The 57,671-nt window shown below is 57.5% G+C and carries 48 protein-coding genes (1 of these 48 running past the window's edge); 28 read left to right on the top strand and 20 right to left on the bottom strand.

Annotation, left to right across the window (positions count from 1 at the left end; all coding sequences use genetic code 11):
• The 14 genes from AB1S50_RS02920 to AB1S50_RS02855 all read left to right on the top strand — a co-directional run.
• Window positions 1-607: the 3' end of an AMP-binding protein gene (locus AB1S50_RS02920; protein ID WP_367148895.1), read on the top strand. The gene continues 1,109 nt to the left of window position 1, outside the view; only the last 607 of its 1,716 coding nucleotides appear in the window; its start codon lies beyond the left edge, outside the window; its stop codon occupies window positions 605-607.
• Window positions 567-1,340, top strand: a complete 774-nt coding sequence (locus AB1S50_RS02915) for a glycosyltransferase family 2 protein (protein WP_367148894.1) — start codon at window positions 567-569, stop codon at window positions 1,338-1,340. The genes AB1S50_RS02920 and AB1S50_RS02915 overlap by 41 nt, the downstream gene beginning before the upstream one ends.
• Window positions 1,337-2,257: an LpxL/LpxP family acyltransferase gene (locus AB1S50_RS02910; RefSeq protein ID WP_367148893.1), complete on the top strand. Its 921-nt coding sequence runs from the start codon at window positions 1,337-1,339 to the stop codon at window positions 2,255-2,257. Before AB1S50_RS02915 ends, AB1S50_RS02910 begins: the two co-directional genes overlap by 4 nt.
• Window positions 2,257-3,819: an HAL/PAL/TAL family ammonia-lyase gene (locus tag AB1S50_RS02905; RefSeq protein ID WP_367148892.1), complete on the top strand. Its 1,563-nt coding sequence runs from the start codon at window positions 2,257-2,259 to the stop codon at window positions 3,817-3,819. The genes AB1S50_RS02910 and AB1S50_RS02905 overlap by 1 nt, the downstream gene beginning before the upstream one ends.
• Window positions 3,812-4,255 (top strand): acyl-CoA thioesterase, encoded by a 444-nt coding sequence (locus AB1S50_RS02900; RefSeq protein WP_367148891.1) that lies wholly within the window; start codon window positions 3,812-3,814, stop codon window positions 4,253-4,255. The genes AB1S50_RS02905 and AB1S50_RS02900 overlap by 8 nt, the downstream gene beginning before the upstream one ends.
• On the top strand, window positions 4,255-4,854 hold the full coding sequence (locus tag AB1S50_RS02895; protein ID WP_367148890.1) for a LolA family protein: 600 nt from the start codon (window positions 4,255-4,257) through the stop codon (window positions 4,852-4,854). Before AB1S50_RS02900 ends, AB1S50_RS02895 begins: the two co-directional genes overlap by 1 nt.
• Before the next feature lie 68 nt (window positions 4,855-4,922).
• A complete protein-coding gene (locus tag AB1S50_RS02890; protein WP_367148889.1) occupies window positions 4,923-7,133 on the top strand; it encodes an MMPL family transporter in 2,211 nt (736 codons plus the stop codon).
• The gene (locus AB1S50_RS02885) at window positions 7,130-8,365 is read left to right on the top strand and encodes an NAD(P)/FAD-dependent oxidoreductase (RefSeq protein ID WP_367148888.1); all 1,236 of its coding nucleotides are present in this window, start codon (window positions 7,130-7,132) and stop codon (window positions 8,363-8,365) included. The genes AB1S50_RS02890 and AB1S50_RS02885 overlap by 4 nt, the downstream gene beginning before the upstream one ends.
• The gene (locus AB1S50_RS02880) at window positions 8,347-8,898 is read left to right on the top strand and encodes a DUF3261 domain-containing protein (RefSeq protein WP_367148887.1); all 552 of its coding nucleotides are present in this window, start codon (window positions 8,347-8,349) and stop codon (window positions 8,896-8,898) included. The genes AB1S50_RS02885 and AB1S50_RS02880 overlap by 19 nt, the downstream gene beginning before the upstream one ends.
• Before the next feature lie 6 nt (window positions 8,899-8,904).
• Window positions 8,905-10,068 carry a beta-ketoacyl-[acyl-carrier-protein] synthase family protein gene (locus AB1S50_RS02875; RefSeq protein ID WP_367148886.1) on the top strand — a complete coding sequence of 388 codons (1,164 nt, stop codon included), beginning with the start codon at window positions 8,905-8,907 and terminating at the stop codon, window positions 10,066-10,068.
• Window positions 10,035-10,529: an ApeP family dehydratase gene (locus tag AB1S50_RS02870; protein WP_367149025.1), complete on the top strand. Its 495-nt coding sequence runs from the start codon at window positions 10,035-10,037 to the stop codon at window positions 10,527-10,529. The genes AB1S50_RS02875 and AB1S50_RS02870 overlap by 34 nt, the downstream gene beginning before the upstream one ends.
• Window positions 10,530-11,258 carry a 3-oxoacyl-ACP reductase FabG gene (gene fabG / locus AB1S50_RS02865; RefSeq protein WP_367148885.1) on the top strand — a complete coding sequence of 243 codons (729 nt, stop codon included), beginning with the start codon at window positions 10,530-10,532 and terminating at the stop codon, window positions 11,256-11,258.
• Entirely contained in the window at window positions 11,258-12,484 is a 1,227-nt protein-coding gene (locus AB1S50_RS02860; protein WP_367148884.1) for a beta-ketoacyl-ACP synthase, read from the top strand. The genes fabG and AB1S50_RS02860 overlap by 1 nt, the downstream gene beginning before the upstream one ends.
• A 162-nt stretch (window positions 12,485-12,646) precedes the next feature.
• A complete protein-coding gene (locus tag AB1S50_RS02855; protein ID WP_367148883.1) occupies window positions 12,647-13,180 on the top strand; it encodes an acyloxyacyl hydrolase in 534 nt (177 codons plus the stop codon).
• 717 nt (window positions 13,181-13,897) lie between these two features.
• On the opposite strand, the gene AB1S50_RS02850 is transcribed toward AB1S50_RS02855, so the two are convergent.
• Both AB1S50_RS02850 and AB1S50_RS02845 read right to left on the bottom strand, forming a co-directional pair.
• Complete coding sequence (locus AB1S50_RS02850) at window positions 13,898-14,503, bottom strand: hypothetical protein (RefSeq protein WP_367148882.1); 606 nt, start codon at window positions 14,501-14,503, stop codon at window positions 13,898-13,900.
• Between the two features lie 148 nt (window positions 14,504-14,651).
• Window positions 14,652-15,533: a LysR family transcriptional regulator gene (locus AB1S50_RS02845; protein ID WP_367148881.1), complete on the bottom strand. Its 882-nt coding sequence runs from the start codon at window positions 15,531-15,533 to the stop codon at window positions 14,652-14,654.
• A 122-nt stretch (window positions 15,534-15,655) separates the two neighbouring features.
• On the opposite strand from AB1S50_RS02845, the gene AB1S50_RS02840 reads away from it, so the two are divergent.
• Window positions 15,656-16,432, top strand: coding sequence for a ferredoxin--NADP reductase (locus tag AB1S50_RS02840; RefSeq protein WP_367148880.1), 777 nt, complete (start codon window positions 15,656-15,658; stop codon window positions 16,430-16,432).
• Window positions 16,433-16,469: 37 nt separating this feature from the next.
• Complete coding sequence (locus tag AB1S50_RS02835) at window positions 16,470-17,024, top strand: lipocalin family protein (protein WP_367148879.1); 555 nt, start codon at window positions 16,470-16,472, stop codon at window positions 17,022-17,024.
• Window positions 17,025-17,156: 132 nt separating this feature from the next.
• On the opposite strand, the gene AB1S50_RS02830 is transcribed toward AB1S50_RS02835, so the two are convergent.
• The 17 genes from AB1S50_RS02830 to gshB all read right to left on the bottom strand — a co-directional run bounded on the left by AB1S50_RS02830 (window position 17,157) and on the right by gshB (window position 37,653).
• Entirely contained in the window at window positions 17,157-18,851 is a 1,695-nt protein-coding gene (locus AB1S50_RS02830) for a hypothetical protein (RefSeq protein ID WP_367148878.1), read from the bottom strand.
• Complete coding sequence (locus tag AB1S50_RS02825) at window positions 18,848-21,025, bottom strand: hypothetical protein (protein WP_367148877.1); 2,178 nt, start codon at window positions 21,023-21,025, stop codon at window positions 18,848-18,850. Before AB1S50_RS02825 ends, AB1S50_RS02830 begins: the two co-directional genes overlap by 4 nt.
• Window positions 21,012-22,181: a BatA domain-containing protein gene (locus tag AB1S50_RS02820; RefSeq protein ID WP_367148875.1), complete on the bottom strand. Its 1,170-nt coding sequence runs from the start codon at window positions 22,179-22,181 to the stop codon at window positions 21,012-21,014. Before AB1S50_RS02820 ends, AB1S50_RS02825 begins: the two co-directional genes overlap by 14 nt.
• A gap of 1 nt (window position 22,182) precedes the next feature.
• On the bottom strand, window positions 22,183-23,073 hold the full coding sequence (locus AB1S50_RS02815) for a DUF58 domain-containing protein (RefSeq protein WP_367148874.1): 891 nt from the start codon (window positions 23,071-23,073) through the stop codon (window positions 22,183-22,185).
• 4 nt (window positions 23,074-23,077) lie between these two features.
• On the bottom strand, window positions 23,078-24,076 hold the full coding sequence (locus AB1S50_RS02810; RefSeq protein WP_367148873.1) for an AAA family ATPase: 999 nt from the start codon (window positions 24,074-24,076) through the stop codon (window positions 23,078-23,080).
• A 7-nt stretch (window positions 24,077-24,083) separates the two neighbouring features.
• Window positions 24,084-24,797 (bottom strand): DUF4159 domain-containing protein, encoded by a 714-nt coding sequence (locus AB1S50_RS02805; protein WP_367148872.1) that lies wholly within the window; start codon window positions 24,795-24,797, stop codon window positions 24,084-24,086.
• An 88-nt stretch (window positions 24,798-24,885) separates the two neighbouring features.
• The gene (locus AB1S50_RS02800) at window positions 24,886-26,517 is read right to left on the bottom strand and encodes a TldD/PmbA family protein (RefSeq protein ID WP_367148871.1); all 1,632 of its coding nucleotides are present in this window, start codon (window positions 26,515-26,517) and stop codon (window positions 24,886-24,888) included.
• Window positions 26,518-26,542: 25 nt separating this feature from the next.
• Entirely contained in the window at window positions 26,543-27,874 is a 1,332-nt protein-coding gene (locus tag AB1S50_RS02795; RefSeq protein WP_367148870.1) for a TldD/PmbA family protein, read from the bottom strand.
• Between the two features lie 41 nt (window positions 27,875-27,915).
• Window positions 27,916-29,547: a TldD/PmbA family protein gene (locus AB1S50_RS02790; protein ID WP_367148869.1), complete on the bottom strand. Its 1,632-nt coding sequence runs from the start codon at window positions 29,545-29,547 to the stop codon at window positions 27,916-27,918.
• A gap of 376 nt (window positions 29,548-29,923) precedes the next feature.
• Window positions 29,924-31,156 (bottom strand): heme biosynthesis HemY N-terminal domain-containing protein, encoded by a 1,233-nt coding sequence (locus AB1S50_RS02785; RefSeq protein ID WP_367148867.1) that lies wholly within the window; start codon window positions 31,154-31,156, stop codon window positions 29,924-29,926.
• Entirely contained in the window at window positions 31,153-32,469 is a 1,317-nt protein-coding gene (locus tag AB1S50_RS02780; RefSeq protein WP_367148866.1) for a uroporphyrinogen-III C-methyltransferase, read from the bottom strand. Before AB1S50_RS02780 ends, AB1S50_RS02785 begins: the two co-directional genes overlap by 4 nt.
• A 431-nt stretch (window positions 32,470-32,900) precedes the next feature.
• Window positions 32,901-33,659 (bottom strand): uroporphyrinogen-III synthase, encoded by a 759-nt coding sequence (locus AB1S50_RS02775; protein WP_367148865.1) that lies wholly within the window; start codon window positions 33,657-33,659, stop codon window positions 32,901-32,903.
• Between the two features lie 24 nt (window positions 33,660-33,683).
• The gene (hemC, locus tag AB1S50_RS02770; RefSeq protein WP_367148864.1) at window positions 33,684-34,601 is read right to left on the bottom strand and encodes a hydroxymethylbilane synthase; all 918 of its coding nucleotides are present in this window, start codon (window positions 34,599-34,601) and stop codon (window positions 33,684-33,686) included.
• Window positions 34,602-34,675: 74 nt separating this feature from the next.
• Window positions 34,676-35,098: a Holliday junction resolvase RuvX gene (gene ruvX / locus AB1S50_RS02765; RefSeq protein WP_367148863.1), complete on the bottom strand. Its 423-nt coding sequence runs from the start codon at window positions 35,096-35,098 to the stop codon at window positions 34,676-34,678.
• Entirely contained in the window at window positions 35,098-35,682 is a 585-nt protein-coding gene (locus tag AB1S50_RS02760) for a YqgE/AlgH family protein (protein WP_367148862.1), read from the bottom strand. The genes ruvX and AB1S50_RS02760 overlap by 1 nt, the downstream gene beginning before the upstream one ends.
• Window positions 35,683-35,741: 59 nt before the next feature.
• Entirely contained in the window at window positions 35,742-36,650 is a 909-nt protein-coding gene (locus AB1S50_RS02755; RefSeq protein ID WP_367148861.1) for an energy transducer TonB, read from the bottom strand.
• Between the two features lie 46 nt (window positions 36,651-36,696).
• A complete protein-coding gene (gene gshB / locus AB1S50_RS02750; protein ID WP_367148860.1) occupies window positions 36,697-37,653 on the bottom strand; it encodes a glutathione synthase in 957 nt (318 codons plus the stop codon).
• A 425-nt stretch (window positions 37,654-38,078) separates the two neighbouring features.
• Between gshB and pilG the strand changes: the two genes are divergently transcribed.
• From pilG to AB1S50_RS02720, 6 genes are all read left to right on the top strand, one after another.
• Complete coding sequence (gene pilG, locus AB1S50_RS02745; RefSeq protein WP_067084389.1) at window positions 38,079-38,474, top strand: twitching motility response regulator PilG; 396 nt, start codon at window positions 38,079-38,081, stop codon at window positions 38,472-38,474.
• A 475-nt stretch (window positions 38,475-38,949) separates the two neighbouring features.
• Entirely contained in the window at window positions 38,950-39,312 is a 363-nt protein-coding gene (gene pilH / locus AB1S50_RS02740; RefSeq protein ID WP_367148859.1) for a twitching motility response regulator PilH, read from the top strand.
• A gap of 17 nt (window positions 39,313-39,329) precedes the next feature.
• Window positions 39,330-39,872: a chemotaxis protein CheW gene (locus AB1S50_RS02735; RefSeq protein WP_367148858.1), complete on the top strand. Its 543-nt coding sequence runs from the start codon at window positions 39,330-39,332 to the stop codon at window positions 39,870-39,872.
• Window positions 39,873-40,022: 150 nt separating this feature from the next.
• Window positions 40,023-42,161 carry a methyl-accepting chemotaxis protein gene (locus tag AB1S50_RS02730; RefSeq protein WP_367148857.1) on the top strand — a complete coding sequence of 713 codons (2,139 nt, stop codon included), beginning with the start codon at window positions 40,023-40,025 and terminating at the stop codon, window positions 42,159-42,161.
• Window positions 42,162-42,281: 120 nt separating this feature from the next.
• Window positions 42,282-48,263 carry a hybrid sensor histidine kinase/response regulator gene (locus AB1S50_RS02725; protein ID WP_367148856.1) on the top strand — a complete coding sequence of 1,994 codons (5,982 nt, stop codon included), beginning with the start codon at window positions 42,282-42,284 and terminating at the stop codon, window positions 48,261-48,263.
• Between the two features lie 29 nt (window positions 48,264-48,292).
• On the top strand, window positions 48,293-48,775 hold the full coding sequence (locus AB1S50_RS02720; protein WP_367148855.1) for a chemotaxis protein CheW: 483 nt from the start codon (window positions 48,293-48,295) through the stop codon (window positions 48,773-48,775).
• 197 nt (window positions 48,776-48,972) lie between these two features.
• Here the strand turns inward: AB1S50_RS02720 and AB1S50_RS02715 are convergent, their stop codons facing one another.
• Window positions 48,973-51,624: a penicillin-binding protein 1A gene (locus AB1S50_RS02715; protein ID WP_367148854.1), complete on the bottom strand. Its 2,652-nt coding sequence runs from the start codon at window positions 51,622-51,624 to the stop codon at window positions 48,973-48,975.
• Window positions 51,625-51,777: 153 nt separating this feature from the next.
• Here AB1S50_RS02715 and AB1S50_RS02710 point away from each other — a divergent pair, with 153 nt between their 5' ends.
• The 6 genes from AB1S50_RS02710 to aroK are packed head-to-tail and all read left to right on the top strand — an operon-like array spanning window position 51,778 to window position 57,355.
• Window positions 51,778-52,854, top strand: coding sequence for a pilus assembly protein PilM (locus AB1S50_RS02710; RefSeq protein ID WP_367148853.1), 1,077 nt, complete (start codon window positions 51,778-51,780; stop codon window positions 52,852-52,854).
• A 2-nt stretch (window positions 52,855-52,856) separates the two neighbouring features.
• A complete protein-coding gene (locus AB1S50_RS02705; RefSeq protein ID WP_367148852.1) occupies window positions 52,857-53,450 on the top strand; it encodes a PilN domain-containing protein in 594 nt (197 codons plus the stop codon).
• A gap of 11 nt (window positions 53,451-53,461) precedes the next feature.
• Window positions 53,462-54,085, top strand: coding sequence for a type IV pilus inner membrane component PilO (pilO, locus tag AB1S50_RS02700; protein ID WP_367148851.1), 624 nt, complete (start codon window positions 53,462-53,464; stop codon window positions 54,083-54,085).
• Complete coding sequence (locus AB1S50_RS02695) at window positions 54,082-54,612, top strand: pilus assembly protein PilP (RefSeq protein ID WP_367148850.1); 531 nt, start codon at window positions 54,082-54,084, stop codon at window positions 54,610-54,612. Before pilO ends, AB1S50_RS02695 begins: the two co-directional genes overlap by 4 nt.
• Complete coding sequence (pilQ, locus tag AB1S50_RS02690) at window positions 54,612-56,828, top strand: type IV pilus secretin PilQ (protein ID WP_367148849.1); 2,217 nt, start codon at window positions 54,612-54,614, stop codon at window positions 56,826-56,828. The genes AB1S50_RS02695 and pilQ overlap by 1 nt, the downstream gene beginning before the upstream one ends.
• Window positions 56,828-57,355 (top strand): shikimate kinase AroK, encoded by a 528-nt coding sequence (gene aroK / locus AB1S50_RS02685; protein ID WP_367149021.1) that lies wholly within the window; start codon window positions 56,828-56,830, stop codon window positions 57,353-57,355. Before pilQ ends, aroK begins: the two co-directional genes overlap by 1 nt.
• Window positions 57,356-57,671: the final 316 nt, after the last annotated feature.

The following is a 57,671-nucleotide window of genomic DNA, read 5'->3' as shown; positions in this document are numbered from 1 at the left end:
AGCTCGTACACTCACAATAAAGCGCAGGCGGGAATATCTGGCCGCGGTGATAGTGCTTAGTACGACAGGCGCCGGCGAGTTACAACGGATAGGCAAGGCAGCCGTGGTTCGCAAACTAAAGGCTGAGCTTGCTCCGGATATAGATAGTGTGGCATTGCCACGTTTTTGGCGCTTCGTCAGCGCAATACCGGTTGATCAGCAAGGGAAGAGTACAAAAGAACAGTTGATACATCTGTTCGATACTACGCCGACTGTAATGTTGCCACAAATTGAAAGTCGAGAATTATCTGAGAGTAACGCAAAGCTAACTTTGCGAATTCCCGCTAACTTAGCGTGCTTTCCAGGTCATTTTGAGGGAACCCCGGTAGTGCCTGGGGTCGTACAAATTGATTGGGCGATACATTATGGTCGCGAAATGTTTGGTGTCTTAGGCTGTTTTTCAGCTATGGAAGTGATTAAGTTCAAGAGATTGTTAATGCCGCGTGAAAGGGTGACCCTGGAGATGAACTATAACCCGGTAAAAAATAAACTGAAATTCTGTTTTCGTGCCGTTGATAGAGAGGCCTATGAATACAGTAGTGGACGACTGTGCTTTAAGAATGGTTAAACCATGTTTTGTAATCCCGGTATATAACCATGAAGGTGCAATTGGCGCTACCGTTGCGTCATTGCGAGAATTCGGATTGCCGTGTGTCCTGGTAAATGATGGCAGTAACGATGCTTGCAGCTTAGTACTGCAATACTTAGCGCGTGAGCATTCCGACTGGGTTCATCTGGTAGTGCGGGATGATAATGGTGGAAAGGGAGCGGCGGTTAAGACCGGATTGCGGGCCGCCCACGAACTCGGCTTCAGCCACGGTATTCAGGTGGATGCAGATGGCCAACACAATCCAGCCGATATACCACAATTTCTTCGCCATTGTGAGATGCGTCCCGATGCATTGATTTGTGGTTATCCCGTCTATGATCGATCTGTACCGATGGTTCGTCTGTTGGGACGCTATTTGACTCACATCTGGGTGTGGATCAATTCCCTATCGACGGAAATTAAGGACTCAATGTGTGGATTACGTTGTTACCCGCTCAACTGCGCAGTTGCAATGATTAACGAAGAGTTCCACGGAAATCGGATGGACTTTGACCCAGAAATTCTGGTGCGTTGGTACTGGCGTGGAAAACCATTAATACAGGTGCCAGTAAACGTTAGTTACCCCGCTGATGGAGTTTCCCATTTCCGTGGTCTAAGAGACAATCTGTTGATTTCCGCTATGCACACGCGCCTTTTTTTCGGTATGTTAGTAAGGCTGCCGCGGCGACTGACATCGGGCCCTAAACTGTGACTAGCCTACATTGGTCACGCTATCGAGAGCAGGGCTTTTCTCTCGGTATTCGCTTTCTATTCTGGCTGCATCATCGTTTGGGGCCCATAGCTTTCAAGGCGGCAGTTTATCCCGTTGCATTCAGCTACTATCTTAAAAATAGGGCTGGACGTTTGGCGATTCAGGAGTATTTACAGCTGTACACCGCACGTTATCCCGACGCTGGAATCCAGGCAAATTGGCGCACAGGTTTCAATGTTTTTTTAAACTTTGCCAATAGTGCGCGAGATAAACTCGAAGCCTGGTTTAGTGGGTTTCCTGCTGATCGTGTCAATTTTCCAAAACGGGATTTTCTGCATCAGGTGGTGGCAGGGGGTAAGGGTGGCGTATTGATTGGTTCGCATCTGGGGAATCTCGAAGTATGCCGTGCTCTGGGCAGTTTGACTGATGTGCGTGTAAATGTTCTGGTGCATACCAAACATGCGAAAAAGTTCAATCGAATGATGCAGAGGCTTAATCCGAAAAGTCAGCTATGCCTGATTCAGGTAACGGAAGTCACCCCCACTTTGGCGATGAAGCTTTCACTTGCAGTTGAGCGTGGTGAACTGGTAGTGATTGTTGGTGATCGTACCCCAGTTAATTCTCATGGCCGAACCTGCACGGTAGACTTTCTCGGGCGTCCGGCCAATTTTCCACTTGGGCCCTATATTTTGGCAGCGCTACTAAAGTGTCCGGTTTATACCTTATTTTGTCTGCGTAGTCCCACTGGCTATGACATCTACATGGATAAACTGTGCGATCAAGTGGAAATGAAGCGCGGTAATAGAGAAGGACACCTTTATATATTGGCGGCGGAGTTTGCTCGCCGGCTCGAACATTATTGCCGGCTGGCACCATTGCAATGGTATAACTTTTATCCATTCTGGAATCAAAAATAATGAATACGGCTGTATTACAGCGTACTCCAGTCGTTTTTGACGGTAGTGCTCTGACGATCACGCAGATAAATGATATTGCTCGGGGGCGTGCAGATGTCCGTTTGTCCGATGACGAAAATTTTGTTAAGCGTATTAATCGTGGTGCAGAATTTCTCGACCAGTTGTGGCAGCAGGAGGGCGTTATCTATGGTGTAACCACCGGTTATGGGGACTCTTGCTCGGTGGATATACCAGGTGATTTGATAGAAGAATTACCACGTAACTTGTACACCTTCCATGGCTGTGGCCTAGGTGAGTTATTCACAATCGAGCAAAGTCGCGCAATCGTGGGGGCTCGCTTAGCGAGCCTCGCAAGGGGCAGTTCAGGCGTGCGCTACGAATTGCTACAACAGCTATCACTTCTGCTACAGCAGGATATTATCCCGGTCATTCCCCAGGAAGGTTCTGTAGGCGCAAGTGGCGATCTAACACCACTATCCTATGTGGCGGCTGTCCTATCAGGTGAACGCCAAGTCTGGTATCGGGCTGAACGGTGTGATGCGGCGGCGATATTTGGTGAGCTAAAGATTACGCCACTCAGGCTTCGCCCTAAAGAAGGGCTTGCGATCATGAATGGTACCGCCGCAATGACCGGGCTTGCGTGCCTCGCCTATTGTCGCGCGGAATACCTATGTCAGTTGAGTGCCCGTATAACTGCAATGATGAGTATCGCTCTACAGGGCAACGTTTACCACTTTGATCCGGCACTATTCGCCGTCAAACCACATCCAGGACAAAATCTTATTGCCAGCTGGATTCATAGTGACTTGAGTGTAGACAGAGCAGCACCGCGGCAAAGTGACCGGCTACAAGATAGATACTCCCTTCGCTGTGCACCACATATCATTGGTGTACTGCAGGACTCACTCCCATGGATTTGTCAATTCATCGAAACCGAGCTAAATAGCGCCAATGATAATCCAATAATAGATGCAACCAGTGAACAGGTACTACACGGTGGCCATTTCTATGGTGGACACATCGCATTCGCCATGGACAGCTTGAAAAATGCCGTTGCCAACCTGGCGGACTTGCTCGATAGACAAATCGCGCAACTTACGGATGTAAAATTCAACAACGGCCTACCTGCGAATTTATCTGGGGTTAGGGGTGTGCGTCGACCACTGAATCACGGCTTTAAGGCGGTGCAAATAGGTGCAAGTGCCTGGACTGCGGAAGCGCTCAAACAAACCATGCCGGCGAGTGTATTTTCCCGTTCTACTGAGTGCCATAATCAGGACAAGGTCAGTATGGGCACTATAGCGGCGCGAGACTGTATTCGGGTTTTACAGCTAACTGAGCAAGTTGCTGCGGCCGCATTGATGATGGCTTGGCAAGGAATACAATTGCGAAGGAGAGATGGAGATTTGTTGGAAGAAGGGCTGTCTCCGTCAATGCTTGCCAGTATTAGACAGGTCGCCGATAGCTTCGCGCTGGTTGACGAGGATCGCGAGCTGGAAGGCGATCTACGTAACTTTGTTCGACTGATTCAGTGTCGTCATTGGCGACTTTACGATGAATAGAGAAATGTCGATATCAAAAAGTAGCCAGAAAAACTGGATAGCTGAAGTGGAATTACAAATTCCATTTCATGACGTAGATATGATGGAAGTGGCTTGGCATGGGCACTACAGCAAATATTTTGAAATTGCGCGCTGTGCATTACTGGATAAACTGGATTATAACTACCCGCAAATGCGGGATTCAGGGTTTGCCTGGCCTGTCATTGACTTGCGAATAAGATACATCAAACCTTTGTCTTTTCAACAGAGAATAATTGTACGTGCCGAAGTTGCCGAATATGAAAACAGATTTAAGATAAATTATCTGGTGCGAGATCGAGATAGTGGTCAGAATCTCACTAAGGGTTATACGGTACAAGTGGCTGTAGACATGTTGAGGGGAGAGATGCTCTTCGCATCACCACCGATACTGTTGAATAAATTGGGAGTTGCTTGATGCACAAGTTATGCCTCTTTTTGAGCGTTTGTGCACTATGTTCTATGCCAAATATATCGGTCGCTTTTGAAGTAAATGATAAAGCTGCACTGCAAGAAATAGAAAATCGCTTACAAATAAAATCGCAAATGATAGGGAAATTTGAACAAAAAAAGAGCCTGCCGCAGCTGCCGCATCTGCTACTTTCCAATGGCATTCTGGCCATATCGGACAAGTATGGGATTAGTTGGCGGGTGCAGGAACCAATACCGTCTCACTTGATTCTGGACGGACGGCAGGCTAGTGATGATCCCCTAACAAAACAAATCGCATATCCCCTATTACATATTTTGCGTGGTGATTTTTCTGAACTGGACAAGTTGTTTGAAATATCAACGGAGAATAACAAAAAATACTGGCAGCTTAGGTTGCTTCCCAAGTCGGAAATGTTTAATAAAATTATTACGCAAATAGAAATCACCGGAAATCGGAAGATTGAGAAGATCCGTTTGATCGAGGCAAACAGTGCCGTTACCGAAATGCTACTGTACGATCTGCATAGTGTAGATGTGACTGATCCACTCTTGGTGGCGGAATTTCCTGATGCGCAAGCACAATAGTAAAAATTATGAAATGTCGCATTTTAATTTGGCTTGTGATCGTCTGTATAACTATAACGATAGCTGCGATGCGCTACCAACCTGGTTGGTTGCAAACTGGTATTCTTACGCTGACACAGGAGGCCGATGCACTCCTTAAAGTTGCTGCAGCGCAGAATCAGGCTAACCGTCAACTGCAGAATAATGTTTTTTGGGTATTGATAGGTACCGGGAAGAGAGAAGAGGCGCTTGCAGAGGCAACAAATAAGCTGGTAGCTCGGCTTAGAGATAATGCAGCTATAACCGGCCTAAAATATCGCTGGCTTGACGATGCAGGTTATGAGGAGGAGTGGTCGCTTCTATTTCCATTGCGTCAGCAACTATTGACATTTCGCGACCGCGACCTGATAGAGAAGCAGCCGGAGCAGGTGGTAAAGAATCGATTGGCGTTGCTGTATAGTCCTCAAAGTGCCGGGCTGAATCTAGAGCAGGATCCGTTTGGAACCTTTCGCCACTATTTTATCGGTAAGCAGGAGCTGCGTGCGCGGATTTATAATGGTATTCCAGTACAAGTTCAAGGGGATCGTGCCTTCAGTATTGTGCAGTCTACGGTTGCTGCTGTTGAACTTGGTGGTAACATCCAAACGCCACTTTTGGTGTTGCGAGAGCAGCTACAGTCATGGGCGGAGAAGAGGGATTTAAGGTTGCTTGCGGTTGGGGCACCCTTGCATACTGAGTATGCTGCCGCAAGTGCACAACAAGAAATTCGTTTGATTGGAATGCTTTCTATCGTTTCAATCTGTGTCCTTTCTTTACTGGTTTTTCGGTCTGTACGCCCATTGTTATTGACTTTATTCGCTATTGGTTGTGGTATCACAAGTGGGCTTGCTGCAGTTATCGCTCTCCTAGGGCAAATGCACATTTTGGCTTTTGTTTTTGGAACTACAGTATCGGGCCTCGCAGTAGACTATGCGTACCATTATATCTGTAATCGTATGCGACCTGGAGTTGCCAGCGATGCCGATGTGTTACCTGGGTTGCTGCTCGGATTAGTTTCCAGCTGCCTGTCTTTTTTTGTATTGGCCTTATCGCCCTTTCCTTTGCTTCGGCAAATTGGGGTATTTGTTGGAGCTGGATTGATTGGTGCGTGGCTCACGGTAATTCTACTATTCCCTGCATTCTTGAAACTGCATACTAAAGAATTGACGATTGCCGAAAAAATGCCTCAGTTGAGAGTGCCATATTACCCACTATTGCTTGCCCTGATATTGACGATTGGTGTTGCAGCCTTTCCAAGTATAGAGTTCGGCGATGACTTACAGTTATTCTATCAACCCCCTGAGTTTTTAGTGGCAGATGAAACTGAATTGGATGATCTATTCCCTGATCGTCCTGAGTCCTTTTATTTCCTTGTTCAGGGCAAAGGCTGGCGACAGCTGCTGGAGCGTGAATGGAAATTGGTTAGGGAGTTGGAGGGGCTGAAGGCGGAGGGGATACTGGAGAATTTTAGGGCTTTAAGCGTGAGATTTCCTCCCCTGCGAGTGCAGCAGGGAGATTGGGTGCTGAATCAAAATTTCTACAAAAGTGCCACAGTGCGGGGCTTTTATACCCAGCTAGGTTACAGTGCGACGGATGCCGAGAGGTTGACTGCTGCGTTGCAGGAACCGTTCCAAACTATAACTTTATCGGACTGGATTAGTGTCGCTGGTGAGCAATATAAAGAGTTATGGTTGGGATGTGAGGAAGATAATTGTGCTTCGATCGTCAAGCTTTATGGTCTAAAGCGGTATCAGGCACTGCCGGAATCAATTACTGGCGTGGTACTAATTGACCCGGCACGAAAGGTTGCTGCAGTCATGTCTCAGCAGCGCGACCTGATAATACGATTGATACCCCTCGTTATAATATTGGTATTTCTCTTGACGGCGCTTAGCATTGGTATGCGACGTGCGCTCAGAATCGTCAGTTTGCCTGTGGCCGTAGTTGTGACGACGCTAGCGCTGATAGTCCTTAGTGGTGTGGCGATTAACCTGTTTCATGTGGCGGCACTATTATTGGTATTTGGCATTGGCATAGACTACGCAGTGTTCAGTCAAATGACTAAGAGCCTTGAGCGCAATTACACAATGCTAGCCATAGGGATGGCCGGAGTCACAACTTTGCTGGGATTTGGATTGCTAAGTTTGTCGGCCACACCGGCTATTACTGAATTTGGACGGACCCTTGCGGTGGGCATAATACTAACTTTGGTACTGGTCCTGTTATTTTTTTCGAAAGCAGTTGAGAGTGACAATCAATGAGCGAAATGATAGCAGATGTGACGGTGATTGGCGCTGGACCTGCTGGTGCTGTGGTCAGTGCATTGTTACTACAGCGGGGCTGGAGTGTAAATGTAATTGAAAGTCAAAAATTTCCCCGCTTTTCCATCGGTGAAAGTCTATTGCCTCAGTGCATGGAGTTTCTTGCTCACGCCAAAATGCTAAAGCCTGTACAAGCTGCAGGTTTTCAATTTAAAAATGGTGCTGCTTTCGAGTGGGCAGGTAAGCGGACAGCGTTCGATTTTGGGGATAAGTTTTCCTCTGGTCCCGGTACCACCTTTCAGGTAGAGCGCGCTAGTTTTGACAAAATACTGGCAGAAGAAGCCTTAAATCAGGGCGCCAATATCTATTTTGAGCATGCAGTGTGCGATGTGGAAATTGGTGCGGAAGGTGCGCGTCTTTTAGCGAAAACAAAATGCGGCAACAAAGTCTTGTTCACTAGTCGATTTGTATTGGACGCAAGCGGATTCGGTCGCGTTTTGCCGCGTTTAATGAATCTGGACCGACCGTCAAGCTTTCCAGTGCGTGAATCGGTATTTACTCATGTGCAGGATAATATTGATAGTAAAAATTTTGATCGAAATAAGATCCTCATCACGGTGCACCCCTATGAAAGAGACATCTGGTACTGGTTAATTCCTTTTTCCAATGGCCGAGCCTCTCTCGGTGTAGTTGGCGACTGTAAAAAGATTGCCGCTTTAGGTGACATGCCTGAGCAAATGCTACGCAATGCGGTGGATATGGCACCAGAATTGTCACATATGCTTGGGGATGCGTTATTCGATACTGCGGTACAGCGTATTTCTGGGTACGCCAGCGATGTTTCCACACTGTCGGGGCCGGGATTTGCATTGCTCGGAAATGCAGGCGAATTTCTCGATCCGGTATTTTCCTCTGGCGTGACTATAGCGATGAAGTCCGCTGAGCTGGCCGCAGATTGCCTTGATCGCCAGTTGTCAGGAGTGGAAGTGGATTGGCAACAGGAATTTTCCATTCCCTTGAAGCACGGCGTGGATGTTTTCAAGACATTTGTTAATGCTTGGTACGATGGGCGTTTTCAAGATGTGATTTTTTATCAGACTGAACGACAAGATGTTAAACGTATGATCTGCTCCATTTTGGCTGGCTATGCGTGGGATACAAGAAATCCCTTTGTAAGCTCCGCGGAGCGTAGATTGAACACATTGGTGGAAATATGCTCGGCAGGGCGATAGTTTGGTTTATAACACTAGCGGTTGCTGCCTGCAGCTCACAGCAGCAGCTCGTCGTACAGAAACAACCGCGTCCATTAATACCTTTAATGTTGGGAGCCAGTCGCCAATTAAACCAGCAGGTTACTGTACAGTATCGGGATGAACTTTGGGATCTAATTGGTGTTTCGCTAATAGGGTCAGAGGAATTTCGTGTGTCACTGTTGACAGTACAGGGTTTCAGCTTGATGGACATCGAATATGATGGGCATAAGGTTCAGGCCCAACAATATATTGATGCGGGCTCACAAATACCTCCACAGGCCTTATTGGCGGACATGCAGTTGATTTACTGGCCTCTGGAGGCTTTGCAACAAAGTTTGCCCGAACCTTGGCGGATTCAGGAGAAAAGTTCCGGGGGCTCACGTCTGCGGGAGTTGTTGCTTGATGATAACTTGTATACTGAAGTCCGATATAGCACAGATGATATTTGGCAGGCAGAAGTATACCTTGAGCAGAAGTTAATCGGCTACACGCTGAAGATTAAAAATTTTTAGGTGGTGATGAATAGGGCTTTTCTTACCCATATAGGTATTACCTGTGTCCTGGGCAATGAAATAAACGAGATCGCAGAGAGATTATTTTCAGGCGATAGGTCAGGAATGCTCGTAGGGAACTCCTGGCTAGATAACTACTGCGGCCGTATCGGTGAGATTCCCAAGCTTCCGCCAAGATTGCCAAGCGGTTTAGGCATGTTTGATAGCCGCAATAACCGATTAGCGCTGGCGGTTTTGCAGCAAATACAGGATCCTGTGGCACGGCTTCGCCGAAAGCTGGGTGCTGAACGAATCGCGGTGGTGATGGGCACTTCTACATCGGGTATAGCCAATGGGGAGCAAAGCTTGCGGTGCGGAGTGGGCAGAAATTACAATTACCGCTCTCAGCAACAATTAGCTAGCTTGACTGAGTTTACAGCCCGCTATCTCGGCTTGTCGGGTCCACAAATTACAGTCTCCACAGCCTGTTCATCCAGTGCTAATGCTTTGCGCAGTGCGCGTCAGCTGTTAGGGCTGGGGCTTTGCGATGCGGTTGTCGTGGGAGGGGTGGATACACTATGTGGCATGACAGTCAAGGGCTTCCATTCGCTCGGGGCCCTGAGCGGGGGAGTGGCACTACCGTTTAGTACCAACCGCGATGGGATAAACTTAGGCGAGGCGGGTGCGGTATTCATAATGACCCGCGAGCCTTCCGAAGTGCAGTTATGCGGTGTAGGTGGGAGTTCCGATGCTCATCATATGTCGGCACCGGACCCCAAAGGGCGAGGAGCTGAGGCTAGTATGCGTCGGGCGCTTGCGGATGCTGGGCTGAGGGCTGCGGCGATAGAGTATCTAAATTTACATGGAACGGGGACGGTGCAGAATGACGCGATGGAGGCGGCTGCCGTTGAGCGTGTGTTAGGCACGGATGTGCTGTGTTCGTCCACAAAACCGTTGACCGGCCACACGCTGGGCGCCGCCGGTGCGCTCGAAATAGCTTTTTGCTGGTTGGCACTACAGCGAAAGAAACTTCCGCCGCATCGATACGATGATGATTACGATAGGACCATCCCACCATTACGACTGTGTAGTGAAGGCGCCGCGCCCAGATATCTAAGTTATGTAATGAGTAACTCGTTTGCGTTTGGGGGAAGTAATTGCTCAGTAATTTTGGGGCGAAAGGGGGAATAGTGCAGAGTAAATCGTTGGATTTTTTTTCGGTTGAAGATCTAGTTCCACACAGTGGCGATATGTCGATGCTCAGTGAAGTACAAATGGTTGATGAAGAAGTACTGAGGGCGAGGCTGTGTGTACGGGATGACGGTATTTTCTCGCGTAATGGATATGTGCCGGCTTACGTAGGTATTGAGTACATGGCGCAGGCAGTTGCAGCCTATTCTGGTTGTAGAGCGAAGGAGCGTGGCGAGGAGATTCGCCTTGGCTTTTTGCTTGGAACACGAAAATTTAATACCAATGTCGATCATTATCAATGTGGTGATGAGTTAATAATTGAGGTTGAGCGCTTGTTCCAGGCGGAAAATGGCATGGCAACCTTTGAGTGCCGCGCCAAAGGTCATGGTGTTAGCCAGAGCGCACGCTTGATTGTTTACCAGCCTAATAATATCGAATTATATCTAAAGGAATATATCTAAATGTCAAAATGGGTTTTGGTAACCGGGTCCAGTCGCGGCATCGGGCGTGCTACAGCATTGCAGCTGGCACGAGATGGTTACAACTTGGTATTGCACTGTCGGAATCGTCGCGGGCAGGTAGAAGAGGTGGCGACTGAGATTGCGGCATTGGGTTGCGAAAGCCGCATTTTGCAGTTTGATATTGTCGATCGTGTTACGGCTCGAAGGATATTGTTAGACGATGTAGAAGCACATGGTTGTTACTATGGCGTTGTCTGTAATGCCGGGTTGACCGCAGATAATGCATTTCCGGCGATGCCGGCTGAGGACTGGGACAGAGTGGTGCATACCAATCTGGATGGCTTCTATAACGTTTTAAATCCATTGATTATGCCAATGGTGCGGAACAAAACTCCAGGGCGTATTGTAGTGATGTCCTCAGTCTCGGGCCTGGCTGGAAATCGTGGCCAAGTAAACTACTCGGCTTCCAAGGCAGGCCTTATTGGTGCGAGTAAAGCATTGGCGCTTGAGCTGGCGAAACGTAGAATTACGGTTAATTGTGTGGCGCCGGGACTGATAGCTACAGAGATGGTGGATGGTGATTTGCCGCTAGATGAAATCATGAAGATGATCCCCGTGCGCCGCCTCGGAAAACCCGAAGAAGTGGCGGCAACGGTTTCATTTTTGATGGATGAGCGCGCTGCTTACATCACGCGACAAGTTATTTCGGTAAATGGCGGGCTCTACTGATGAAACGGGTTGTTGTAACTGGTATGGCCGGTATTTCACCCATTGGTCAGGGGTGGAAAGCGGTGAAGGCGTCACTGCAGGCAGGTGCTTCCGGAGTCACTTATATGGAGGCCTGGGAAAAGTATCAAGGGTTAGAAACACGGCTTGCCGCACCTGTTGAGGATTTTGAAAAGCCGGCGCATTATGACCGCAAGCGTGTACGCAGTATGGGCCGTGTTTCGTTGATGGCGGTACGAGCAACCGAGCTTGCGTTGGAGGATGCGGGCCTTTTGCATGACCCGATTCTTACAAGTGGTGTTGTTGGAGTCGCTTACGGCTCGTCTGCCGGGACGCCTGCCGCGATGGGTGAATTTGGCAATATGTTGCTCAACCATCGCACAGATGGCCTGAACGCGACCAGCTACATCAAGATGATGGCACATACTGCAGCGGTTAACATTGGTATTTTTTTCGGTCTGTGTGGACGTATTTACACAACAAGCTCGGCTTGTACTTCTGGAAGCCAAGGTATAGGTTATGCTTACGAAGCGATTCGTAGTGGCAGCCAGAAATTGATGGTGGCGGGTGGTGCGGAAGAACTGTGTGCAACCGAGGCGGCAGTCTTTGATACCCTTTATGCAACCTCTACCAGGAATCAATCACCTGAAAAAACACCGCGCCCTTTTGACCGAAATCGGGATGGGCTGGTGATCGGAGAAGGTGCTGGTACACTGATTCTGGAGGAGTATGAAAGCGCAGTGGACCGCGGAGCGAAAATCTACGCGGAAATTGTTGGTTTTGGCACCAACTCGGATGGGGTCCACGTGACACAGCCACAGTCTGCGACTATGCAGTTGGCCCTCCAGCAGGCATTAATGCAGGCAGGGATAGATTGCACAGAAATTGGCTATGTGAGTGCCCACGGTACTGCAACAGATCGGGGAGATGTGGCGGAAAGCCATGCTACATTTGGTGCTTTTGGCCGCCCGGTGCCAATCAGCTCCATCAAGAGTTACACTGGGCATACCCTGGGTGCCTGTGGTGCGCTGGAAGCCTGGGCGGTTATACAGATGATGCGTGAGGGTTGGTTTCATCCAACAATTAACCTGGATGAGCTGGACCCAGATTGTGCAGAGCTGGATTATATAAATGGCGATGGCCGGAGAATTGACACGGAGTATGTTATGAGTAACAACTTCGCATTTGGTGGGATTAATACATCTTTAGTCTTTAAGCGTTGGCCTTAGCTGTTGGATAAAGTTATTTCCTTCGAGACCGTGAAAAAATTGTAATGTAATAAAAATATGAGGCTTTTTCACTTAATTGTCTTGTGATCGCAAGTTACGCCCTGACCTTAAAGTGTGTGTGATTCTATAGGATAGTCAGTAGATCTAGAAAAAGATAAGTTTATGAAAAATTTGCTGGTTATTCTAACTCTCTTGCTAACGATAGAGTCAGTATTTGCTGATGAATTATTGCTCAGTGTTGGTGGCGGTGCTCAGCCAAATTCCGGTCAGAGCAATAAAACCTATGGTATTGACTATTCATTTGGCAAGTTTGAAAAAAGTTACCGACAACATATACATTTTGGCGTGAGTTATACTAAGGTAGAGGCCAATACAATAAACCACAATTCAATTTACGCAGTGTCTATCTATCCGCAACTCAATCTTTATCCGCGTCAATATAGTTGGGGCCAACCATATTTCTTCGTGCGAGCTCTTGGGCCAAGTTATATTAGTGGTAATCAATTGGGGGACCGTCATCAGGATAATCACTTTTCTTTCCAGGCCCAAGTCGGTTATGGCGTACGTCTTAATTGGCGTTCTAAAGAGGATATGATTTTAATGGTTTCCTGGAAGCACTTTTCCAATGCTAATCTTTTTACTGATAATGATGGGATAGATATGCCACTTGTGGTTAATTTTGGTCTCAACTTCTAATTTTTTGGATTGAATACTCTTTTAACAAGCTCGTTTAATTTGTGGTGTTATAGTTAATTGGCCCTCGACATATTTTAGCGTAGAGATATTTTAATATTGATGAATTTTTTTTGCATCTCTACATTTTCTGAATAAATCAATGCCCAAATCAGAATTTCGGAAAAAGAACAGGTAAAAATTTGCTTGAGTTGTTCTTCTGTTCAGACAAAAAATAGTGATCCCGAATTGATTTCGGGATCACAGAAATTTTTATTGACGCGCTAATTGCATCCTTATGGCGCGGTCCAGGTTATTGACCCAGCGGTTGTAATTTCGGTGTATGGTGCCGCGCTTGGGATTATATTCCAAGAGAGTACTGTCCTTATAGTTGATGCTATAATTATCCGCACCATATTCGATTGTGGTTACTGCCTGGTGCCTTCGGACGGTAATTGATGCCTCAATCAATCCCTGCTCTAAGTCTCGGCAACTCCATCTTCTGTCTATGCACCCTGCAAGAATACTTTGCCGTACGGTATCCGCTGTTTGGGGAGTCCCGTTCAAGCGAGCAGGTATATTTCGCGCATCCAGATTTTTTAGTGGGTGAATGGTGCAGCCAATCAGCAGGCTAACGAGAAGCAATGGAAGGATCAGTGTTCGAAGAAAAAGCATAAGTTATTCCCTGGATTCTAGATATCTATCAGCAAACCGAAGTGCATTAACGATTGAAGAGGGCAATCAGCGGCCATCTTCTGGTTGTAGGGTCTGGCGGGCCTTTTCAGCCTCATCTTTAGTTAGCCATTTGCTTAAGTAAGCGGTACGTTTTTTATTCACGCTGTTGGCGTTGCCTTGCGCCCACAACCGGGACTGCTCTGAGTTTTCCATTAACTTAGTTTCGTTAAGCCAGTTTTCAAATTCTTTGGATTGGAGATTGAATTGATTTTCTTGTCCATTCCGAATTGGCTGAAAACTAAAGCGTGCCTTCCAGGCTCCCATACGTGGTGTCACCATAGCGTAGTAGGTCTTGCCAGCCTCCAGGTTAGCGTTCATGAAGTCAGCAGCTTCTGAAACGACCATAAACAGGTGCTCGCCAGGTTCTACTTCATGAATTACCTTGGTGCCGTTGGCGAGGATCCCAATGAAGTCGTTGTCATCACCCTTCACTTCGAAAAGGGAGGCATTGATGGCCGAGCCCAGAAACGATGATCGCATAAAGACAATCTGAGCTTTATCTGTGGTGGGGGCGGTTACCACTTGATTGGTGCTGACAGTCATGGGGTTGCCGGCACAAGCTGCCAGCCAGATTGCACTGATCGCCAGTGTAAATTTTGCCAAGCGCAACATTAGCTTCTCCTAAGTCATTTTTATTGGGGTGTTTAGTCTGGCAAAATAGGGCGCAATGTCAATCTTATTGCCGGGTATGAACGGTGATCACACAAGTCCGGGAGGAGAGCTTAATAGTCAATGGGGAGATGGGAATTTATACCATAGTTTAATCACTTTCCCGGCACAGTTCCATCCAGCGTTCGATACCGGCGCTGCGATATTTCTGCCGGTGCAGAGCAAAGTGAAATTCCCTGCGAAAGTTGCGCTGTGGTACCGGTAACTCCACCAGTGAGCCGCGTCTCAATGCATCCACCAGCGACACCCGCGACAGGCAACTGATTCCCAATCCGGCTTCCACCGCGCGTTTGATTGCCTCGGTGTGCTGTAATTCCAGGCGGATATGCAATCGCGGCAGCAGGCCGGCCATGGCGCGCTCAAATGTCTGTCGGGTGCCGGAACCGGTCTCGCGCAATATCCAGATGGCCGCGCAGAGTTCCCGGTCGCCCACTTGCCCGCGTCCTGCGAGGGGGTGTTTCGGTGCGCAGAACACCACCAGCTCGTCGCTGCGCCAGGGGAGCATTTCCAGGTCCGGGTGGTTGACCTCCCCTTCGATCAATCCCAGGTCCAGTTCGAAATTGAGTACCCGTTCGGCAATAGCCGCGGTGTTGGCGACTTCCAGCTCCACCCGTGTGCCGGGTTGTTCCTCCATATAGCGGGCCATGATGCCGGCGGCCAGGTAGTTACCGATGGTCAGGGTGGCGCCGATCTTGAGCCGGCCGAGATCGCGGTGTGTTGCGAGGGTCTGCTCCAGCGCCCGGGCCCGCTCCAGCAGTTCTTCCGCCCGGGGCCACAGTTGGCGCCCCAGCTCGTTGAGCCGCAGGCGCTTGCCGGCGCGCTCGAACAGCCGCAGATCGAACTGTCGTTCAAACTCCTGCAAGGCAGTGGATGCCGCGGATTGGGACATGTTCAGGCTGGCGGCCGCACGACTCACATTTTCATGGTGAGCGCAGGCTATGAACACTTCCAGTTGGCGCAGGGAGTAGCGCAAAGCTTGATTCCTATTATCAAATAAATCGATAACAACTATTGAAATATCCCATTTTGCCTATAGATAAGCCAGGGCTAAAATTCCACTATTAAGAGTATTAAGGAATAACTGGTTTTAAGGTTATGTCTAATTTGAATATAGAGAAAGTGTTGGAAGTACACCACTGGAATGACACTTTATTTAGCTTCAAGACCAGTCGCGACCCGGGATTCCGGTTCGAAAACGGTCATTTCACCATGATAGGCCTGCAGCGGGACAATGGCCGCCCGCTGCTACGCGCCTACTCCATCGCCAGTGCCAATTATGAGGACGAGTTGGAGTTTTTCAGCATCAAGGTGCCGAATGGCCCCCTCACCTCACAGTTGCAGCAGATCAAGCCGGGGGACGAGATTCTGGTCAGCCGCAAGCCCACCGGTACCCTGGTGGCGGACCACCTGCTACCGGGCAAGCGCCTCTGGTTGCTGTCCACTGGAACTGGGCTGGCGCCATTCCTCAGTATCATCAAGGATCCCGGCGTATACGAGCGCTTCGATCAGGTGATTCTGACCCACGGGGTACGCTATGTGTCCGAATTGGCCTACCAGAATCAGATTGAAACCGAGTTGCCGGAGCACGAGTATTTCGGGCAGATGGTGCGGGAGCAACTGCTCTACTACCCCACCGTAACCCGCGAGCCCTACCGTAACAACGGGCGCCTGACTGACTTGATGCTGAGCGGAAAAATGTTCGCCGACCTGGATCTGCCGCAACCCAATGTGGAGGAGGACCGCTTTATGCTTTGCGGCAGCCCGGCTATGCTCAAGGATCTGACCGCAATTCTGGACAAGTGGGGTTTTCGGGAAACCCGTGCCGGGGTGCCGCACGAATATGTGATCGAGCGCGCCTTTGTGGAGAAGTAGGCGGCAGTGAACCTTGCCCGAGCACGGAGGCTGGGCGATGGAGCAGGCTATTTGGTTATCTGCAGTGCGGCTTTGCCGCACCCCCCTATCCCTGCTGGCGGCCATGTGCCTGGTCGCCTGTACCGGCGTACCGGAAAATATCCAGCCGGTGGAAAATTTCGAGTTGCGTCGGTATCTGGGGAAATGGTACGAAATTGCGCGACTCGACCACTCCTTTGAGCGGGGGCTCAGCCGGGTAACCGCGGACTACAGTCTGAATGAGGATGGGACTGTACGGGTGCTCAACAGTGGTTATTCCGCGGCACAACAAAAATGGAAGCGGGCCACCGGTCGGGCAAGGTTTGCCGCAGAGAAGACCACCGGCCATCTGGAAGTGTCTTTTTTTGGGCCCTTCTATTCATCCTATGTCATCATTGCGCTGGACAGACACTACCGCCACGCCCTGGTGACCGGCTACAACAGATCCTATTTGTGGATACTGTCGCGGGAGCCATGCATGCCAGAGCCGGTACTACAACAGCTGGTCACCCAGGCCAGGTCTCTCGGTTATGCTACCGATGCGCTGGTGTTTGTAGATCAGGGCTGCTATTAACCTGGCAATTCAATCGATGCTCCCCCATCGAGTGAATTATCGGCCTTGAAACCCTGCACGATTACGCGAAATCCTTTGTTTTCAATACGTTGCGCAAGCTTCCGCCAGGTGGTGGCACATTCCTGTACCACATCAGCGCAGCAAAGCCCGCTCCCGCCACCAGCTGAGTAACAGCAGAGCCATCAATAGGGCCGCAATCCACTGCCGTGGTATCGGGATGAGGTCGCTATTTGTTTCTGACCCAGCACCCAACTGCGCGGTAGCCATCTGCGCGGTCTCGCTTACAGCCAGGTCGCGCTGCCACCAGGGCCAGTCCCCCGGGGCAAAGACGTAGAAGGAAAAATCGGACTCTGTCCCTTTGAGGTGGTGCCAGCCCGCGCCCCTGGGCCAGTAGGCGAAACAGTGTCCCGGCTCCTCCGCCTGCACGGATACTGCCACCAGCGGGTCGCCGTCCGATTCGGCGGTCACTGTGGGTGCCGCGGTAAAATCGGGACTGCACAGAGTCACACGCTGTTCCATTTTCGGCAGCGGACTCTTTATCACCACCGGTGGCTGCTTGCCGGCGAAGGCCAGTTGGTGGCGAAAGATATCGGTCCACAGCCGGGCAAATTCCGCCGGAAAGCCGGCGGTGATCCAGCGATAGCTGTTTTCAAACAGTACCAAACCCACTGAACCGGAGGGTGTCGACCTGCCCCAGTAAATGGGATTTTCCGCAGTTGACCCAAGTAGTAGATCACTAGTGCGAGGCTCTTCCGGTTGCAGACCGGTTAGGGTGAGCGTGGGGATCTCATCCGGTGCTGCCAGCGCACCGGCGAGATCCTGCGGCTGGTCACGGTGTAAGGACATACCCGTGTTACTCATGTAGTCAAGGAAACTGTCCGGGGCATCCCTGTCAACCAGCCACAGCACGGATTTCCTCGCAGTGAAGTCCTCCAAGTGCTGTTTTTGCGTATCCGAAAGCTGTGGCCACAGCTGGCTGTCCAGAATAATCAGATCAAATGGGGGGGCGGATTGCAGTGGTTGTTGTGGGAATTTCTTCTGGGTATTGATGGACACGCGCCTGAGGACTCCCGGGGCCAGCTGTGTGATTAGCTGGGCCTCGGTACCCGACTGACGCAGCCAGCGGGACAGGGCCGCGGTTTCAAATGAGGCCCGGCTGAGCCACAGAAGAACACGGGGCGTCGCGCCTCTGTCCACGACCACCGGCACCGGCTCCTCACGCTGATCGCCGCCCTGTTGGATGCGCAATTTATACAGCCAGCGACCGGGCAGCTTGGGGGTATCGGTCAGCTGGACGGACCCTCCGCGCAATGGCCCAGGGCCCAGCTTGGCGGTATCCACCTGGGCCCCGAAGGGATCCAAAAGTGACAGAGTCAGTTGTCCCGGGGCAGCCCCTTGCGGGCTGATTTGTACTTCCAGCCGGTCACCCAGCGTCAGCTGGTGTGGCCAGCGCAGTTGCCACCTGGGTGCGGATCTCTCCCGGTCTGGCCGCAGTCGCACCGGGGGCAAACTACCCAGGGCTTCCCGGGTCAGGCCGTCGCCGGTTATAGAGAGCGACTGCAGGGTGCCGATTGGATACGGTATCTGCCCGGCTTCCGGCGCTGTTGGATGGTTTGCCGCCGGGGTGGCCAGGGGTGTATGCAGAATACCGGTTGCGGGCCCGGGTAGTATTTTAGGGGGTTGGTATAAAGACCAGACTGTGACCCAGATGGCGATCTGCAAGCCGAGCGCGAAAAGCCGCTGGCGGGCCGGTAGTTGCTGACGCATGATCAATAGCGCGGAAACAACGCAGGCTCCGCCGCACAACAGGGTAAACCAAGTCGTCATCGGCCGCTGTCCTTGTTGGGGTGTGTCAGCCAGTCGGCAAATACCCCCGCTTCGCGCCGGGTGCGCGGCAGTGCCGGGACTGGCTCCGGGTCGGGCAGCAACCCGTATAAGAAAGCCGCCAACTGCCGTCGGCAGTCTTCGCAGCGGGGGTCCTGACGATACAGTCGCCAGGTCTTGGCGAGTTCCAGTGCCAATTCCGGCTGCTGCTGCACTTGTGGCAGTGCCTGCAGCTGGGCGAGGACATCATCGGAGAAATTTTCGCTGCCGAGCGCGGCCTGCAACAGCGATTGCAGCTGCTGCTCGTCTGTATTTGCCTGTTGCGCGGCTACCGGCGCTGGGCGAATCTCACCGCGCTCTCCGCTCAGGCGTCGGGACTCGTCGATTGGCGGCGGTTCAAAACCCACACGCTGCAGGTAAATGCGCGATGCCTGCTGGACTTCTTTGATGTAACGCAGGGCGCTGTGCTGGTGCGGCAGGGAGGCGGCCGGTTCGATGACCGCCAGCTCGCGCCAGGCGCTCCACATGGCATTGAGCGCCGACCGCAGCAGGCTTTTGGTGGCGGGGTCGAACAGGGTGGCGTGTTCGGTATGATCGTGTTGGTGACCGACCGATGCGGCGATACCGTCGTCGACACCGAATTTATGCCCTGAAGATGTCTCGGCGTGTTCGCCTTCACCGTGGTGTTCTTCGTGTTGGTCATGGGAGTCCGTATCATCCCCCTCTTCGGACTGGTGGCCGATGTCCGCGTCCTCCTCGCCGAGAAAACGACCGTAGCGCATGCGCAACAGGTTTTGTTCGAAAGCCAGTGTTTCGGAGCGGGTGCGGAACTCCATTGGGGTAATCTGCTCCCGCTCGGCCAGAAGTGCTTCGGTGTCGATAATCAATTGGCGTTGGCTGCGGAAGTACTCCGGCAGTACTTTGACGGCCATGCCCTCGGCGTCGCTCAGGCCAAAAATCTCCTCATGGGGCCAGCGCAGAATAAAGCGCTGGCTTTTGATGATATTGGCCTCCGGCTGGCGGTTGTCCTGTGCTTGCAGGAACCAGTAGATTTCGTCGCCGGGTTCGATGGCGTAGCTTTCCAGTGGCAGTTCAAAGGTGAACCTCTTGCTACGGCCATGGGTTGCCGCCGGTTTGAGCTCCACGGACTGGTCGCGGAAGCGGATGTTTTCTCCGCTGCCACTGGCGAGGGTCATAACCAGGCTGGCCCTCTCCACCTGAAAGTCATCACTGACGGTGACATCGACGGGAAAATACCGGGGTTGGGCGCTATCCCTGCCTGACATCACAGTAACTGTGTCCCTGGGCAGGTGGAACTCAAATTCCGGTGCCCGGTCCGGGACCACGTCGATGGTGTAAATTGGCGGATAGAGAACCTGGCCCCCGTCAGTACTGGCGGACAATTGGTAAAAATCCGCTTTGTCGACCCGGCGCGACAGTGACCAGTGATCGCTGGGCGGGGGACCGCCGGGGGTAAATTCGAACTCTGCGTTGGAAGTGCGCATGGTGAGGCCGGTCACCGGCCCGGTCAGGGTGACCTGCCAGGTTACGGTGGAATTCTCCGGCGCGGTCACCTGCATAGTCTGAGGGGTTTCCGGCAGGCCTGTGTAACGGGGCGGCTGTACCAGTGTGTCGGCACTGTGCAGAGTCACTGCAGACGCCGGTCCTGCCGGAATCCCTGTGAGGGTTTCTGTCAGAGAGGCCTGGGAAAGGTTAAAACCATCGGTGGCGACATAGAGCAGCAGCCCCAGGCAGGCACCGGCAGAGCTGCTGATGGCACTGCGCAGCGGCGGGGCATGGAAACGGCGCAGCTGCCCGGCAGCAATCAGGCTGTTCAGGGCGCGCTCCACCCGCTGCCGTTGGAGCCGTGCAAGTGGAGCCAGTTCCTGTGTGGGATGCGACAGCAGAGCCGTGCTGTCGTGCAGTTGCGGGAAACTGCAATCCAATCGACATGCCAGGTCCCGGTACCCTGGCCGCCAGTGCGGATCCAGCAGCAGTCCCAGCAGAGCAAAACCAGGCATGGCCAACAGGACCCAACCGGGCCATCCCAGCAGTGCGCTTCCGAGCAGGGAAACAGCGCTGGCGCCGGCCGCCAGCCAGGCGTAGGGCAGGAGGCTGTGAAGGAGCCAGTTACGCCTTACCCAGGGTAACGGGGATTTGGTTTCATCCATCGCCATCCGCCACCTCCGTATGCCGGGGTCCCCGCCCTCTGCTCAGCACCAGCACACGCTCCAGCGCCAGCAGTGCGACAAAGAGCATCAGCAGCTGGCGCTGGTAGCCCTGCCAGACCCATGGAGAGATTTCTTCGTCGTCCACCACAATGGATGGTGGCGAGGCAACGGACCAGTTGCCGATACCACTGTGCTGTAGCTGCCAGTCCTGTTGATACCAGGCTCTCCAGAGTTTTTCCGGCAGGGCGTAGTCAGTGAAAAACTCACCGGAATGCCAGTCGCCCCGGTAGCGCAGCCAGCTGCCGCGGCCATAGGGTGCGGCTTCCATCCGCTCCGCTGTGGACAGGATCTGGAAGGCCAGCTGGGAGTCGTCACTGACGCGGGTGTCGGTGATCAGCAGGCCGCCCTCACCGGTAAATGCGCGGACCTCTTCGGGCAGCGGGCCGGGGAGGTTGTAGATCAGCCAGTCGGTACCGATATCCGCAAGTGCCTCGATCCCTACAAGCTTGCGCAGTGACAGGCCTGTTGCCGTGGTTGCAGCCAACTGGTCGATCACCGGCTCTAACCAAGCGGGGGCTTCGCCGATCAGCCCTATGCGGGGTGGGGTAAAAACCTCTGCATCCGATTCGGCACCGGCAACACGCCACTGCCAGTGCGGGCTGCTGCGCAGCGCGGCAAAGCCAGTGGGATTGTCCGCTCGTGCCAGCAGGATGGTGGCGTAGCGGTAGCGGGGGTTATAGGCCAACGCGGACAAGCTGTGCCAGAGGTTCTCCGCCGGAGGGCGCTCGTCTGCAATTGGGCGCGGCGCTGTGTGCAGCCATTCGATCCGCTCCGAGGCCTGCGACCGCTGCAGAAACTGCTGCAGTGCCTGTTGGCTGATTCGCGGATCCACCAGTAGGGTGGAGGGTGGTGCGGCAACCTGTTGCTGCAGTTGCGGCGCGGCTGCCAGCAGCACCAGTGAGGCCAGCGCTGCCAGTCGTAACAACAGCAGCCAGGGTTCCCGCAACAGCAATCGGCGCAGGCTGCGGCTGGATTTTTGCTCGAGCCAGTGGGCGGCGGCAAAGGTAATTTCCCGGTGCGCCCGTCGGCGCAACAGGTGCACCGCTACCGGTACCGCCAGCAGAGACAGCAACCAGAGCCATTGCGGAGTCAGCCACTGCATTTTAGGTGCCCTGCCCGTGGGCTGCGATGAACTTGCGCAGTGTCTGTTCCAGGGGTTGTTCGATGGTCACACTGCTGAGCGGATACTCCCAGGAAGCGAAACGGGCGCTCAGATTTTTTTGCGCAGCGGCGAATGCGCGCAGATATGCGTTTCGCTGGGACTTTGCATCCAGTTCGATCGCCCCCGCTTCTTCCGGATTGCGCAGCAACAATGCACCGTTGAAGGGAAAAGTTTTTTCGGCCTCCACCAGCAGTTGCAACGGCAGGCAGGGGCGGCCGGCGCCGTGCAGGCGCGCGGCAAAGCGGCTGATTTCCTCGCGCCGCTCAAAAAAATCGCTCACCAGCACTGCCTGGCAGGGCTGCTCGAAACGGCTCCAGAGGGGGCGCAACTGGGTGTCGTCCGGCCAGTGTCCCGCTGCGGTCAGTTGATCCAGCTGCAGGGTCAGGCGCTGGTGATGGGCCTCGCCCTGGCCCTCTGGTAGCAGATGTATTCCACTGTCACTGAGTGCAAGGAGGGAGTAGCGGTCCCCCTGGGCATTGAGCAGCCAGCACAGGGTGGCGATCCAGCATTTCGCGTATTGAAGTTTGGTCAGTGTGGGCACGCTGAAGCTGGGCTGGGCCATGGAGGCAGTGGTGTCGAGCACGAAGCACACATGCATCTGGCTCTCCTGCTCCGCCTCGCGTACAAAATAGCGGTCGGAGCGGGCAAACAGTTTCCAGTCGATGTGCCGGATAGGGTCGCCGGGCTGGTAACTGCGATACTGCTGAAATTCCAGGCCGGCGCCGCGGCGCTGGCTGCGCTGCATGCCCAGCATCATGCCTTCGGCAATGTGGCGCGACAGCCAGAGCAGGTCGCGGGTGCCGGCCAGCGTCAGTGGATCCACCAGAGTCACAATATCAGTCCCGGCCGGGTTCCGGGCAGGCCTTCTGCAGCTCTTGAAGAACCTGCTCCATTCCGACCCCTTCGGCCTGGGCGTGAAAGCTGAGCAGTACGCGGTGGCGGAGTACCGGCAGCAGCAGGGCACGGATATCCGCTCTGGTCACCGCCAGTCGCCGGTGCAAAAACGCCCGTGCCTTGGCCGCCAGCAGCAGGGCCTGGCCGGCGCGCGGCCCGGCCCCCCACTTTATCCAGGCTTCCAGCTGTGAATTGCCGCCGGCGCCGGGGCGGGTGGCGCGCACCAGCCGGGCCACGTAATGGTAGAGGTCGTCACTGACGTGGATATCCCGCACCAGCCGCTGCATTTCCTGCAGCTGGGTGGGGTCGAGACAGGGCTGCGCCTGCTCCCCATCACTACCGGTGGTTGCGCGCAGTATCGCTATCTCCTCCGCCTCCTGGGGGTAGTCGATATGGATATTCAGAAGAAAGCGATCCAGCTGCGCCTCGGGCAATGGATAGGTGCCGGCCTGTTCGATGGGGTTTTGGGTCGCCAGCACAAAATAGGGTCTGGGCAGGTCCATGGTCTCACCGGCCACTGTCACAGCGGTCTCCTGCATGGATTCCAGTAGGGCCGCCTGGGTTTTTGGCGGTGTTCGGTTGATTTCATCCGCCAGCAGGATATTGGTGAAAATGGGCCCGCGCTGAAATTTGAAGAAGCGCTTGCCGGTACTGTGATCCTCTTCCAGGATCTCTGTACCGAGAATATCACCAGGCATCAGGTCGGGGGTGAACTGTACCCGCTTGAAGGCCAACTCGGTGCCATCGGCCAGGGTTTTCACCAGCAGCGTTTTCCCGAGCCCCGGTACCCCTTCCAGCAGTGCGTGTCCCCGGGCCAACAGACAGATCAGCAGCTGATCCACAACCTCCTGCTGGCCGACGATGACTTTGCCGATCTCGGTGCGCAGACGTTGAACTGCGGTCAGTTTCAATTCGATGGATTTTTCCAGGGTAGCTTCCATTGGGCCCTCAGGTTGTCAGGGCGTAAACAACAATGTTTACTGCAAATTTTGTGTTGTCGATGGCGAGCCAGCGTTTGTTGCGAAAGTCGTAATCCCACTCGCATCCAAAGTCCTTGTTGCTGTACAGAACGGCGATACGGCCGTTGATGACAATCGCCCGCAGGTAATCGTGTACCAGGTCGTCACCCCAGCCGTTCAGTTCGAAACTGGTGACCGGCAGCTCGTCGAAGTGGAAAAAGCAGCTGTACAGTTCGTGGTCGTCCGGTAGCTTTTGCAGGCTGTCTTCGCCGAACAGCGCTGCCATCTGCGCTTCAAACGACTTGGCGAAGAGGCCGTCGATATCGTGGTTGCAATCGTCCACGAAGACGAATCCACCGCGATTGACATAGTCGCGGAAATTGCGCCCCTCCGCAGCACTGAATTCCACCAGTTTATGCCCGGCCAGATAGCAGAAGGGGGCCAGCAGCATGTCCGGGTCGGCCAGCGGGACTATACGCTCCACCGGATCGACGCGCAGATTGGTGTACTCCACCAGTGAATTGAGCACGTTGGAGGGCATGCGCTGGTCCACGTCCCAATCGCCGGATTCGTACATCAGCCGGGTAAAGTGGAAATCGTAACGCTGCTCCGCCGCACCCTGTGCCAGCGCTGTTCGCGGCAGTGCCAGGCCGCAGCCGCCAGCTACCAGTGTGTGCAGGAATTGTTTGCGGGTGAACGACATAATTTGCGATACGGTAATTCCGGCGGGACACTCAGTTGCGGGCTGCGTTCGCTGTGTCCCCCGGGTCGCCCGGGGGACACGCGCAGGATCAGCCCAGTTTGCGTTTGGTGTTGATCACGTTGACATTGTCGAAGCGGGCAGTGGCACTGCCGTGGGATACGGCACTGACCTGGCTCGGCTGACCCTTGCCATCGAAAAAGGAGCCCCCGAGGCGGTAGTCGCGTTTGTCACAGATCTGCGAACAGGAATTCCAGAATTCCTGTGTGTTCGACTGATAGGCAACATCTTCCAGCATGCCGGTAATCTCGCCATTTTCGATCTCGTAAAACAGTTGACCGCCGAACTGGAAGTTGTAGCGCTGCTGGTCGATGGAGAAGGAGCCGTCGCCGATGATGTAGATTCCTTTCTCCACATCTTTGATCATTTCTTTCACGCTCAACTCGTCGGTGCCGGGCAGTAGCGATACATTGGGCATGCGCTGGAATTGCACACTGGACCAGCTGTCGGCGTAGCAGCAGCCGTGGGATTCCTTTTGGTCCAGCATGTGCACTTGATCGCGGATGGCCTGGTAATTGACCAGAATGCCCTCTTTTACCAGATCCCAGTTGCGGGTCTTCACGCCTTCGTCATCGTAACCCACTGCCCCCAGGGATCCCGGCTGTATCTTGTCGGCGAACAGATTCACCTTGTCGCTGCCGTACTTGAACTTGCCGCTGCGCCACTTGTCGATGGTGGCGAAAGAAGTGCCGGCAAAGTTGGCCTCGTAGCCCAGTACCCGGTCCAGCTCAAGCGGGTGACCTACGGATTCGTGTATGGTCAGCCAGAGATGGCTGGGGTCCAGAACCAGGTCGTACTTGCCCGGTTGCACGGACTTTGCGGTGAGTTTTTCCCGGGCCTGCTCGGCGGCCAGGCGGGCGTCCTCCACCATGTCATAGGAATCGCGATACAGCACTGTCTGCGACTTGACCTTGTCCTCTGCGCGGCCATCCAGATATTCAAAGCCCCGGCCTACCGGTTGGCCCAGGCCATCGCGGGTGCGGAAGCCGCCCGTCTCCTTGTCCACAGCGGTCACGGTAAACGGCGCCCAAAGTCGGTGCACGTCCTGATCGATATAGGAGCCGTCGGTGGAGGCAAAATATTTCTGTTCGTTGACCAGGTAGAGCATGGAGTTGATGAAGTTGGCTCCGGCTTCGAGGGCCGCTTCGTTCACTGTCATGAGCAGGTCGACTTTTTCCGCCAGTGGAATTTCCATGGCGTTTTTCTGTAGTGGCGTTCTCCAGCTCACTTCGCCATAGCCTTTTTGCGCGGCGAGCTGTACCGGTTCTCCCTGATACTTGGCGTTGGCCTTGGCAGTGGCCACCGCTTTGGCGGTGGCGCGGGCAATACCATCCACAGTCATATCGTTGGTGGCGGCGAAACCCCAGGTGCCTTTGGCAATCACGCGTACACCCATACCGATGGATTCGGTGTTGACCACGTTTTGCACTTTCATCTCGCGGGTGACCACATACTGGTTCAGATAGCGGCCTATGCGTACATCGGCATAGGTGGCGCCCATCTTGGTGGCGGTATTCAGGGCTGTGTCCGCCAGCTCTTTTTTGACCGCTGTATCGATGCCACTGAAAGTTAACTGGTTTTCGGCCACCACATGGCCCGACAGTGGCAGCATGCCAATGCCGAGCCCTGCACCGCCCAATTGGAGAAATTTTCTTCGGTCCATGTCAGATCCTCAGTGTTGGGCGTGGTTAAACGGCGTCGGAAAGGCTGCTGAAGGTGAAATCGCGCACCTTCAATGCGGGAATCATTGCGGAGAAGCCCCACATGCCCACACGTTCCGCCCTGCCCATATCCTCGATATTGTTCAGCATGATCACAGGGCTTTCGTTGAAACGGAAATTCTTGATCGGATACTTGATTTTGCCGTTTTCTATGTAAAAGGTGCCGTCGCGGGTCAGGCCGGTCAGCAGCAGCGACTGTGGATCCACCATGCGGATATACCAGGTGCGGGTCACCAGAATACCGCGGCGGGTGCTTTTGACCAGCTCCTGGGTGGATTTGTCGCCACCCACCATAATCAGGTTGGTGGGGGTGGGGACGGCTTTCTCTTCACTCTGGGAGGCCCAGTAACGGCTGCGTGGCATGTTCTCCACTACGCCGCCCTTGATCCAGTCGACGCGCGAAAGCGCCATGTGATCATCTTCCGCCCAGGGCACAGAAGGTACATTGAGGTCGGTGGGGTCGGAGTAGAGATGGACGCGCTTGTCGAACATCTTTTCGCCGATACGGTTGCCGCCGCCTTTCTTGCTCATAAAGCTGCGACCTTCATCGGCACTGCGGGCGTTGAAGCTGAACATCATGTAGCCAATCAGCCCCGATGCCGCACTCGGTTCCAGCACTACTGTGTACTTGCCTGGTTCCAGCGCACGCGCCTCTTGCGACATGACCGCTTTATCGATGGCCACCCCGGAAGTGGCGCCAGTGTCCATGGAGGTAAAGTCGGTGACATCGCTCTGGGCCCAGCCGGAGCCGAGGCCGTTCTCGGTGCGCATGGTCACGGTGAAGTTGGCGGAAGTGGAAACATGGTATCCGAACAGGCCGCGGGTGTTGGCCACGGCGGCAAAGGCCCGCTCATCCTCCAGATAGCCGGCGGCGATGACTTTCTTCTCCTTCGCCGCGACAATGGAGTCCGCGGCGGCTTTGGCGCGCTGGTCCGGTGATATGTCTGCGGTGGCTTTGGCGAAGCCATCCACCACCGAATATTTTTGCTCACCCAGAAGTGGCATGGCTTCCGGATTGTCCGGGGACAGCTTGGCAAGTTCTTCGGCACGGCGCATGACTTTTTCCAGCGCCGCATCGCTGAATTCGTTGATGGTGGCGACACCGGATTTCTTGCCGTAGCGCGCTTCCACCGCGAGTTCCACATTGTCGACGATGCCACTGGTGGATACGCTGTTGCGGGCATAGCGAATGTTGCCGGTTTCGGCACCGCTCAACTGGGCGCTGGCAGCTTCGGCGCGGCTGTATTTCAGCACCTTGTCGAGGATACGCTTGGCTTCGCTTCTGGATAAAATTGCCATTTTGTTCTGCTCCAAAAAATTTGTTTTCGTTCACCGCCGCATCATGCGATTTTGCGCTTGGTGTTGATTACGTTCACTTGGTCGAATCGCGTGGTCGAGCAGCCGTGAGAGACGGCGCTCACCTGGCTCGGCTGTCCCTTGCCATCGAAGAAGGTGCCACCCAGGCGATAGTCGCTGCGGTCGCAAATGGCGCTGCAAGAATTCCAAAATTCCTGTGTGTTGGACTGATATGCCACATCCTCCACCTGACCGACGATTTCGCCGTTTTTGATCTCGTAAAACAACTGGCCGCCGAACTGGAAGTTGTAGCGCTGCTGATCGATGGAGTAGGAGCCGCGGCCGAGGATGTAGATGCCTTTTTCCACGTCCCGGATCATTTCCTTGGAGGAATACTTTTCGTCTCCCGGCGCCAGCGATACATTCGGCATGCGCTGGAACTGCACGCTGGACCAGCTGTCGGCGTAGCAGCAACCATGGGATTCCTTTTGGTCGATCATATGCACCTGGTCCCGGGTGGCCTGGTAGTTCACCAGAATACCGTCTTTCACCAGGTCCCAGCGCTTGGTCTTCACACCCTCGTCGTCGTAACCGACGGCACCCAGAGAGCCGGGCTGTACCTTGTCGGCGAACAGGTTGACCTTGTCGCTCCCATATTTGAATTTACCGCTGCGCCATTTGTCCAGGGTGGCGAAGGAGGTGCCGGCGTAGTTGGCTTCGTAGCCCAGTACCCGGTCCAGTTCCAGGGGGTGGCCGACCGACTCGTGGATGGTCAGCATCAGATGGGAGGGCTCCAGCACCAGGTCGTACTTGCCCGGCTCGATGGACTTGGCCGTCAGTTTGGCCCTGGCCTGTTCGGCGGCCAGGCGGGCGTCCTCCGCCATATCGTAGGAGTCTTTATACAATACGGTCTGGCCGTGAATCTTGTCCTGCTCGCGGCCGTCCAGATATTCGTAGCCGCGCCCCACCGGGTCGCTGAGGCCATTGCGGGTCTTGAAGACCCCCGTGTCCTTGTCCACCACCGTCACCTGCATGGGTGCCCAGAGGCGGTGCACGTCCTGATCGATATAGGAGCCGTCACTGGAAGCGAAGTATTTCTGTTCATTGACCAGGTAGAGTGATGAATTGATGAAGCTGGCACCGGCCTTCAGGGCGCCGTTGTTCACCTCCATCAGAAAGTCCACTTTTTCGCTGATAGGGACCTGGAAGGCATTTTTCTGAATCGGCGTCTGCCAGGCCACTTCCCCCACACCCTTAACCGGTGCCAGCTGGACCGGTTCGGTCTGGTATTTGGAGTTGGCCTTGGCGATCGCCACCGCCTGCCGGGCCGCCCTGGCGACCCCGTCTTTGGTCAGGTCATTGGTGGCGGCGAAGCCCCAGGTACCATTGGCGATCACGCGAATACCGGCTCCGAAAGACTCGGTGTTGACGATATTCTCGATCTTGGTTTCGCGGGTGGTGACGAACTGGTTCAGGTAGCGGCCGATACGGACGTCGGTATAACTGGCTCCGGCGCGGCGGGCCGTGTCCAGCACGACATCGGAGAGTGACTTCTTCAGTGCTGCGTCCATGCCATTGCTGGCCAGTTGTTCCGCACTGACGGGTAAACCGTAGACGGGCAGTAGCACCCCGGTGCTGCCCACGCCGGCAATCTTGAGAAATTTTCTTCTTTCCATTGTCCTCCCCGCGCCCCCGGGCCCACACCGCTACGCGACCGGGTCGGGAGCCTGTTATGGCTAATTGATGGTTTTGTGCTGCCGCGAAGGAAGCGGGTACACGCACCCCAAACTGTGTTGTTTGAGCGCTATCTGGCGGCCGGCCAGTAGGACAGAAGACTGCCAACAGGGCGGTTTGTAAAGGGGTGCTCGGTAGAGTGACGCCGATTAGCGTCGAAATGCGTGCAGCGGTGGTCTGAGCCGGTTCCGGGCGGAAGACAGGCTTATACTGCGGCGTTGGAAATTGCTTATGTGGACCCACCACACAGCGAAATTCCTGCCTTGCAGGCCACAAAACCTGAAGCAGCAGGGCTATCTCAGTAAGTGTTAACAGGCCCTAAGTCAAGAGTGGCGTACGCCCCGCAGGCAGAGGCAGTTCAGGCAGCTTCGCGACGGCCTGGATCAGCCCCTCGCGACAGAGTTCCGCCGCCTCCTCGGTTTCCCCCAGAGCGCGCAGCAGCCGCGCCAGTTCCGCAAAAGTGGTTGGATCAGAGCGCAACTGCAGGCTTTTCTCGAAACACTGCCGCGCCTTGCCCCAGAGCTCATTGCGCAGGTAGAGGCGGCCAATACAGGTCAGCAACTCCCCGCTGTCGCCGTATTCTTTAAGCCAGCCCTCCGCCACCGTGAGCTGCATCGAGGGGTTGGCCTCCGTGAGGCAACCGTAAAGCCGGGCCATATCCGGGCGCCACTCCCGATTGATCACCCAGCGCAGGTGTTTTTCCGCTTCCACGTCGTCGCCAACCCGGTGCAGCTGTGCGGCGAAGAGGCAGCGCAGTTCCATGTTGCGGTGCCAGCGCCCGCCCAGGCCACGCCAGATCTGGTGCAGTTTGTCCGCTTCCGCCCGCTCCGCGGCGTCCACCAGTTGGTGCTGATAAATCTCCCGCTCCAGCTGTTCCAACTGCTCCTGGCTCATATTGGCGTGCTTTTCCAGTTCCGGCAGCAGCTTGCGCAGACTGTTCCAGTCGCCCAGGTGGTAGTAGGCATCCTTGAGCAGCTGAAGCAGGGCCGGATGTTTGGGTTCGACCTGTTTGGCGCGCTGCAAACTGGCGATACACTGCTCGTAGTGCTTTTCGATCAGTTGCATGCGCGCCTGGCTCAGGGCCACGGCCAATTGCGTGTCTTCGCCACTGGCCTCGGCCTTGGCGAGCAGTTCGTTGGCCTCGTCCCGGTAACCGAGTTCGAAGGCACTGCGCGCTGCGGCCAGATAGTTGATCAAAGGCGCGTCCGAACGCGGGGCGGACTTTAGCAGCTGGCGGCGGGCGCGGGCCCAGTTGCCCTCCATAAACTCCACCAGGCCGTTGGTCAGCCGGCGCCGCGCAACCCGGTTGCGCCCGAAGCGAATCCGGCTCACACCGCCCTCAATGCCGCGCAACAGGCTGCGTATCAGCCAGAAGACTACGAACAGCAGCAGCAGTCCCAGAGCCAGCGCACCTATGGCAACCCACAGGTTCATTTCTATACGTTTGCCGCCGATTGCCAGCAGCAGATATCCGGGGTGGCTGCGGATCATTTCCGCAACAAAGGCGCCGAAGAGCAGAAAAGCGAGAATGGAAAAAAGGATACGCTTCACGGGGAATCACCCTCCGGCGCCGGTGCGTCGCCAGCGGGCTTCGGGTCGCCGGGCGGCTCAAGTTCGCTCTCGCCGGATTGGGGGGCGGACCGCCGCAGTCCTTCCATATAGTTGTGCAGGGCATTTTGTGAGGCCGCCAGGCTGGGCAGTTGCGCGGCAATGTTTTGCGACATCAGCTGATCCAGCTCGGCCACGAGACGGTCGCGCCTGCCGGTGGCAGTGCCGTAATCCAGCAGCAGTTGGCGCGCGCGCTTGAGTGAATCCCGGTAGACAGTGGTATCGCCCCGCAACAGGGCCAGTTCCGCCTGCTCCATATTGAGGCGCAGGTTCTGCCGGAAGCGGACTTCACTCTGCGGTGACAGCAGAACGGGGTCGATACTGCCGTCGCGGATGCGAATGGAATCGCTCAGAAAGCGAGTGAAGCTGTGCCAGCTGCGGGTCAGTGGGCTGCCGGAATCACTGCCCTCCTCCGCTTCGGGTTCGCTCGCCGCTTCCCGTATGAGATTGAACTCGGGCTGGATACTGGTGCGCAGCATCTGTTCTTCCAGTGCCCGCAGGCGCAGGTAGATTCCGTCCAGATCCACCTGGTCCACCAGCTTTAGTGCGGTGATGTCCTGGGTTAACTGCCGGCGCACACCGTAAAGGTCCGGCAGGTCCACCTGGCGCAGAATATTGTCTGTTTCTTCCAGCAGGCTCAGGGCGGTACCGCTATCGCGCTCCAGCAACAGGCGCTGATTGGCGAGGCGCAAAAGGTATTCCGCTTCCGCCAGCCGCCAGTCATCGCGGCTGACGTTGCCCAGTTGGCCCAGGCGGTTGCTTTGGGCGGTGACTGTGCGCTGCAGCTGCGCCAGTTGCTGTTGCAGAGTGGCGATGGTCTCCCGCTGTTGATCCAATTGCTTCGTCAGGGTGGCCATGGCCACTCGCTGGGCCTCCAGCACGGCGGCGTCGGTGGTTCCGGGCGGGTCCTCCCGGTTTGCGCCGGGTACGCTTGCCGGCGTGGGGGTCTTGACCTCGCTCGCGGGAGTTGGTTGAGCCGTTTCCCCTTCCTGCTGGCCGCGCAGAGACGCCAGCTGGCGCTCCAGGCCGGCCTGCAACTGCGGCCAGTTATACCAGCTCCAGGTGCCCGCACCCGCGAGTAGCAAGGTGAAAATCAACAACCAGGGCCAGCGACTGCCCCCGGGCCCCTTGGGTGCGACTTTGCGCCCTTGCGCCTGTCGGGCCGCTTTGGGGGTATCCTCCCCCGGTTCTGCTTTTTGCGTGACTGTGGGTATTTCCGGGGATGGCACTGGTGATTTTGATTTTTCGTTCGTCATGGCTGCCAGGCAGAGGTGGAGATGTCGCCAAATTATAGCGACTGAAGTCACGCTTGATAGGATGTATGGCGCTCTTTTGAGTTTTTACCGGATCAATGGTGAAAAGCTGTGCAAATTGTCCCCCCGGATTTTCGCGGCAATAAGGCAATAGAGAGGAGCCGGGATACAAAGCAAGGGTACAGCTGCTTGATTTGTCGCGGAGGCTTTGCGGACCAGTGCCACAGACCCGGACTGAGGAAAGCCGGGCAAGGCTTTTCCAACCGGCACTAGCAGGCTGTTGAAATTCGAAGAATTTCGACGCCTGGTACCGGAATATGGATGTTCCGGCAAAATCAACGACGCCTAAGTCGTTGATTTTGGGAGAAAAGTGAAAATCACATTTTTCGCTTTTCGTGTTTTGAAACAGGCAGGATGCCTTTTTCAACAACCTGCTAGAGTTGCGCCAGGGCCGCCAGCATGGCCGTATCGCCGGCGTTCTGTGCTTCGATCACCCTGGAGAAGCCGAGGTCTCGGGCCAGCGCGGCAACCCGCGCGCTGGGGCAGATCAGTGGTACGGCAAACAAATGTCGGGTGCCGGCCAGTCGCGCACAGCTGGCGAAGTTTTCCAGGGTTTCACCACTGTGCACTGTCACGGCGTCCGGTTGATGGCGGTAGCGGCGCAACTTTCCCTCCGCATCTTCCGGCAGGGTACGCCGGTAAAGCTCGCAGTAATCCACCCTGGCGCCGCGCTCGCGCAGGGCAGCGCCGATCTTGGTGCGGCCTCCACAGCCGCGGAACACCAGCACCCGCTGATCCTCCACCTGTTGCAACCCCGGCAGCGAGAGCAGTTCCGCTGAGTCCATGGCATTTGCGCCCCTCTCACAGTGGACCCCCTGATTTGACAGCGCCCGCGCCGTAGCGGTGCCGATGGCGTAATAGCGAGGTCCCTGGGGAAGCTGTGGCCAGTAGTCCCACAGCCACTCGAAACCGAAACGAACCGCGTTTTGCGATACAAAGATGGCGTGTGCAACCTGGTCGAAATCGAGTATCTGATTTTTGATGGCGTGCAACGGCGGACCGGAGCAAATCGGTTCTATTGCCAGCATGGGAATACTATCGACCAGGGCGCCGGCATCCAGCAGTGCCCGGCGCCATTGTTCGGTCTGGTGTTGCGGACGGGTAATCAGAATGCGTTTGTTGCGCAGAGCCATTTGGCCGCCCCCGCAGTGTCCCGGTCAGATAGTGGCAAGGATACGGTCAGCGCCCTGTGCCAGTAGCATTTCTGCCACCGCTACTCCCAGCGCTTCACTGTCTTCTGCCTTACCGCGCGCCTCCGCACGCACCAGGGTGCGGCCGTCGGGGCTGCCCACCAGGCCTCGCAGCCACAGTTGCTTCCCCTCAATTTCCGCATAGCTGCCAATGGGTACCTGGCAGCTGCCGTCGAGGCGTTTGACCAGTGCCCGCTCTGCGGCCAGGCGCGCACTGGTTTCCGGGTGGTGCAGGGGACACAGCAGCGCGTCCAGATCCGGGTCGCGGCGACACTCGATACCGATGGCGCCCTGGCCACCGGCGGGCAGCAGCAGCCCGGGGGAGAGGAAATCGCGGATGCGCTCGCGCATGTCCAGCCTGAGCAGGCCGGCGGCCGCCAGGATGATGGCGTCAAACTCACCTGCATCCAGTTTGGCCAGCCGGGTGTTGACGTTGCCACGCAAAAATTTCACCGTCAGGTCCGGGCGCCCGGCCAGCAGCTGGCACTGGCGGCGCAGGCTGGATGTGCCCACCACAGCGCCCTTTGGCAGGGCGTCGATGGTGGCGAAGTGATTGCTGACAAACGCATCGCGCGGGTCCTCGCGCTCGCAGATTACCGGCAGGTGAAGGCCATCGGGGAAAGCCATGGGCACATCTTTCATGGAGTGTACGGCGATATCTGCACGTCCCTCCAGCATGGCGACTTCCAGTTCCTTGACGAACAATCCCTTGCCGCCCACCTTGGCCAGGGGCCTGTCCAGCAGCTGGTCGCCGCGGCTGGTGAGCGGCAGCAGCTCCACCTCGAGTGCCGGGTGCTCCTGCTCCAGCCGGTTTTTGACGTGATTGGCCTGCCAGAGCGCCAGGGCACTCTCGCGGGTGGCGATGCGGATCTGCTTGATGGGCATGTGGCTTCGGTCGATTGGTTCGGAAAGGTGGGCGATTCTACCAGTTTCGCCGCAGCTTGATGAAATACCCTGTGTCAGGCGCGGGCCCGCAGCCAGTCCTCCAGGATGATGCGCGCGGCGATGGAATCTACCGGGCTGTCGGCGTAGTTACCCTTGTGGCCCCGGGCCGCGGCTTCCTCTTTGGCGGCGCGGGTGCTCAGGCGCTCATCCACATACTCTACCGGCAGGCCCGTGCGCCCGTGCAGGCGCTGGCCAAACTTGCGCGCCCTGGCTCCGAATGCGCTGTCGCTGCCGTCCATATTGAGGGGCAGTCCCACCAGCAGTACCTGTGGCTGCCAGGTGTCGACCAACTGCTGCAGTCGCTGCCAGTCGGGTTTACCATCTCTGGCGGGCAGGGGCGGCAGTTCGCGCGCACTGTCGGTGAGGCTCTGGCCGAAGGCGATGCCAATGGATTTGGTGCCGAAATCGAATGCCAGTGCGGTGACCAATGCGGCCATCAGGCATGCCCCGCCTGGCTGCCCATGCCGGCGAGGTCTATGCCGTGGCGCGCGGCCGCTGTCTGCCAGCGCTTTTGCCACGGGGTTGCAAACAGGATTTCCGGTTCCGAAGGCAGGGTGAGCCAGGCGTTCTCTGCCAGCTCCTGCTCCAGCTGGCCGGCCCCCCAGCCGGCACAGCCCAGTGCCAGTAACACATCATCGGGGCCGCGCCCTATGGCCAGGGATTCGAGTATGTCCTTTGATGCGGTGAGGCTGATTTCCCGGTTGACCTCCACCGTCGAGTCGAAGCCGACCCCGGCCCCGTGCAGCACGAAGCCCTGCTCCGGTGATACGGGTCCGCCCAGCATCACCACCTCGTCGCCGCGAAGGCTGGAATCTTCCAGTGACAATTGTGCAAAAACCTGGCCCCAGGTCACCTTGCTGGGTGTGTTCACCACTATCGCCATGGCACCCTCCGGATTGTGCTCGCAGACGAAGGCGATGGTCTGGTGAAAGCGCGGATCCTGCATCCCGGGCATGGCGAGAAGAAACTGGCCGCGCAGGCTGCCGTGGGTCAGGTCGCTGTCGATATTGCTAAGGTGCATAGGCGTTGGTTCAAAAGCTGTTATTGGAGAGGCGGGAGACGGCGCCGGTCACTGCAATTCTAGCCGGGCCCGGGTGGGTCGGCTGCAGCGGTGGAGAGACCGGTCATTTCAAAGCGCCAGGTGCGAATGATTTCCAGGCGGTCCGCCGACTTGCGGATCTCCGCCGGAAAGGGTGGAAAAGGTGCCGCCAGCCGCACTATCTGCTGTGCGGCATCATCCAATACCGCTTCGCCAGAGGACTTTAGGATGGTCACTTTCTCTACGGCACCGTTGGGCAGCAGTCGCACCATCATACGCAGATTTCCGGTAATCTGCCGGCGCAGTGCTTCCTGTGGGAAGTTGTCATTGCCCACCGCCTCCACCTTCTGTCGCCAGTCGTGCAGGTAGGCTGCATCCGCCGACGCGCGGACGGCCACCGAGGTTAGGCGGCGCACCCGCGGCCGCCGGGCGATGGTTTGGCGAATCTTGTCCAGTCGCGCCTGCAGGCTGGCGATTTCAGGGTTGAGCTGTGGCAGGTCATCGGGCGCATCGCCGCGCCGCTGTGCGGACGGTTTATCCTCCGCCAGTGATTCGGTGGCCTGCACCGGGCTGGCGCCGGTGGTAGTGATCACCTGGCGGCGCTGTTCGGCAGGCCTGGCCGCCCGCTGTTGGGGAAGGGGGTTGACGTCGCGGATGACGCTGTCGGCAATCTCGGCGCGGCGGTTGCTGGACAGCTCCCGGGGGGCTTCGGCGGTGCCGCTCGCCTGCTGGTTGTGCTGGGCCAGATAGTCGGCGTCTTCGGGCGCCTGCGCGGCGCGGTGCTGGGCCAGGGTCACCTCCAGAGTTGGCGGTGCCTGGGGTGCTTCGGGCGCGGCAAATGCCACACCGAAAATCACTATTGCGTGCAGTGCGCAGGCGAGAAACAGCGCGAATACGAAACGGTCGTGCTGGACTGCCAGGTGCTGAGCGGTACTACCGGTCACGTTCATGAGGATTGCTGTCGCTTGCGGTCCGGTCGGCTGTGGACCGCCGAGTTTACCCCTTTTGCGCCAGCCGGTCTGTGATGGCGCTCATCAGCAGGGCGCCGATGTCAGTGCCGTAGGCGGCGTCGATCTCCCGCACGCAGGTAGGACTGGTTACGTTGATTTCGGTCAGATAGTCGCCGATTACATCCAGACCCACAAACAGTAAACCGCGCTCTTTCAGGGTGGGCGCCACCTGCTGGACGATCCAGCGGTCCCGGTCCGACAGAGGCCGCGCTTCGCCGCGACCACCGACGGCGAGATTGCCGCGGGTTTCACCGGCCTCGGGGATGCGCGCCAGGCAGTATGGGACTGCCTCGCCGTCGACTACCAGAATGCGTTTGTCGCCGTCCTTGATTTCCGGGATATAGCGCTGTCCCATAATTTGCCTGGCGCCGCGATCGGTCAGGAGTTCGAGGATGGCACCCAGGTTGGCGCCATCGGGTTTGCAGTGAAAAACGCCGCTGCCACCCATGCCGTCCAGTGGTTTGAAAATGACATCGCGGTGCTTGGCGTGAAAGGCGCGCAGCCGGGCCATATCGCGGCTGACAATCAGTGGTGGACAGCACTGGGGGAAGGCAGTGGCGAAGATCTTCTCGTTGCAGTCGCGCAGAGACTGCGGCCTGTTGACCACCAATGCACCCTCCCGCTCCGCGGACTCCAGAATATAGGTGGCGTAGAGGTATTCGTTGTCGAAGGGCGGGTCCACCCGCATCAACATCGCGTCCAGGCGGCCCAGCTGGCATTCACTGGGATTCCCCAGTTCGAACCAGCGTGCCGGGTCGTCGAATACCTTTAGGGAGCGACCCGAGCCCATAGCGCGCCCGCCGTCCAGGTAGAGGTCCGACGGCTCGAAGTAAAACAGCTCGAAACCGCTGTCCTGTGCCGCCTGCAGCAGCGCCAGGGAAGTGTCTTTGTGGAAGTTGATATGGGCGATGGGATCCATCACCACGCCGAGGGAGTAACGCATAAAGGTATCCGTGCCGGGAGGGGCTGTTACGTTAGATACATTTGTTTGCCAGGCCGGTAAGTTAAGAGGTGCCCGCGATGGGTGCAACTTTAATTTTCCCCGGGTGTCCGCCGGATGCGGGCCGGCGTGGCAAGGGGTGCCGGGACATAGCCCCGCACAACAGGGTTGGCCGGAGCGGCAATTGCCGGTTTTGTGGCCTTTTTGTTCCCGACGGGACCGGCGGCGAATTTTTAAGCGAAGTGGAGGCGCGCGCCGGATGCCGGTGGATTCACCCGGGGTTATATGATAAAAGTTCTATTCAATGCGTGGTCCGGGGGAAGAGTTTCCACCGGGGCGCCCATGCCCTGAACGCAAAGAAAAACGGCGCTTTTGGCAATCTCTGTAGCCGCGCCGGAAAAAATTAAACAGGGGATTCGGAAAACACTATGGAGCTTAACTGGGAAAGCCTGACGGTGATGGTGATCGACGATAGCAAGACTATTCGTCGCACTGCGGAAACCCTGCTGCAAAAGGCAGGGTGTACCGTGGTAACGGCCACCGACGGGTTTGATGCGCTGGCCAAGATAGCCGACTCGCGTCCCGACATCATATTTGTCGATATTATGATGCCGCGGCTGGATGGTTATCAGACCTGCGCACTGATCAAAAACAACAGCGAGTTTCGCTCCACACCGGTGGTGATGCTCTCGAGTAAAGATGGCCTGTTTGACAAGGCGAAAGGGCGTGTCGTCGGGTGTGACCAATATTTAACCAAGCCATTCAGCAAAAGCGAGCTCCTGGGGGCAATTTCTGCACATGCCAAGCCCCACCATGCCGCTTAGGTCGGGCTTTTCCTTAGCGCCGGCATATGGCCGGCGACAGAGTTCTGAATGGCAGGTTTGGTTGATAGCTTTGCCGGTCGCCGAGAGGTCCGGCATAACATAAAAGGGTGTGACGGAAGCTTGGCAAAATAAAAAAGTGGCGCTGTGCGCTGGAATGACCGCAAGGCCGCCTAGCAGACAGCTGCCGGAAAGCAAATAATACTGATAGAGATTGTGGGGGCCGGGTTGTTCGGTGCCCGCCTTTGAGCCCGGTGTCGCAATGAAAGCGCCGGGGTCACTGTGCGACACGGGGTTGTGCCGCCATAGGCCAGTGAGAGGCCGGGAAAATAAGCATGCCGTCACATTCGCGCCGGTTTTTGTGCGCAGATAAAGTGAGTCGGGCAGCCTGCTTTGCTGCAGGCGTAATTGCACCAAGCACCGCACCGCCGCGTTAGCCGCGCAGCAGTGTGGTTTTAAATCTGTCGCGGGGGAAAAAATGGCCCGAGTACTTATCGTTGACGACTCGCCAACGGAAACACACAAGCTAACCACTATTTTGGAAAAAAACGGCCATTCTGTGATTGCCGCCACCAGCGGTGACAGTGGCCTCGACGTCGCCCGTGAGCATCACCCGGACGTAATTCTGATGGATATCGTGATGCCCGGACTGAACGGATTTCAGGCCACCCGACAATTGAGCAAGGACGGGAGCACCAGTGGGATACCGATTATCATCGTGACCACAAAGGATCAGGATACGGACCGTGTCTGGGGATTGCGCCAGGGCGCGCGCGCTTACCTGACCAAACCCGTTTGTGAGCGCGAGCTTCTTGGAACCATCGCGGAGGTGTTGGCGTAAGCCAGCTGCAAAATTCTGTGCAGTCGAAACTCCACCCCTATCTCGCGCTGGTGGATATTGCCAGGCGCGCCCAAAGCCGGACTGTTGACCTGCCCGGACGCCAGGAGATTAAACCCTTCTGGAACGGTATCGGCTTTTCGCTGCTGGGCCACAGGTTCGTGATCTCCATGGAAGACGTGGTGGAGTTGCTGGAGGTTCCACAACACACTTTTGTGCCCGGGGCGCAGCCCTGGGTGGTGGGTGTGGCCAATGTCCGCGGACGCCTGCTGCCACTGATCGACCTTGCGGTTTTTTTTCGCGGCCAGCTGACTGCGCCACAGCAGAATCGCCGGGCTCTGGTTGTGGAGCGGGACAAGATGTACGCGGGGCTGATCGTCGACGAATTGTACGGAATGCAACACCTTGCGCTCGACTATGCGGATCATGCACCGGAGGATTTGCCGGAGTCATTTGCCCCTATGGTCAACGGCCAGTTTCGGTTGCCGCAGGGGCGCTGGCTGGTGTTCGATATTCCATCGCTGTTACATGACGGCCAATTTATGGATGCAGCCGCCAGCTGAGGTGGAGGATATGGCATGCCAGACTATCCGGAGGTGTCCGTCGCCACCCATCCTGCGCGCGGACAAACGATAGCTGTGGGCAGTGCGAACAACTCTAATTTTGCTAGTGAAGAGAATTGGCCTGAGACACAGGCCCGCCAGGAGTAAACTATGAAAAGAGGCTCCCAGAGCTCACTGTCCGCACTGCGCAGCAACCCCGCCGCGCTATTTATGGGCCTGCTGGTGCTCGCCACTCTGGCGGGACTGATCGTCAGCATCTATCTGGTGCAGACCCAGGACGACAGGGACAAGGAATATCTGCAGCAGATTGCCGAACTGCGCGCCCTGTCCTATCAGGTGGTGTCCTATGCCCCCGCCGCTACCGCGGGAGACCAGGAGGCGTTTGTCGAACTGCAAACAGTGGTGCGGGAGATGACGTCTGCCTGGAGCAATCTACAGGGCGCAGACGCCGCCACCCGCCGGGCACTCGAAAAAGAGCTCGCCGAGTACGGCCAGGTATGGCAGCGGGTGCGGGATCAGGTGGAGACGATCCTCGGCAACAGGGAGTCCATTCTCTTTCTGAACGATGTCGCCGCGACGCTCAACGACTCACTGCCGGAACTGCAGGCGGAGCACAACAACATTGTTGAAATTCTGCTGGCCAACAATGCCCCCGCCAACCAGGTGGAGCAGGCGCAATTGCAGGTTTGGCGCGCAGAGCGGATCGGGCGGAACATCGACAGAATGCTGCAGGGTGGTGACGACGCCGAGGATGCGGCGGACCAGTTCAACACCGATGCGAGCCTGTTCGGTAAGGTGGTGGACGGTATGAGGGCCGGTGATCTGATGCTGGGTATCCCGCGCATCACCGATCAGGAAGCCCTGCAGTCACTGGACGAAATTGCCGAGCTGTTTGACATAGTGAGTTCCTCGGTACGGGAGATCTTCGAGTCCACCCCGGCACTGTTCGCCACGCGCCAGGCGGTTGACGGTATCGTCGCGTCATCACCGGAATTGCTGGAAGCCCTCAGCAGCCTCAACGACAGCATTGTCTCCCTGTCGGGTGAGCGGCAGCCGAACAACCAGACTATTGCGGCCATCGCCGGCGTCTTTGTACTCTTGATCTTCGGCATGATGATCGCCGCCTTCTCCGGTACCCGCCGCAGCCTGCGCACGGAATCCGAAACCAACGAGCGCAACCAGCAGGCGATCATGCAGCTGCTGGACGAACTGGCGGATCTCGCCGACGGTGACCTGACCACCAGCGCCACGGTGACCGAGGCCTTTACCGGCGCCATCGCGGACTCCATCAACTACACCATCGACCAGCTGCGCGTGCTGGTATCGCGGATCACCGGTGCGGCGCAGGAGGTATCCGGGCTGTCGCAGGAAACCCAGCAGACCGCCCTGCACCTGGCGGAGGCTTCGGAGCACCAGGCCCAGGAAATTGCCGGCGCCTCCGCCGCCGTGAACGATATGGCGGTAACCATTGACCAGGTATCCGCCAACGCCGCCGAGTCGGCCCAGGTGGCCGAGCGCTCGGTACAGATCGCGAGCAACGGCGCCAAGGTGGTGCAAAACACCATCAAGGGCATGGATAACATCCGCGAACAGATCCAGGATACCTCCAAGCGGATCAAGCGACTGGGTGAATCCTCCCAGGAGATCGGCGATATCGTAAGCCTGATCAACGACATTGCGGACCAGACCAATATCCTGGCACTTAACGCTGCCATCCAGGCATCCATGGCCGGGGATGCGGGTCGGGGCTTCGCCGTGGTGGCGGACGAGGTCCAGCGCCTCGCGGAGCGCTCCGCCGCGGCGACCAAACAGATTGAGGCGCTGGTAAAAGCGATTCAGAGCGATACCAACGAAGCGGTAATCTCGATGGAGCAGACCACCTCCGAGGTGGTGCGCGGTGCCCGCCTGGCCCAGGATGCCGGTGTGGCCCTGGAGCAGATCGAGAACGTATCCGGCAACCTGGCCACTCTGATCCAGAACATCTCCAACGCGGCGCGTCAGCAGGCGTCCTCGGCGGGCCACATTTCCAACACCATGAATGTGATCCAGGAGATCACCTCGCAGACCTCTGCCGGTACCCAGGCCACCGCCCAGTCGATCGGTAACCTGGCCACCACCGCCAATACGCTGCGGGACTCCGTCGCCGGTTTCAAGTTGCCGAGCGAGGAAAACCTGGGGGACGGTGCGGAGATGTATGATGTAGCACTGCCGGACATGGGTGAGGACGACTTCCCCTTGCTGGATGGCGGGGAGGCTGATGAAAACCACAGCGACCGGGCACTGGCCTGACAGGCCGCACTGGACTGCGACCGGGGTATAACGGGTGCCGACAGTTTTGACCCGCCGGCGGCCTCTGGGCAGGCTGGCTGGACTGCTCCGGCTAACCGACAGAATTATTGAGGGCTTGGCGTGAGTCACGACAATCCGAACTTCCAGGCCCTGGACTGGCTTGGGGACGAAATCAACGCGACCCTGGTGCAGGCGCGCCAACAACTGGAGGCATTTGCGTCTGATTCCTCTGCCGACCCACTGCCCCTGCAAAATTGTCTGGAGCTGATTCACCAGGTCCACGGCAGTCTGCATATGGCGGAGCTGGCCGGGGCCGCGATGCTGGCGGAGGAGATGGAGCAGTTGGTCCAGGCCCTGGCCAGCGGCGATGTGGAGAACTCGCAGGAGACGCAGGAATTCCTGATGCGCGCCCTGCTGGAACTGCCGCTCTACCTTGAGAAAGCAGTTTTTCAGCGGCGCGATACCCCCGTGCTCCTTCTGCCCCTGCTGAACGACCTGCGCGCCGTGCGGCGCGAGCGCCTGATTACAGAGGGTGCACTCTTCTCACCGGATCTGTCCCCGCTGCAAATGGCAACTGGGGAGCATCCGGCACTCACAGGAGACAGCGCCAAGCTGACCGAATTGGTGGGCAAGCTGCGCAAAATGTACCATGTGGCGGGCGCCGGACTGATCCGGGACGTCAATGGTGGTGAGAGCCTGGCGTATCTGGTCAAGGTGGCCGAAAAGATGTCGCTGCTGTACAGCGGCAGTATCCGCCGTCCCCTGTGGCAAATCCTGTTGGCGATCTTTGAAGCGATAGGGGAGCACCGCATCAACGTGATGCCGGCGCTGCGCCAGCTGCTGCGCCGTATCGATGTTGAATTCCGCCTGCTGCAGGGTCGGGGCGCCCGGGTTCTGGACGCCGGTCTGGACCGGGACCTGGTCCGCAACCTGCTGTTTTACGTATTCCTGGCCGGCCCCAACGGCCCCCGCTGCCAGTCCATTTACGGGACTTTCGCCCTCGATCGCGCCGTGCCGGGTACCCCGCGACCCGATACCCAGGACGCACTGGCCATGGGGCCAGAGGCACTGGGCACGGTGATCGCGGCTCTGCGTGAGGAAGTGCAGACAGTACGCGACGCACTTGAGCCCAATAGCGGCACCGGCGAGAGCCCACCGCTGGCGGCTACCGTCGCAGTTGCCAAGCGCCTTGCGGATACCCTGGGAGTCCTGGGGCTGGAGGACCAGCGCGCCCGGGCCCGCCGTGTCTACGAATCGGTGCGGGATGCCTCCCGCACTGCCGACAACCAGGATCTGCTGATGCGTGCGGCCGCGGAACTGGTGCAGCTGGATGCATCCCTCGGCGCGGTGCTGGCGAGAAAAGTACACGAGGAGCAGCCGCCGCTGATGGGCGATGCCACCGATACGGTGGTGCGCGAAGTGCGCGCGGAGCTGGAGACGGTCAAAGAGTCCATTGTCGAGTTCATTGCCAGTCACTGGGACCAGAGTTACCTGGCCCGTGTGCCCGGGCGATTACAGGAGGTGCTCGGCGGTCTGGAGATGGCCGGCTATGGTCGAGCGGCGAACATTGTGTCCGCCTGCCGCCGCTATATCTGCGAACAGCTGATGGCTTCGGCGGCAGAGCCCGAATGGAAAGTGCTGGACACCCTTGCGGACGCAATTGCCAGTGTCGATTACTACCTCGAACGCCGTGCTGAAGGGGCTGAGGAAGCCACCATGCTGCTGGCACTGGCGGAGGACAGCGTCGCCGCACTGGGGTTTGCAGTGGCGGAAGAAGTGGTGCCTGTGAACGCCGGGGCAGATGCAGAGATAAAACCACTGAGCAGCGGTGCGCAGAGCGCGGATTCCGGCGGGCAAACTCCCACCACAATTTTTGCTGAAGAAGTCGCCCCCGACGTTGATACGGCACCGGTGGCTGTTGCCGAGAGTGTTCAAACGGAGGACAGCGACGGAGCTGTTGCCGGTGATGACTTGTCCACAGAGGTCGGCGACCCCTACCAAGCGCCGGCTCTGCCCACCGGGGCGCACCCCGCTGGGGAAGTGCCGCCGGCGGCGGTGCCCGAGGAGGACAGCGACAGCCTGATCGACGAGGAGATCCTGGCTATTTTCCTCGAGGAGGCCGGTGAGGTGTTGGATACCATCGGCGAATACTTTCCCCAATGGGCGTCGGACTTCACCAATCTGGAGGCATTGCGCGAGTTTCGCCGCGGCTTCCATACCCTCAAGGGCTCGGGCCGGATGGTGGAGGCGCTTGAGATTGGCGAGTTGGCCTGGGCGGTGGAGAATATGCTCAACCGCGTGCTCGACAAGACCGTCAAGTCCCACAAGGCCCAGGTGGAACTGATTGAGCTGGTGAGACAAAAGCTGCCATCGATGGTGGATGCCTTCCGTCGGGGTAGCGGTGATCCGGATCCGCGGCGAACCGCACAGCTGGAGGACTGGGCTGGCGGCCTCGCCCGTGGGGAAGTGCCGCCCGGCCTGCTGGCCGCCAGCGCTGAAGTTTCCGCGGTTGCGGCACTGGATTTGGATGCAACCACGGATGCCCTTGAGCCCGAACCGGTCCCACAGGGGGAAGTGGATGATGAGATGGGCCAGTTGTGGGAGATCTTTGCCCAGGAGGCGGAGACTCACCTGGCCACAGTGGCAGAATTCTTGAGGGAAATGCGCGCAGCGGCTCCCATTTACGGCGTGCCGTCGGACCCTCTGCACCGGGCCCTGCACACCCTGAAAGGGTCTGCGCACATGGCGGAAGTAACGCCGGTAGCGCAGATTATTGGACCGCTGGAGCGATTCGCCAAGGAGCTCCGCACCTATCAGGTCTCCATTGATGGGGATGTTTACGAGCTGATCAGCGATGGCGCCGACTATGTGCGCGAGGTGTTGGCGCAGATCCGGGCCGGAGATTCCCTGCTGGTCGAAAAGTCGGAGCAGTTCCTGGCGCGGGTGGCCGAATTACAGGAGCGGGCGGTGGGCCATTTGATTCGCGAGCGCGAGGCCAGTGAGCCCCGTGCGGTGGATCCCCAATTGCTGGCAGTGATCATGGCCGACGGCATGCGCGTACTCCTGGATGCCGACCAGATGCTGTCCCAGTGGCGCGCGCACCCCGGCGACACATCCATTTTGCATCCCGTCGTCGACGAGTTGCGGATTCTGCATCAGGCTGCCGAGCAAGCGCAGCTGCCGACGCTGGCGGAGCTGGCGCAACTGTTGTTACAGGTGTACTGCAAGGTTATCGACGGCCACCTGGAGGAGGAGCCGGCGCTGTGGGCCGCGCTGGAGCAGGGCCACAACGAACTGCTGGACCTGGTTGATGCGGTGGCTGCTGCGCAGGACTTGCCGCCAGTCAGCGTAGCGGTGGGAGAAGCGTTGCGCAACCTGGCCCAGGACCAGAGTGACTTGGGAGGTGAGGACGACTACGACTGGTCTGAACTGGGTATCGACGCGGATACATTACCCCAGGCACCGGGTTTCGAGGCCGGGGACAGCCATAGGCAGACCGGCGAAGATGGCCGGGACTGGGAGATCGAAACTTTGCCGGACCGGGCGGAATCCGGCCCCGCGGAGTCGTTCGCAACCGCTGCGGTGCCATTGACCCAAGCTTCTGAGGAACCTGTCGCCCCCGCCATTGAGGTGGACCCGGATGTGGTCGATGTGTTTATGGAGGAGGCCGGTGACCTGGTGGAAGAGCTGGAAGAGCTGATCCAGGGCTGGGAGCAACTGCCTGCAGATGACGCTGTCAGAGAGGCGCTCAAGCGCGCATTGCACACCTTTAAAGGCGGTGCGCGTATGGCCGGCCTGATGGGTCTCGGCGAAGTGGCACACCGTTTCGAAAGTGTCATCGAGGGGATGCAGAGTGCGGCGGAGCCGCCGGCGGAATTTTTTACCGATGCCCACGCTATTTATGACTGCATCGCAGGCGGATTGGAAACGGTCCGCGCCTGGATGGCGGGAGAACAACTGGACGCTTTCAACCAGCTGCTCAGCACCGACTGGGCTGACGAGCAGCTGGCGCAGGATGCCGACCCCGAGGATTATGGGCTGGAGTCAATCGCTCCGGAGCAGGTCGCCGATGAAGTGACAGCGCCGGTCACCGGTGATGAGGCGCCGGGGCCTGAATCCGGGGCCGGACTGGACGAAATTCCCGCGCTTGTGCAATCCCCACAGGTGGGCGCAGAACCGGCGGGCAATGTGTTGCCGTTCGTGCGCAGGCAGGAGAGCCAGGACAGGCGGGAGGCTACCGCGCCAAGCCGCAGCCAGCCACAGGAAATGGTGCGGGTGGCCGCAGAGCTGTTGGAGGAACTGGTCAACCTCGCCGGTGAGACTTCCATTTCCCGAGGCCGGCTGGAAGAGCAAATGAGTGATTTCGGCCTGGCCCTGGAGGAAATGGATTCCACTTTGCTGCGCCTGAATGAACAATTGCGCCGCCTGGACCTGGAGACCGAGGCGCAGGTTCTGTTCCGGCAGGAGCAGCTGGCGGAACACGACGATGAATTCGATCCGCTGGAGATGGACCGCTACTCCTCCATTCAACAGCTGTCGCGCTCACTGCTGGAATCCACTTCGGACCTGATGGAGCTGCGCACAACGCTGAACAACAAGGCGCGCGATACCGAGACGCTGCTACTGCAGCAGTCCCGCGTTAACACCGAGCTCCAGGAGGGGCTGATGCGCAGCCGCATGGTGCCCTTCTCACGGCTGGTGCCCAGGCTGCGCCGTATCGTGCGGCAGGTGAGCTCGGAACTCGGCAAGCAGGTGGATCTGGTGTTCTCCAACGTGGAAGGGGAATTGGACCGCTCCATGCTGGAGCGTATGGTGGCGCCCCTGGAGCATATGCTGCGCAACGCGGTGGACCACGGGATCGAGTTGCCCGATGTGCGCGCGGGATCCGGCAAGCCGGAGCGCGGCCGCATCGATGTGGTGCTCAAGCGGGAAGGCAGTGAAGTGGTGATCACCATCGGCGACGATGGCGGTGGAATCAATCTGCACAAGGTGCGGCAAAAGGCGGTGGAAAAGGGCCTTATGCGCCCGGAAGCGGAGCTGTCCGACAACGAGATACTGCAATTTATCCTCCAGGCCGGTTTCAGTACCGCCGAGCAGGTGACACAGATATCCGGGCGCGGAGTGGGTATGGATGTGGTCTCGGCCGAGATCAAGCAGATCGGTGGCTCCGTGAATATCAGCTCCAAGCAGTACATAGGCACCCAGTTTGTGGTGCGCCTGCCCTTTACGGTATCCGTCAACCGGGCGCTGATGGTGCGGGTGGGTGAGGACCTGTTCGCGCTGCCGCTGAACACCATCGAGGGGATAGTGCGCTTGAGTCCGTTTGAGCTGGAGCACTATTACCGCTCGGAGGAGGCGCACTTTGACTATGCGGGTGAATCCTATAGCGTCAGTTATTTTGGCGCTCTGCTGAAATCCGGCGCCCAGCCAAAACTGGGCTTCACCGACATGCGGCTACCGGTATTGCTGGTGCGCTCGGAGGGGCATGCCATGGCACTGCAGGTGGATGCCATCATGGGCAGCCGCGAAATTGTGGTGAAAAGCCTGGGGCCGCAGTTTGCCAGCGTACAGGGGGTTTCGGGCGCGACGGTGATGGGCGATGGCACTGTGGTAGTCATTCTCGATGCCCACGCACTGCTGCGCCAGTGGGCGGTACAGCAGGCGCGCCCGCAGATGCCGACAATCAGTTTGGAACCCCCGTCGGAGCCGGAACCGGACCAGCGCCAGCGGGAGATTATGGTGGTGGACGACTCGGTGACGGTGCGCAAGGTGACGTCCAGGTTCCTGGAGCGCGAAGGGTTTGTGGTCGCCACTGCCAAGGACGGCCAGGACGCTGTGTTTCAGTTGCAGGACCATATCCCCGACCTGATTCTATTGGATATCGAAATGCCCCGTATGGACGGCTTTGAGGTGGCGCGGCATATCCGCTCCAGCAGCCGGTTGAAGGATATTCCAATCATCATGATCACTTCGCGTACCGGGCAGAAGCATCGCGACCACGCCACATCCCTGGGGGTAAACCACTATCTCGGCAAGCCCTACCAGGAGGAAGTGCTGCTGGAGACGATTCGCGAATACATCGCCGAAGCGGCCACTGCGTAGACAAACACGAACAGCGGGAAAAAGTTGCAATGAGTGGAGTTGAGGCGCTGCCGGTGGACACGCCCCGGGAAGTGAGCAGCCTGTTGCTGCCCCTGCACGATGGCCAGCTGCTGGTCCCGGTGGACACATTGGCGGAGGTGATAGGCGCTCAGACCCCAGTGTCCGCCTTCGATGCCCCCGCCTGGTATCTGGGTGAACTCACCTGGCGTGAACAACAGCTACCGCTAATTTCCTTCGAAGTGCTGCGCGGCGGCGATCTGGCCGCAATGAGCAGCAGCGGCCGCGTTGCCGTGCTGAATACCGGCAGCGCACAGCAACAACTGCCATTTATTGCACTCTGGCTGCGAGGCACGCCGAGACTGGTGCGGGTGACACCGGAGGAGCTGGCGCCCCGCGAGCAGGACTGTCAGCAGGGAGAGCTGATGCATGCGGCGCTGTCCGGAGAAGTGGTGGTGATTCCCGATCTGACTGAAATTGAGCGCGCCTGCCTGGAATACCGCAGCCGGCAGTAACAACAAACCCGCTCAGTTAGTGTGAACAGGCCCTAGCAGGCGGTTGAAAAAGTACTTTTCAGCAGCCTGCTGTCCCGAGCAGGGATGTTCGGGCCGCAAATCAAACATGTAACTGCTTGATTTGTCGTGGAGGGTTTGCGGACATGCATCGCAAACCCGGGTTGAGGAAAGCCGGGGAAGGCTTTTTCAACAACCTGCTAGAACAGTTCCTCTGGTACGGATTCCTGCTCCTGTCCGTTGGGCGGTTCCGGGGTCTGTTGTCCGTCGGGGTAGGCCGGGCGATAAGAGCTGTAAGCACCCCTGCCGGGAACCCGGTCGCTGCGGAAAATCTCGAAGGTCCCACCGCCGGATGTGCGCCTGCCGGTACGGGGATCGATGCGCACTGTGACTATATCGTCCGGCTGTGCCAGGTGCCGTTCCGGTAGTCCCTTGAGTGCGGTTGACATAAAGTCGATCCAGATCGGCAGTGCCGCCGAGCCCCCGTATTCGTTCTTGCCCAATTCGCCGTTGGAATCGAAACCCACCCAAGTACTGGTGGCCAGGTAGGGGCTGTAGCCGGAAAACCAGGCGTCCCTGGGTCCGTTGGTGGTCCCGGTCTTGCCGGCAATATCGCCGCGCTTCATTACCAGCGCTTTTCTTCCGGTGCCCATCTTGATCACGTCCTTCAGCATCGAGTCCATGATGTAGCTGGTTGCCGGTGACATGGCGCGCGGCGCCTGGGGGCGGGCCTGCTCCGCCTCGACTGCGCCCGGGCTCTCTGTGCCCAGGCCGATGGGCTCTTCGCCGGGCTCGGAAGTATTTGCCGGGATACTGGTGTCAGCCAGGTCCAGTGGCTCCCGCTGCAGGGTTTCGCTGCCGGGCAGGGGGCAGTCGCGGCAGACTGTCAACGGCAGGGCTTGATAGACAGGCTCGCCGTTCACATCGAGCACCCGCTCCAGAAGATAGGGTTCCACCCGATAGCCACCGTTGGCGAAGGCGGCGTAGCCGCGGGCCATCTCCAGCGGGGTGAGTGCCGAACTGCCCAGGGCTATGGTGAGGTTGCGAGCGAGTTTGCTGCGCTCGAAACCAAAGTGCTCCACATAGTCCAGGGCATTATCGATACCCAGTGCCTGCAGCAAGCGGATCGACACCATATTGCGTGAATTGTACAGGGCTACGCGCAGTCGGGTCGGGCCGCGGAAGTCGCCTTCACTGTTTTCCGGACGCCACACATCCTGCAAGCCGGCCTGTTCGAAAATAATCGGGGCATCGTTGATCACACTGGCGGCGGTATAGCCGCGTTCAATGGCGGCCGCGTATATGAAGGGCTTGAAGCTGGACCCGGGCTGTCGCGCTGCCTGGGTCACCCGGTTGAAGTGGCTCTGGTGGAAGTCGTAGCCACCCACCAGGGCGCGGATGGCGCCATTGTCCGGGTCCAGTGAAACCAGAGCTCCCTGGGCCGCCGGTACCTGTCCCAGATGCCATTCCTCCCGCGACAAGGGTTCAGCGGCCGCGACATCTGGCTCCGGGTCCGCAAAGGGATCCGGGCCCGAATCTGCGCCGTTGAGGCTGGTGCCGGGATCCGGCGCTGCGCCTTCCGCACTCGCGGAAGTGACTTCCACCCGTTTCAGCCTGATCAGGTCCCCCGGGGCAAAAATATCCTGCGCGGACTGAATACGCGCGCCGCGCGCATTCTCTGAAATGTAGGGGCGGATATCGCTCAGGCCATTCTCCCAGGGCACTTCAACCACCCGCCGGTCCCGCAGCTGGACCTGCAGGCTTCGCTCTGTCACCGCAGTCACCACCGCGGGTTCGAAGCCACCCAGCACCGGGATTTCGTGCAACAGGTCGACCAGCTGGTCGCTGTCCTGCAGCTGGGCGGGGTCCAGGCGCTCCTCCGGACCCCGGTATCCGTGGCGGGCGTCATAGGTCTCGAGCCCCCTTTGCAGTGCGTCGCGGGCGGCCCGCTGCAGCCTGCTGTCGACCGTAGTGATCACCTGATAGCCGTCGGTATAGGCCTTGTCACCGAACAACTCAACCGCTTCCTTGCGGGCCATTTCGGCGATATAGGGGGCATCCAGGTCCAGGTCCCGGCCGTGGTACCTGGCGGTGACAGGTGCGGTGACGGAATTCTTGTAGTCGTCCTGATCTATGTAACCCAGCTCCAGCATGCGCTTGAGGATCCAGTTGCGCCGCACCAGGGCCCGGCTGGGATTCGCGATCGGGTTGTAAGTTGAGGGCGCCTTGGGCAGCCCGGCCATCATGGCCCACTGGGCCAGGCTCAACTGGTCGATGTTGCGGCCATAGTAAACCTGTGCCGCGGCCTGAAAACCGTAGGCGCGGTTACCGAGAAAGATTTTGTTGATATACAGCTCGAGGATGTCGTCCTTGCTGAGTTCCCGCTCTATCTGCAGGGAGAGCAGAATCTCGTTGAACTTGCGCACAAAGCGCTGTTCCCGGCTCAGAAAGAAGTTGCGAGCCACTTGCATGGTCAGGGTGCTGCCGCCGGACTGGATGGAACCTGTCTGCAGCAGTTGGGTGACCGCGCGCAGCAGGCCCTTGATGGAGACGCCGTTGTGGGCATAGAAGCCGGCGTCCTCGGCGGCAAGTATGGCTTTGATGAAGAGGTCGGGGGTCTGCTGGATGGTGATGGGGCTGCGGCGCTTCTCACCAAATTCACCGATCAGCTCCATGTCCCGGGAGTAGACCCGCAGGGGCGTCTGCAGGCGCACATCGCGCAGACTCTCCACCGAGGGCAATCCCGGTTTGAGATAGAGAAAGATGCTGGCGAAGGCCATAGCGGCGGCGGCGGCCCCCGCTGCACTGAGCCACAACAGTGACAGCAGGCGGTTGCGGGTCTTAAAAGTCATGAACTGGCTACTGGCTGGTTAGGTGTCTAAATACGGCTCAGATACCCAATTATACGAATATTGTGAGCCGATACCTATGCAAAAGGCGGTTGCTGCTGTAATTTAAAGTGCTATAACATGAAACTCTCATAACCTGCGGAAAAAATAAGAAAAATGGGAATACTCCCTTTTTTGAACAAAGGTCCAAAGGCCCTGCTGGGACTCGATATTAGCTCTACGGCGGTCAAATTACTGGAGCTGAGTCGCAACGGTGACAAATACCGGGTCGAGTGCTATGCGGTGGAGCCTCTGCCGGCCAACGCAGTGGTGGACAAAAATATCAACGATGTTGGCGCTACGGCCGAGGCAGTGCGCAAGGTGGTGCGCCGGGCCAAGACCAAGTTGCGCCAGGCTGCGGTTGCGGTCTCCGGTTCGGCGGTGATAACTAAGACCCTGGAGATGCCCGAAGACCTGTCCTCAGATGCTCTGGAGGCTCAGATTGCCCTGGAGGCCGATCAGTACATTCCCTATCCCCTGGATGAGGTCAACCTGGACTTCGAAGTGCAGGGGCCTTCGGACAAGGGCGAGGGGCAGGTGGAGGTCCTGCTGGCGGCTTGTCGCAGCGAGAATGTGGAGCAGCGCGTGTCCGCCCTGGGGGAAGCCGATTTACAGGCGGCGGTGGTGGATGTAGAGGCCTACGCAATCGAGCGCGCCTATACCCTGCTGGAGGGCCAGTTCCCTCCGCAGGAGCAGCTGGTGGTGGCAGTCGTGGATATCGGGGCCACCATGAGTGCCCTTTCGGTTCTCGTGGACGGCAAGACTGTCTACACCCGCGAGCAGCTGTTCGGCGGCCGCCAACTCACCGATGAGATACAGCGCCGCTATGGACTCTCGGCGGAGGAGGCCGGCCTGGCCAAGCGCCAGGGCGGCAGTGGCCTGCCCGACGACTACCATGCCGAAGTGCTGGAACCCTTCCGCGATGCGGTGATTCAACAGGTTACCCGCTCCCTGCAGTTTTTTTACTCCTCCACCTCCTACAGCGATGTGGACTACATTCTGCTCGGCGGTGGTGTCGCGGCGATGGAGGGACTGGTGGATCTGGTGGGTGAAAAACTCGGCAAGCCCACCATGGTGGCAGACCCGTTTCAGGGCATGGCGGTCGCCTCCCGGGTCAACCGCCTGGCGCTGGCCCGGGAGGCGCCCTCGATGATGATTGTGGCCGGGCTGGCGATGCGCGAGCGGGAGTTCTGATCATGGCGACCATTAATCTCCTACCCTGGCGCCAGGAATACCGCGCTCAAAAACAAAAGGAATTCCAGCAGGTCATGGTCCTGGTGATCATCGTCGCCGGCCTGTGCACCTTTTTGTGGATGAAGACCGTTGACGGTCGGATCGAAAATCAAAATGCACGCAACCAGCTACTTCAGCAGGAGATTTCCGCACTGGACAAACAGGTGCGGGAAATTAAGGACCTGAAGAAGCGCCGCCAGCAGTTGATCGACCGTATGCGGGTCATTCAGGCGCTGCAGGGAAACCGCCCGCTGGCGGTGCGCTACTTTGACGAAATGGTGCGCGCCGTGCCGGAGGGCCTGTGGCTCACAAACCTGCAGCGCACCGGTGACACGGTTCTGATAGCGGGCGTCGCCGAGTCCAATAACCGCGTATCCTCACTGATGCGCAACCTGGACCAGTCGGACTGGTTCGAGTCTCCAAACCTGACAGGTGTTACTGCGAAACCTGAGTTCGGTGAGCAGGCCAGCGCCTTTCAACTGACTGTGACGGTCACGGGGCGCAAGCAGGAAGAAGACCAGCAGCGGGCGGACGCGCCCCTTGCGGCGGCCGGATAGAGAGGCCTCACATGGCACTGGAAGATACGTTTAAAAAGCTGGGCGAACTCGATATCAACGATATCGACTTTTCGCGCGTGGGCGTCTGGCCAATAGCCGGGCGCGTCGCACTGCTGACGCTGATCGCGGCGGTTCTGATCGGTGGGGGTTACTATGCGCTGATCGGAGACCGCTACCAGCATCTGGAGCTGGCAGTCACAAAGGAAGCTGAGCTTTTTTCCCAGTTTGAAAAAACATCGTTTGAGGCGGCCAACCTGGATGCCTACCGGACGCAACTGGCGGAGATGGAGGAGACTTTCGGTGCGCTGCTGGAACAGCTGCCCAAAGATACCGAAGTGCCGGGACTGTTGGAGGATATCGACGATTTTGGCCGCGGCAGTGGCCTTACCATTCAGAAGATAGCACTGGAGGATGAGCAGGTGGGGGACTTCTATGTGGAGTTGCCCATTCGTATCGAGGTACAGGGCGGCTATCACGAGTTCGGTGCCTTCGTCAGTGGCATCGCCGGTATGCCGCGCATCGTCACCCTGCACGATTTCTCTATCGAAAACAGCAAGGACGGGGCGACGCTGCTGAATATGGTGATCAATGCCAAGACCTACCGTTATAAAGAGCAGGGAGACGAGGAGGGATGATGAAATACACTGCCCTTGCAATTGCCCTGTTGACACTGGCCGGCTGCAGCCAGCACAACAATCACGCGGACTTGCGCCAGCGCATGGCGGCGGTGAAGAACAAGCCCCGCGGCCAGATAGAGCCAATACCGACTTTTACCCCTTACAGCCCCTATGTATACGCTGCTGCGGCATTGCACAGCCCCTTTAGCCGCCCCATCCTCGAGGGCGACCAGGGCCCGAAGGGCCGCCGGCTGGAGGTTGCACCGGATACCAACCGCCAGCGGGAACTGCTGGAGAGCTTTAATTTCGACGCTCTGTCCATGGTCGGCACCCTTTCCTGGGGCGGTCAGATATGGGCGCTGGTGGATGATGGTGACGGCGGTATACACCGCATCACGGTAGGGAATTATCTGGGTAAAAACTACGGTCGTGTGATCAACGCGTCTCGCTCGCAACTCGATGTGCTGGAAGTTGTGCCGGATGGTACCGGGGGCTGGATTGAACGGCCGCGGGCCCTGACTTTGGAAGAGAAGGACAACCAATAATGATCAAACAGCAACTCGCCAAAGTGTTGGTTGCCGCCGGGGCAGTGTTGCTCAGCCTGGTGCTGCCGCCTGCGGTGTCCCAGGCGCAGGCCAATCAGCTCAATGATATCCAGTTCTCGGAACTGCCGGGGAGCCGGGCTCAGCTTCGGCTGACTTTCAGCGACATACCGCCGGAACCCACCGGCTACACCATTGAGCAACCGGCCCGTATCGTTCTGGACTTTGCCGGCGTGGAGAGCGCCCTGCCGCAGAAGAAATATGCCCTCGGCATAGGTGCGGCCCGCAGCGCTGTGGTGGTATCCGGCGAGGACCGCACCCGCCTGATCGTCAATCTGGATAAGTTGCCGGTGTATACCAGCGAGCGCCAGGGCAACCAGGTGGTGCTGGAGATAGGGACGGATTCGGCCACCACCGCGTCGGTGGCCACAGCCCCGGTGACCACCCACAATCGCGACCAGGCACTGGACCTCGGGGGCCAGCAGCACTTTCGCGCCGCCAGCAACGTGGCCATCAGCAATGTGGATTTCCGCCGCGGCGAGGCCGGTGAGGGCAAGGTGATTATCAGTCTCTCCGATCCGGCGGTGAACATCGACGTGGAGCGCACCAAAGGTCGGATTCTGTTGACCTTTCTCGGCGCTGATCTGCCGGACACCCTGCGCCAGCGCCTCGATGTCACTGACTTCGCCACCCCGGTGCAATCGATCACCGTCGACTATGACGGCCGCAACACCGTCATTGCGGTAGACCCCGGCAAGGCCGACTACGACTACCTTGCCTATCAGGCCGATAACGAATATGTGTTGAGCGTCAAGCCGCTAACAGTGGCGCAGGTACGGGCGCAGGAAAAGGAATTCCAGTTTAGCGGCAAGAAGCTGTCGCTGAACTTCCAGGATATCGAAGTGCGCTCGGTGCTGCAGCTGATCGCCGACTTCACCGATCTCAACCTGGTTGCCAGTGACACCGTAGAGGGCCGTATCACCCTGCGGCTCGACGGGGTACCCTGGGACCAGGCTCTGGATCTGATTCTCAAGGCAAAGGGGTTGGACAAGCGTCAGGAAGGCAATGTCTTTATGGTTGCCCCGGCGGCGGAGATCGCCGAGCGTGAGCGTCAGGAATTGGAGACACGCCGTCAGTTGGAAGAACTCGCACCCCTGCGCACCGAGTATATTCAGGTCCGCTATGCGGATGCGCGGGAGTTGTTCAGCCTCTTCTCCGGCCAGCAGCAGGGAGGCGCTGGTGGCGGCCTCAATCAGGGTAACTTCGCCGGCGGCAGGGATGATGCAGATCAACGCAGCATCCTCTCCTCCCGGGGCAGCGCCATCGTCGACGAGCGCACAAACACGATTATTCTGACCGATACGGAAGAAAAGATTGTTCAGTTTAGGGAATTGATCGACGCTATCGATATCCCTATACGGCAGGTGATGATCGAAGCGCGGATAGTCAATGCCAATACCGACTTTACGCGGGAACTGGGGGTGCGCTGGCACTACACTGAGAACCATGACATCGACGACGGCAAAATCGGCATAGGCTCCGGCAGTCAGATAGCGGACATCCGCGATGCCGATGGGGCCGGCCCCGATGTGGATGCACCCCAGTCCTCCCACGACCCGCTGTTGGTCGATCTCGGTGTTGCGCAATCGGTGGGCAACATCGCCTATGCGATACTGAAGGACAACCTGTTTCTGGGGTTGGAACTGTCGGCCCTGGAAGACGTGGGCAAGGCGGAGATAGTGTCGCAGCCGCGGGTGGTGACCGGTGACAAGCAGCAGGCCAATATCCAGTCTGGGGTGGAAATTCCCTACCTGGAGGCCACCTCTTCCGGTGCGGCGTCGGTGACTTTCCGCGAGGCGGTGCTGGAACTCAACGTTACCCCGCAGATAACCCCCGATAACAACATCATTATGGATCTGCAGATAGACCAGAACAGTGTGGGTGAGCTGTTTACCGACCTGGTGACTGGCAGCTCGATTCCCTCAATTAATGTCAACTCTCTGCAGACCAAGGTCCTGGTGCGCAATGGCGAGACCATAGTGCTGGGGGGCATTTTCGAGAGCCAGGTGATCGAGGGCGAGAGCAAGGTCCCATTGTTGGGGGATATTCCCTATCTGGGCCGTCTGTTCAAGCGAACCAACCGCAATGACGACCGCCGGGAGCTGTTGATGTTTATTACTCCGCGCATCGTCGAAGACGAACCCTATTTCTCCAAGTGATCAGCCGTTCCATCTTTCTTGTCGGCCCCATGGGGGCCGGCAAGTCCACCATCGGCAAATTACTGGCCGTTCAGTTGCGCTTGCCGTTCGCCGACTCCGACCGGGTGCTGGAGGCGCGCACCGGTGCCGATATACCGTGGATTTTCGACGTGGAGGGGGAAGCCGGCTTCCGCCGCCGGGAGAGTGAGGTGTTGCAGGAGCTGTGCCAGGGCCCCACACAGGTTGTGGCGACCGGTGGCGGCATAGTTCTGGACGAGCAAAACCGCCGCCAGCTTCGCAGGCACGGACTGGTGATTTATCTGCAGGCGAGCGCCGACCAGCTCCTCAAGCGCACCGCCAAGAATACCAATCGTCCCCTGCTCCAGGTTGCCGATCCACAACGGCGTATTGTGGAGTTGCTGAATCAGCGGGATCCGCTGTACCGGGAGGTGGCGGACATTATTTGCGATACGGATCACTGCTCACCGCGCCAGGCGGTGGACCTGGTGATTGAGCGCCTGTCCCAGACGCCTACGCCGGGCGATTGATGCCTTCCTCTCCGCGCCCTCTGTTATTAATCCGGCAGCTCAACTAGTCGCCGGATTAATGTGGTACAGGGATATGCCGTCGTCAGGAGCAGGCAGGCGCAAGCCCTTTCCCATAATTGCGCCGATTTTCAGGGGCGGCAATCCAATCGATACGGGATCATTTAGTGTGAAGAGGCCCTAGCAGGCTGTTGATTTTCAGCCAGATTCAAACACGGTAATCGTTTGAATCCGCAATTCTCGGCCCAAATAGACGATTTAAGGCCATTTTTTACCCTTACGGGCCTTGGTGGCGAGCTTTCCCCGCCTTCAAGACGGA

Source organism: Microbulbifer discodermiae, assembly GCF_040742695.1.
In the GTDB taxonomy this organism is placed as follows: Bacteria; Pseudomonadota; Gammaproteobacteria; order Pseudomonadales; family Cellvibrionaceae; genus Microbulbifer.
This window is presented reverse-complemented; position numbering and strand designations above follow the sequence as displayed.

What these genes read in the sequence shown, in the direction of transcription:
- AB1S50_RS02915 (WP_367148894.1), top strand. Translation starts at nt 567, where the DNA reads ATGAATACAGTAGTGGACGACTGTGCTTTAAGAATGGTTAAACCATGT.
- AB1S50_RS02905 (WP_367148892.1), top strand. Translation starts at nt 2,257, where the DNA reads ATGAATACGGCTGTATTACAGCGTACTCCAGTCGTTTTTGACGGTAGT.
- AB1S50_RS02900 (WP_367148891.1), top strand. Translation starts at nt 3,812, where the DNA reads ATGAATAGAGAAATGTCGATATCAAAAAGTAGCCAGAAAAACTGGATA.
- AB1S50_RS02895 (WP_367148890.1), top strand. Translation starts at nt 4,255, where the DNA reads ATGCACAAGTTATGCCTCTTTTTGAGCGTTTGTGCACTATGTTCTATG.
- AB1S50_RS02890 (WP_367148889.1), top strand. Translation starts at nt 4,923, where the DNA reads ATGCGCTACCAACCTGGTTGGTTGCAAACTGGTATTCTTACGCTGACA.
- AB1S50_RS02885 (WP_367148888.1), top strand. Translation starts at nt 7,130, where the DNA reads ATGAGCGAAATGATAGCAGATGTGACGGTGATTGGCGCTGGACCTGCT.
- AB1S50_RS02880 (WP_367148887.1), top strand. Translation starts at nt 8,347, where the DNA reads ATGCTCGGCAGGGCGATAGTTTGGTTTATAACACTAGCGGTTGCTGCC.
- AB1S50_RS02875 (WP_367148886.1), top strand. Translation starts at nt 8,905, where the DNA reads ATGAATAGGGCTTTTCTTACCCATATAGGTATTACCTGTGTCCTGGGC.
- fabG (WP_367148885.1), top strand. Translation starts at nt 10,530, where the DNA reads ATGTCAAAATGGGTTTTGGTAACCGGGTCCAGTCGCGGCATCGGGCGT.
- AB1S50_RS02860 (WP_367148884.1), top strand. Translation starts at nt 11,258, where the DNA reads ATGAAACGGGTTGTTGTAACTGGTATGGCCGGTATTTCACCCATTGGT.
- AB1S50_RS02855 (WP_367148883.1), top strand. Translation starts at nt 12,647, where the DNA reads ATGAAAAATTTGCTGGTTATTCTAACTCTCTTGCTAACGATAGAGTCA.
- AB1S50_RS02850 (WP_367148882.1), bottom strand. Translation starts at nt 14,503, where the DNA reads ATGTTGCGCTTGGCAAAATTTACACTGGCGATCAGTGCAATCTGGCTG.
- AB1S50_RS02840 (WP_367148880.1), top strand. Translation starts at nt 15,656, where the DNA reads ATGTCTAATTTGAATATAGAGAAAGTGTTGGAAGTACACCACTGGAAT.
- AB1S50_RS02835 (WP_367148879.1), top strand. Translation starts at nt 16,470, where the DNA reads ATGGAGCAGGCTATTTGGTTATCTGCAGTGCGGCTTTGCCGCACCCCC.
- AB1S50_RS02830 (WP_367148878.1), bottom strand. Translation starts at nt 18,851, where the DNA reads ATGACGACTTGGTTTACCCTGTTGTGCGGCGGAGCCTGCGTTGTTTCC.
- AB1S50_RS02825 (WP_367148877.1), bottom strand. Translation starts at nt 21,025, where the DNA reads ATGGCGATGGATGAAACCAAATCCCCGTTACCCTGGGTAAGGCGTAAC.
- AB1S50_RS02820 (WP_367148875.1), bottom strand. Translation starts at nt 22,181, where the DNA reads ATGCAGTGGCTGACTCCGCAATGGCTCTGGTTGCTGTCTCTGCTGGCG.
- AB1S50_RS02810 (WP_367148873.1), bottom strand. Translation starts at nt 24,076, where the DNA reads ATGGAAGCTACCCTGGAAAAATCCATCGAATTGAAACTGACCGCAGTT.
- AB1S50_RS02805 (WP_367148872.1), bottom strand. Translation starts at nt 24,797, where the DNA reads ATGTCGTTCACCCGCAAACAATTCCTGCACACACTGGTAGCTGGCGGC.
- AB1S50_RS02800 (WP_367148871.1), bottom strand. Translation starts at nt 26,517, where the DNA reads ATGGACCGAAGAAAATTTCTCCAATTGGGCGGTGCAGGGCTCGGCATT.
- AB1S50_RS02795 (WP_367148870.1), bottom strand. Translation starts at nt 27,874, where the DNA reads ATGGCAATTTTATCCAGAAGCGAAGCCAAGCGTATCCTCGACAAGGTG.
- AB1S50_RS02790 (WP_367148869.1), bottom strand. Translation starts at nt 29,547, where the DNA reads ATGGAAAGAAGAAAATTTCTCAAGATTGCCGGCGTGGGCAGCACCGGG.
- AB1S50_RS02780 (WP_367148866.1), bottom strand. Translation starts at nt 32,469, where the DNA reads ATGACGAACGAAAAATCAAAATCACCAGTGCCATCCCCGGAAATACCC.
- AB1S50_RS02775 (WP_367148865.1), bottom strand. Translation starts at nt 33,659, where the DNA reads ATGGCTCTGCGCAACAAACGCATTCTGATTACCCGTCCGCAACACCAG.
- hemC (WP_367148864.1), bottom strand. Translation starts at nt 34,601, where the DNA reads ATGCCCATCAAGCAGATCCGCATCGCCACCCGCGAGAGTGCCCTGGCG.
- ruvX (WP_367148863.1), bottom strand. Translation starts at nt 35,098, where the DNA reads ATGGCCGCATTGGTCACCGCACTGGCATTCGATTTCGGCACCAAATCC.
- AB1S50_RS02760 (WP_367148862.1), bottom strand. Translation starts at nt 35,682, where the DNA reads ATGCACCTTAGCAATATCGACAGCGACCTGACCCACGGCAGCCTGCGC.
- AB1S50_RS02755 (WP_367148861.1), bottom strand. Translation starts at nt 36,650, where the DNA reads ATGAACGTGACCGGTAGTACCGCTCAGCACCTGGCAGTCCAGCACGAC.
- gshB (WP_367148860.1), bottom strand. Translation starts at nt 37,653, where the DNA reads ATGCGTTACTCCCTCGGCGTGGTGATGGATCCCATCGCCCATATCAAC.
- pilG (WP_067084389.1), top strand. Translation starts at nt 38,079, where the DNA reads ATGGAGCTTAACTGGGAAAGCCTGACGGTGATGGTGATCGACGATAGC.
- pilH (WP_367148859.1), top strand. Translation starts at nt 38,950, where the DNA reads ATGGCCCGAGTACTTATCGTTGACGACTCGCCAACGGAAACACACAAG.
- AB1S50_RS02730 (WP_367148857.1), top strand. Translation starts at nt 40,023, where the DNA reads ATGAAAAGAGGCTCCCAGAGCTCACTGTCCGCACTGCGCAGCAACCCC.
- AB1S50_RS02720 (WP_367148855.1), top strand. Translation starts at nt 48,293, where the DNA reads ATGAGTGGAGTTGAGGCGCTGCCGGTGGACACGCCCCGGGAAGTGAGC.
- AB1S50_RS02715 (WP_367148854.1), bottom strand. Translation starts at nt 51,624, where the DNA reads ATGACTTTTAAGACCCGCAACCGCCTGCTGTCACTGTTGTGGCTCAGT.
- AB1S50_RS02710 (WP_367148853.1), top strand. Translation starts at nt 51,778, where the DNA reads ATGGGAATACTCCCTTTTTTGAACAAAGGTCCAAAGGCCCTGCTGGGA.
- AB1S50_RS02705 (WP_367148852.1), top strand. Translation starts at nt 52,857, where the DNA reads ATGGCGACCATTAATCTCCTACCCTGGCGCCAGGAATACCGCGCTCAA.
- pilO (WP_367148851.1), top strand. Translation starts at nt 53,462, where the DNA reads ATGGCACTGGAAGATACGTTTAAAAAGCTGGGCGAACTCGATATCAAC.
- AB1S50_RS02695 (WP_367148850.1), top strand. Translation starts at nt 54,082, where the DNA reads ATGATGAAATACACTGCCCTTGCAATTGCCCTGTTGACACTGGCCGGC.
- pilQ (WP_367148849.1), top strand. Translation starts at nt 54,612, where the DNA reads ATGATCAAACAGCAACTCGCCAAAGTGTTGGTTGCCGCCGGGGCAGTG.